Source organism: Paraburkholderia sediminicola (genome assembly GCF_046030555.1).
Lineage (GTDB): Bacteria > Pseudomonadota > Gammaproteobacteria > Burkholderiales > Burkholderiaceae > Paraburkholderia > Paraburkholderia sediminicola_E.
Genome location: NZ_JAQQCH010000010.1, coordinates 171279 through 228949 on the forward strand (window position 1 = coordinate 171279; position 57671 = coordinate 228949).

Consider the following 57671-nt stretch of genomic DNA (forward strand, 5'->3'; position numbering starts at 1 on the left):
GCGAGCCGACCGAGCCGTCGGCATTGCGATAGCCCTCGAACGTGAAGCCTTCCAGCGGCGGCATATCCGGCGCCTTGACGGTGGCGATCGGCAGATTGTCGAGTCCGGGCGGACTCGGCATGCGAATCACGTGTTCGTTGATCCAGCTGCCCTTCGGCAAGGCCTTGAGGGCGTACCCGATCACCACGTTATAGCGGATGACCTCGGCGCCTTCCGCGAGATCGGCCAGCGCGACTTTGTGCCCTTGCGGAACACGCTCGCGCAGCGCAAGACCATCGGGAAACACGGCGCCCTCACCCAGACCGCCGTCGTTGACGACGATCGCAACATTGTCATTGGGGTGAACGCGAATGTAGAGCGGGGTTTGTTCCATTGCATCGATCCTTATGGCGGTTTCACGCCTGCTGCGCCAACCATTCATACGTCATCCTACAACACAGAAGATTAAGCAGACGTTCCGTATTTACCCTATGACGCGCATTATGCCGTGAAAACACCGTTGAGTTAGTCGATTTGTTGTTGTACGATGACGTATAAGAAATCTCCATTTCTACATACCATCCCTATTCGACGCCCTGGATATTCATCATGACGACACCGCAGGAACTCAAGCAGATCGTTTCCGAAGGCCTTCTGTCCTTCCCCGTTACCGACTTCGACGAGCAAGGCGAATTCCGCGCCGATACCTATGCTGAGCGCCTGGAATGGCTCGCTCCTTACGGTGCTTCGGCGCTGTTCGTCGCCGGCGGCACGGGCGAATTCTTTTCGCTCACGCATAACGACTACTCGAACGTCGTACGCACGGCAACTGAAGTCTGCAAAGGCAAGGTGCCGATTCTCGCCGGCGCGGGCGGCCCGACCCGCGTGGCGATCGCGTATGCCCAGGAAGCCGAACGTCACGGCGCGAACGGCATTCTGTTGATGCCCCACTACCTGACTGAAGCCTGCCAGGAAGGTATCGCGGCGCACGCGGAAGAAGTCTGCAAGTCCGTGCCGAACATGGGTGTGATCATCTACAACCGCGCGAACTCCAAGCTTAACGCCGACATGCTCGAAGGGCTGGCCGAGCGCTGCCCCAACCTGATCGGCTTCAAGGACGGCGTGGGCGAGATCGAGAACATGGTGACGATCCGCCGCCGTCTCGGCGACCGCTTCTCGTATCTCGGCGGCCTGCCGACCGCTGAAGTTTACGCTGCCGCCTACAAGGCGCTGGGCGTGCCGGTGTACTCGTCGGCGGTGTTCAACTTCATTCCGAAGACCGCGATGGACTTTTACCGCGCGATTGCCGCGGACGACCAGGCGACCGTCGGCAAGCTGCTCGACGAGTTCTTCCTGCCGTATCTGGCAATCCGCAACCGCCGCCAGGGTTACGCCGTCAGCATCGTGAAGGCCGGCGCGAAGCTGGTCGGCCACAGCGCGGGTCCGGTGCGCGCACCGCTGACCGATCTGACCGAAGAAGAAACGGTGCAGCTCGACGTGCTGATCAGGAAGCTCGGCGCGCAGTAACGCAGTAACGCAATAAGGCGCCTCACCGTGCGAACCCGGCCGAACCTGGCTGAAGCGCACGGCACCGCAAAGAGCGCCCGGGACGGCAACGTCGCCGGGCGCTTTTTCACTGCGTTTCTGACTGCACGACGCCCGCGGGAGCCCGCTCCCTTGCATAAAAATTCAGGAGATGACGATGGAAATGAGCCGCACCGCGAGCCCCGCCCACGTCGCAAAGCGCACCAAAGTCCGCTACGCGATTCTGTTGCTGATCTTTCTGATCACGACATTCAATTACGCGGACCGCGCCACGCTCTCGGTAACCGGATCCGCGATGCGCGCCGAGTTCGGCCTCGACGCCATCAAGATGGGCTACATCTTCTCCGCGTTCAGCTGGGCCTACGTTCTGTCGCAATTGCCGGCGGGCTGGCTGCTCGACCGCTTCGGCGCGCGGCGCGTCTATGCGGCGAGTATTTTCCTGTGGTCACTGTTTACGCTGCTGCAGAGCTCGATCGGTCTACTGGGCAGCGCGGCCGCGGCCGTCACCGCGCTGTTCGTGCTGCGCTTCGCCATGGGCGCGGCCGAGTCGCCGGCGTTTCCGGCCAATGCCAAGGTTGTGGCCAGCTGGTTTCCCACCAATGAACGCGGCACGGCGTCCGCCATTTTCAATTCAGCTCAATACTTCGCGGCGGTCATTTTCACGCCGCTGATGGCATGGCTGACCCACGCGTTCAGCTGGCACACGGTCTACGTCGTGATGGGCGCGGCCGGACTTTTACTCGCGCTCACCTGGCTGAAGGTGATGAAGAACCCCGCCGACCATCCGCGTGTCTCGCGCGCCGAACTCGATTACATCGAACAGGGCGGCGGCGTGGTGAACGGGCACAAAAAAGCAGCCCGGGCTGAGGACATCGCCAGCACCGGCGGCTGGTCGCTGGTGCGTCAACTGCTGACCAACCGCATGCTGCTCGGCGTCTATCTCGCCCAATACTGCATCAACGTGCTGACCTACTTCTTCCTGACCTGGTTTCCGATCTACCTCGTGCAGGCGCGCGGCATGACGATTCTGCACGCGGGTCTGGTGGCGTCGCTGCCCGCGATCTGCGGATTCTCCGGTGGCGTGCTCGGCGGCATCCTGTCCGACGGGCTGATCCGGCGCGGACACTCGCTGACGATCGCGCGCAAGGTGCCGATCGTCGGCGGCATGCTGCTGTCGGCGTGCATCGTCGGCTGCAACTACGTTTCGACCGACTGGATCGTCGTCGCGCCCATGTCGCTCGCGTTCTTCGGCAAAGGCATCGGGGCACTCGGCTGGGCCGTCGTGGCGGATACGTCGCCGAAGGAGGCCCTCGGGCTGTCGGGCGCCATCTTCAATATGTTCGGCAATATCGCCGGCATCGTGACGCCCATCGTGATCGGCTACGTCGTTGCGAAAACAGGGTCGTTCAACGGCGCGCTGGTTTTCGTCGGCCTGAATGCCTTGCTGACGGTGTTCAGTTACCTCGTGATCGTGAAAGACATCAAACGGGTCGAACTACGCCAGGGCTAGCGGGCAAGCGGTTATCGTACTTCCTGGGGCGCCTGCAAAATCACCGCGAGCAGTCCGCCAGGCGCCTTAAACCGGGAGTCGACACCCAGTCTGACGTCGATGCCGAAAATGATCCGGCGTTTATATAATCAGTCGTCAGACGACGGTATAATGGATCGCAGGAAGTTTCTGCAACTATCTGATTCAAGGGGCGTTTTCGATGGCTACACCACTGGCATCCGCGGTACCGCCACGACGCGCGCGCAATCTTGCCGAGTTTGTCGTCGGCTACGTCACCGAGCAAATTGCGTCTAACGCCTTGAAACCCGGTGACAAACTGCCGACCGAATCGCAATTGATGGTCACGCTGAGCGTGAGCCGCACCGTTATTCGCGAAGCGATTTCACGCTTGCAGGCGGGCAAGGTCATCGAGACGCGCCACGGCATCGGCAGCTTCGTGCTGGAACCGCAACGCGAAAAGCTGGGCATCGACATGGTGCCCGCCACCACCTTGCGCGACGTGCTGTCGATCCTGGAACTGCGCATCAGCCTCGAGACCGAGTGCGCGGGTCTGGCGGCTCAACGGGCCAAGCCGGACGATCTCGCGCGCATGCGCACCGCGCTCGATGCGATCGAAGCCACTCGCCACAACGGGCTGGATAGCGTCGACGCCGACCTGCAGTTCCATATCTCCGTGGCGCGTGCAACCGGCAACCGGTATTTCGTCGACATTCTCACGCAAATGGGCAGCGCGCTGATTCCGCGCAACCGGCTCGATTCGGCGGGGATCGCGCGTGCCGAGCCCGACGCGTATCTGTCGCTCGTCAATCTGGAACACGAAAGCATTCTCGAGGCGATCACGCGGCACGATGCCGAAGGCGCGCGTGCGGCAATGCGCATGCATCTGTCCAATAGCCGCGAGCGGCTCAGGCGCGCGAACGAAGCCGCGGAAGCTAACAACTGATTCGTCACGCTGAGCAACTGCTGATTCGTCACGTTGGGTTGGACGCAAAAAAATGGCCGGGATATCCCGGCCATTTTTTTATCTCATGCGGCGCCCGCTTGCGCGCCGCTCACGCATCGCCTAGCTGCGCGTGATCTCGCCATCACGACGGCGCCAAAGGTCCAGCGGATTGCCGTCGGCCAGCGACTCGGGCAGCAGATCAGCCGGGAAATCCTGATAGCACACCGGACGTAGGAAGCGCTCGATCGAGGTCGTGCCCACTGATGTTGCCCGGCTATCGGAGGTGGCCGGGAACGGGCCGCCGTGCACCATCGCGTGTGAAACCTCGACGCCCGTCGGGAAACCGTTGATCAGAATCCGCCCGGCCTTGCGCTCAAGAATCGGCGCCAGCTTCTTCGCCGCCGGCAGATCGGCGCTGTCCATCTGCACCGTGGCCGTCAGCTGACCGGTAAAGTGCTCGGCCACCGCGAGCATTTCCTGCTCGTCCTTGCACCGCACGATGGTCGACGCAGGTCCGAAAACCTCGTCCTCCAATGCTGGCGTAGACAGGAAGGTGAGCGCATCGGTCACGAACAAGGCTGCGCGAGCCTGCGTCGGGCCCGTTGCGTCAACGCCTTGCGCAACCGTTTCGACACCTCTCGTCGCCGCCAGTTTGCCCTCGCCGTCTTCATAGGCCGCGTGGATGCCGGCTGTCAGCATGGTCTGGGCCGGCTTGCCGCCCAGTGCTTCGGATGCCGTTGCAACGAAACCTTTGAGTGCCTCGCTGTCGACGGCAATCGCGAGCCCCGGGTTGGTACAGAACTGCCCAGCACCGAGCACCAAGGAATCGACGAAGCCGCGCGCGATGGTCTCACCGCGTTGCGACAGCGCATTCGACAGGAGGAACACCGGGTTGATGCTGCTCATTTCCGCGTAGACCGGAATCGGCTCGGCCCGCGCGGCCGCGACGCGCATCAGCGACGTGCCGCCTGCGCGCGAACCCGTGAAACCCACCGCCTTGATCGCCGGATGCGCGACCAGCGCTTCACCGACGGAATTGCCGGCGCCGACGACCATCGAGAACACGCCTTCAGGCAAATCCATCTCCTGCGCGACCTGTTGAATCACGCGGCCGACCATCTCCGAGGTGCCCAGGTGAGCGCGATGCGCCTTCACCACGACCGGGCAGCCCGCCGCGAGCGCCGCTGCGGTATCGCCACCCGCCACCGAAAACGCGAGCGGGAAATTGCTGGCGCCGAACACGGCGACCGGACCCAATGGAATCTTTTGCATGCGCAGATCAGAGCGCGGCAAAGGCTTGCGCTCAGGCAACGGCGAATCGAGCGTCGCGGCAAGCCATTGGCCGGCGCGTACGACCTGGGCGAACAGCTTGAGCTGGCCCGTCGTGCGGCCGCGCTCGCCTTCGAGACGCGCCTTCGGCAGGCCCGACTCTTCGTGCGCGCGCTGGATCAGCGCGTCACCGAGCGCGGTGATGCCGTCTGCGATACGCTCGAGAAACTCGGCGCGCACCGTGAGCGGCAGATGCCGGTACGGGTCGAACGCCTTTTGCGCGAGCTCGCAGGCAAGCTCGACATTCGCAATCGAGCCGCTGCCGAACACCGGCTCAGCGATATCGGCGCCCGTGGCGGGATTGAACGCTCGCAAAGGTTTTTCCTCGCCGCGTACTGCTTTGCGACCAATCAGCATTTCGCCGGTAATAGACATTTCGCTTTCCTTGGATGGACATCTCAGATATAGGTCATCCTACAACATAGATGATCCTAAGCGCAACCCGAAACCCTTGCCCCACGAGGAATTCGGGTTTACGTGGCAGTTACAGACGGACGCCTCGATGCTAATCTGCACTAAGACATACGACGACCTATAACATTTGGTTCAGCAAACGTCAGAGCTTGCCCGGTAAATTGCAGTTCGAGGAGACATCCCCATGACAGCCGCCACACCCTACCAGCCCTTACCCAATAGCTTTCGCCGCGCCGTCTGCGGCGGCGAAACCCTGATCGGCTGCTGGGCTTCGCTTGCCAGTCCGATTGTCACTGAACTGCTCGGCATCGTCGGTTTCGACTGGATGCTGCTGGATGCCGAACACGCACCGAACGACGTTCTGACACTGATTCCCCAGTTGATGGCGCTCAAGGATAGTTCGAGCGCGCCTGTAGTACGGCCGCCGGCCAACGACAGCGTGTTCATCAAACGGCTGCTCGACAGCGGCTTCTCGAATTTTCTGGTGCCGTTCATCGAGAGCGCCGAAGACGCAGCCCATGCCGTCGCCGCGACGCGCTACCCACCGCAGGGCATCCGCGGTGTGTCGGTGAGCCACCGGGGCAATCGCTATGCTACGGTAGCCGATTACTTCGACATCGCCAACGACAACGTCTGCGTCATCGTTCAGATCGAAAGCCGCAAGGCCGTCGACAACATTGACGAGATTCTTGCCGTAGACGGTGTCGACGCCGTGTTCGTCGGACCGTCCGATCTCGCGGCCGCCTACGGCCACATCGGCAACCCGAACCATCCCGACGTGCAACAGGCGATTGCGCACGTTTTCGAGCGCGCACAGGCCGCCGGCAAGCCGAGCGGCATCCTCGCCCCCGTGCAGGCCGACGCGGAGCGCTATATCTCGATGGGCTGCCGCGTCGTCGCGGTTTGTGCTGATATGGGGCTGCTGAAAGCCGCCGCACAGACGGTTCGAAAACACTTCATGCAGAAATAAGCGGACTCGAAGTAGAGACGGCCGCTATGACATCTCCGGAGAATTCCATGCAAAAAGCAGGCTTTATTGGACTCGGCATCATGGGCAAACCCATGGCCGCCAATCTTCTTAAGAACGGTGTCCCCCTTGCCGCGTTTACGCGCAGCGGCGTACCCGACGATCTCATCCAGGCCGGTGCAGTGGCGTGTGACAGCCCGGCCGCCGTGGCCGCGCATGCCGACGTGATCTTCGTCATGGTGCCGGACACGCCGGACGTCGAACGCGTGCTGTTTGGCGAACACGGTCTCGCCGAAGCCTTGCGTTCGGGACAAACCGTAGTCGACATGAGTTCGATTTCGCCGATGGCCACGCGCGAGTTCGCGGCTCGCGTGCGTGAACGCGGCGCGGACTATCTCGATGCACCGGTTTCCGGCGGCGAGGTCGGCGCCAAGGCCGGTTCGCTGACCATCATGGTGGGCGGCGAAACAGCGACCTTCGACAGCGTCAAGCCGCTCTTCGACATGATGGGCAAGAACGTTACGCTGATCGGTGCTGTCGGCGCGGGTCAGGTGTGCAAGGTCGCCAATCAGGTGATCGTCGCCGCGACGATCGAAGCCGTCGGCGAAGCGTTGCTGCTCGCCTCCAAGGCCGGCGTCGATCCTGCGCGCGTGCGCGAAGCGCTGATGGGCGGCTTTGCGTCCTCGCGCATTCTCGAAGTGCACGGCGAACGGATGACGAAGCGCACCTTCGATCCGGGCTTTCGCATCGAGCTTCACCAGAAGGATCTGAATCTCGCGCTCTCGACGGCCCAGGCACTGGGCGTGTCGTTGCCGAATACGGCCACCTGTCTGCAGCTCTTCAACGCCTGCGTGGCGCATGGCGGCAAGGCATGGGATCACTCCGCCATGGTGCGAGCACTCGAAATACTCGCCAATCACGAAATCGGCCAGCAGGCCAGCTAAACCCACAGACCCTGCTTCAGACGCCGTTCCACCTGCTCTATTACCGATAGAGAAGTTGGAGCGGCGCATTTGCACGTTCGCGGTCTGAGCGAGCCAGCCTCAACAACGGCCCTACGTTCTTCTCGATTGCTTTATTACAAACATTAAGGATAACTTATGACTAGAGATAACGCGCCGATATCCGCTTCCCCTTCGGTCGACAGATTTCAAGAACCACGTGCCATCAAGCACTGACGATCACTCACAACGCCCGCAAAGGGCAAGGAGACATCCGTGGCAACCCAGGATAAAAATAACGGCAGGCAAGCAGCATCGAGAGTTTCCGGCCGGAACGGACCAAACTCACCCAAACGCAGAGCGTTTATCGTGCTCGCAGGAACCTCCGCGGGCGCCACCCTGCTCGGGACCTTGCCCGGATGCGGCGGGAGCAGCGGCTCTTTAGGCTCCACGACACCAGCGTCGACCCCACCAACCGTGGCTGCGGACCCGATCTGGGGGCCGACCGGCCAGGCAACGGCAATCATCAACAAGCTCGCCGGGATCACCACTTCGACGTTTCCCGCTATTGATTTTCAGGTGACGAGCTACGGCGCACGGACGCTGCCGGCGTCCGCCTTGATCCAGGCGAGCGCCTGGCCCGGTGGCACGATTTCGTGGGTGACGGGCTCGCAGGCCGCGGCGTCACCGCAAAGCCCCGGCTCGAATGTGATGGTGCCGTGGGATATGACGGACACGGCATATGATTCGTGCTCCGCGTTCAATGCCGCGATTCAGGGCGCGCACGCCACGGGGGGTGGCCGCGTGGTGGTGCCTGCGGGCAATTGGTATTGCGGTGGCCCGATCGTACTCCTGAGCAATGTGAATTTCCATTTGAGCTCCGGTTGCACGATCTATTTCAGCCCGAACCCGGCTGACTACGCGAAGAATGGTCCGTACCCGACGGCCAACGGCAATCTGTACTGGTCGCGCTGGCAGGCAAACGACTGCCTGAACTTCGGCGCACCGATCTATGCGTACCAGCAGAACAACATCGCGCTGACCGCCGACGACAACACCTGCGTTCTGAACGGTCAGGCAATGACGCCCATGCAGTTGAGCACCCAGCCGCCGACGTCGTGCTGGTGGACGTTCAAGGGCTCGAGTGGCGAGTACGGGTACGTGAAACCCGCTTCGGGAGGCGCACCGGTTTCGCAAGCTGACGCCAACACGGGCGCCACCGCTTATTCGGCCAATGGCGCCTCCTACCCGGGTAGCACCGCCTTGACGAGTCTGCCCGCGGCCCAGATCACGAATCCGCAGGCCAACGTGTCGTTCAAGAATCAGGACGGCACGACAACGACGCTGATGACGCTCCTCACGGCTTCGGGCTGGAATCAGGATCAGAACTATCTGCCCGCGCTATCGGAACTCGGTGTGCCGGTCCTGCAGCGCGTCTTCGGCATGGGTCACTTTCTGCGTCCGTGCATGGTCGAATTCATCGGCTGCACCAACGTGCTGCTGCAGAACTACCACACGCAGAACACGCCGTTCTGGCAGCATCACCCGACCGATTGCACGAACGTGGTGATCGACGGCGTGTTTGCGGACAGCATCGGCCCGAACAACGACGGCTTCGATCCGGATGCGTGTAATTACGTGCTGGTGCAGAACGTTCAGTTCAATACCGGCGACGACTGCATCGCGATCAAGTCCGGCAAGTGCCTCGACACGCAGTACGGTCCAATGCAGAACATCGTGGTCCAGAACTGCACGATGCAAAGCGGGCACGGCGGCCTCACGATCGGCAGCGAAATGAGCGCGGGCGTGGAAAACGTCTACGCGCGCAATCTGACCATGGAGAACGCGAACTGGGCGACCAATCCGCTGAACATCGCGCTTCGCTTCAAGACCAACATGAACCGGGGCGGGTTCATCAACAACGTGTGGATCAATGGCGTGACGCTGCCCAATGGCGTGAACCTGACCGGCAAATATGGCGGCGGCGCGCTGGGCTCAAGCGTTCCGGGTTCGGTCCCGGGGACGGGCACCGTCGGTCTCGCGGCTAACCCGTCTACGGGCCAAGGCGGCCTGATCACGTTCGACTGCGATTACAGCCCCTCGGGCGATGCCGTGCGCTGGAATCCGGCGACGATCAACAACGTCAACATCACGAACGTAAACGCGACCAACACGTCGGGCGCGGTGAGCTACACGCTGACTTCGGGCTTTACCGCGACGTCGGGTTCGTGCTTCCAGGCGATTGTCGCGCAAGGGCCGGTGGCAGCGGACTACAACGGTCCGCTGCCTGTCCCTACGGTGCAGCCGATTACCGGTGTGACGATCTCGAACTGCAACCTGGGAACGCCGATCTGCACGGGACCGGCAACGACGACCACGCCGGGACCGGTCTTCGTGAACAACGTAAAATCCATCACGCTCAGCAACGTGGTGATCGGTGGCGTCACGTATAACAGCTCGCTGGTGGGCTGACGGACAAGCGGTCTCCGGCGTGCGCGTTGCCGGAGACCTCACGTGATGCCGTCTCAGCGTTAAGCAGGCGGCAAAAAAATGGCGGCGTCCGGAGACGCCGCCATTTTCATTTTCCCGGCGCGATTCGCGGGGGAACCCAAGCGTTACTTACTTGGCCACAGCACTCGCCGCCACCCAGCGCGGCTCAGGTGTCCTGTCGCTGCTTCGGGCCAGCAGGCACACCACAGCAGCCGCGATGATGTCGAACACCGCGAGCACCACAAACAATGGGCTGTAGCCGATCTGCGTGACCAGCACGCCGAACAACGCCGTGAACGCCGCCGCGCCCAGGTAGCCCGCCATGCCGCCCATGCCCGTGGCAGTGGCGACTTCGTTTTTACCGAACATGTCGGAGGTGATCGCGTACAGCGCACCCGACAGCGTCTGGTGGGCAAAGCCGCCGACGCACAGCAGCGCAACGGCCGCGTAAGGACTCGCCACCAACCCGACGCAGGCCGGTCCGATCATGCAGAGCGCGCCAACGACGAAGACCAACTTTCGCGACGTGAACAGCGAGACCTTCGCATACTTGTGAAACAGCGGACTGAGGTAGCCGCCGAGCACACAGCCGATATCCGCGGCCAGAAAAGGCATCCACGCATACAGCGCGACTTCCTTCAGGTTCATGTGCCGCTCGGTCATCATGTACAGCGGGATCCACGCGTTGAAAGTCTGCCAGGCCGGCTCGGAAAGAATCCGCGGAATGCCGATTGCCCAGAAATCCCGGCTGCCGAGCATGGCCGCCCAATTGCGTTTGACCGCGCCCGCTTCGCTGTGCTTCGCCTCCTGCCCGCTGAGGATGTAATCGCGCTCGGTGTCGCTCAACAGCTTCTGTTTCTGCGGGTGCTTGTAAAGCAGAATCCACAGCGCACTCCAGACAATCCCCGCCACGCCAACGATCAGGAAAGCCCACTGCCATTGACCATGCAACAGCGCCCAGACGACCAGCGGCGGCGCGAGCAGCGCACCGACGGACGAGCCGATATTGAACCAGCCGATCGCAACGGAACGCTCTTTGGCCGGAAACCACTCGCTCGTCGCCTTGACGCCGGCCGGGATACCAGCCGCTTCGGCGATACCGAGCACACCGCGGAAGAACGCCAGGCTGCGCCAGCCCGTCGACCATGCGGCTGCGGCACAGGCCAGCGACCAGGCAAGCGCGAACACCGCGAAGCCGATCTTGGTGCCCACGGTATCGAGCACGTAACCCGCGACCGGTTGCATGAACGCATAGCAAAGTTGCCACGCCACCACCACGTGCGAATACTGCTCGGTGGTGATATTGAGGTCCTTCATCAGCGTCGGCGCCGCCACCGACAACGTATTGCGCGCGAGGTAATTGATGATGAGCCCGGCTGCGACCAGACTGACCATCCACCAGCGGATGCCCTTGATTTTCATGACTACGTCTCCTCGTATTCTTTAACCAGTCAGCGCGGCCGACTCGCGGTGTCGTCGCGCGAGTAATCGATGCCGACGAAACTGCCGCCCTGGTAACGCTGACCCAATGCATCGAGCGGGTTCGGCTGCGCCAGTATTTCCTCGGCGTAGGCTTCGGCGTCCTGAGTCGGTTGATAACCGAGGCGCTCGGCGCCGCTGTTGTCCCACCAGCTACGTGTGTTGGCTGACACGCCCCACACGGTGATGAACCCCATGTCCTCTGCCTCAACACAGCGGTCGAGAAAATGCAGCAGGTCGCGATGACCGAACCAGGTGCTCAGGTGTCGCTGCTCGGTCGGCCGCTCAAGGCAACTGCCGATGCGCACGCAAATACTCTCGATGCCGTGCTTGTCCCAATACATTCTTGCCAGCGCTTCGCCCCATACCTTGCTCAGGCCGTAGAAGCCGTCCGGGCGCAGTGCGCAGTCGAGGTTGAGATGGTCGGTGACCGGATACATGCCGATCGCATGGTTCGAGCTGGCGAACACCACGCGCCGAACGCCTTGCCGGCGCGCGCCTTCGTATACCTCGACCAGCGCGCGCAGGTTGTTGTCGATGATTTCGGGCAGTGGACGCTCCACGCTCGTGCCGGCGAAGTGAATCAGCACGTCGACGCCCTCCAGCAGGCGATCCACGACGGCGGGATCGCGCAAGTCTCCGTGCATCACGTCCTCGCCTTCCACCAGCGGCACGAGGGGCTTCGAACCCGCCGCCGAACGCAAGGGGATGCCGCGGCCGACCAACGCTGTCCGCACTACCGAGCCGAGCTGGCCCCCGGCCCCACTCAGGGCAATCTTCTTCATAAGGATCCTTTGCAGCGCCGCGCGCGATTAGAGCCGGAGGACGGCAAGCAGTCGAGCCGTGACGGCAACAGGCTGGAACCAGCCGTTAGTTGTACGATAACGTACTATCTTCGATTCCAAGGTGGATTTCAACCAGGCATTTACCCGTACACGCGCGACCCGTTTGGCGATTTATCTTTTGCAAACAAACACATACACCATCATTCATTTATGTGACGTCGTATAACTTGAAGCGTAGTTTGATGCCCGGTCATACGTCATCCAGCGCATGCCGCCGGTTGGTTCGATGAACACCGACGCTCAAGCGCGCGTTGTCAGGCACGCGTAGACTTGACGCGCATGTGCGCGCTCGAACTGCGGCGCCCCGCAGCGAAGTCGCCCTTTCCACCTCGGTCTCTTTTCGGCGCAACACCTTCCCATGCCAGATGCCAACCGTTCCGTGCTTTCCGTTGCCGTGCCGGCCGAATCCGGCGTGGCCCGCATATACGATGCCCCGGACCTCGCGGACGCGTACGCCGTCCGCTTGCCGGACAACGCAATCGACGACCCGGAATTGCTCGCGCGCTTTATGTTCGCCCATCAGGCGGGATGGATAGCGAAACTGCTGGGGCTGCGTGATGCGTTAGTCGCCCGCCTCGGGCTCAAGACGTCGAAGCAGTTGCGCATGGCGAATCCACCCGGCTCAAGGGATCGGGTCGACATCTTCCGAATCTACACGCGCAGCGCACGCGAGATCATTCTCGGCGAGAACGACAGCCATCTCGACTTCCGGCTTTCGGTCCTGCAGCAAACGCGCGATACGCACGAGGGCAGCGCGCGTTATCTGATCCTGTCCACGGTCGTGCACTGTCACAACAGGCTTGGGCGTTTTTATATCCTCGCCATCGCTCCGTTCCACCGGTTGGTGGTTCGCTCGACGTTGCGCCGAGCGGCGCGCATCGGCTGGCCAACTGCCTGAGCGGCGGCCGTCGTACGCGGGTACGGGTGCGGGTGCGGCCGGCGCGGGATAATCGCCCCTCGCCAGCCGCGCTCGCTACGTCAGCGTATTACGAGCCGATAAATTCCAGCAGATCGGCATTCACCTTATCCGCCTCGACGGTGCACATACCGTGCTGCCCGCCCAGGTAGACCTTGAGCGTGGCGTTCTTCACGATCTTCGCCGTCTTGCGGCCTGCCGCGTCGATCGGCACGATCTGGTCGTCGTCGCCATGCAGCACCAGAGTCGGCACGTCGATCTTCTTCAGGTCTTCCGTGTAGTCGACTTCGGAGAACTGCTTGATGCAGTCGTACAGCCCCTTGATCGAGCCGACCATGCCTTGCGCCCAGAACGAATCGATCACGCCTTGCGACACCTTCGCGTTCGGACGGTTGTAGCCGTAAAACGGCAGTGCCAGATCCTTGAAAAACTGCGAACGATCGTCGACCACACCCTTGCGGATGCCATCGAACACATCGATCGGCGTGCCTTCGGGGTTGCCCTCCGTTTTGAGCATCAGCGGCGGCACCGCACCGATCAGCACAACCTTCGCCACGCGTTTCGTCCCGTGACGGCCAATGTAGTGCGCGACTTCGCCGCCGCCGGTCGAATGGCCGACCAGCGTAGCGTCCTGCAGATCGAGGTGCTCGATCAGTGCGGCGAGATCGTCGGCGTAGGTATCCATGTCGTTACCGTCCCACGTCTGCGCCGAACGGCCATGGCTGCGCCGGTCGTGCGCGATCACCCGAAAGCCTTTGCTGCCGAGGAACAGCATCTGCGCGTCCCAGGCATCGGCGGACAATGGCCAACCATGCGAGAAGACCACCGGGCGGCCTTTGCCCCAGTCCTTGTAGAAGATTTCCGTACCGTCTTTCGTGGTGATCGTGCTCATCTGCTGACTCCCTGAATGAAGTCTGTCGTCGCCGACAGGTGGATGAAGCGTGCTCTCTCAAACCATTCGGGCAGCACAAGCCATGCCGCCTCGCGAAAACCGCTAACAGCGAATTCAAAGCATAGGCAATTGCAACAGGGAAAGAAAACGACCGGTCGATGCACGGCGCGACGCTTGTTCAAAGCATGACACGCCCTGCAACACGCTTTTGTGACGGACTCACGGAGAACCGCGATGGTTCACGTGGTATTCGAAATGACTATCAAGAATAAAGCCGCAGATGGCGACGCGACGCTCATCCGCTTTGGGCATGCGGCCACGCCGGTTGAGTCTCCGGTTAGCTGCTTGCATGGTAGAAGCAAACCAGCCCATTGACTAGCCGACCGGCTAATAGAAAGTCGGCGCGAACGGAGTTATTGTCGGTTGATGACGAATGGACCTTGGTTCGTTACTCCCACTCAAGCAGCCAATGTCAAAGGAGACAGCCACCGTGCCGCGCCCCATATCGCGTCCCGCACGACTCAACCCAGCCGACCAGCTAGTTGCGCCAACGCCGTCGTAACCGCTCATCGCGGTCCTGCCTTCGCCCTCTTCCGATCGTTCGATTCCCTGCCGGGCAACGCCGCCGGTTTTGGCTGATTTGCAGCAACAACTGGCAACGTCGTTTGCTTGCGTGTTAATAACATATTTGTTACTATTAATTCCAATGGCATTTACGATCGGTTTCTACAACGAAAAGGTCAAAGTGAACGTTGCGTCCTTGCCGAAAACGCTGCTCGCGCGCTTCATCGCGCTGACCGATCGCATGGAGGAATACGGCCCGAATCTCGGCGAGCCTCACACTGCCTCAATGGGTGGCGGCTTGTTCGGGACGCGCCTGAAAGGCGCCGAGGGTATCGCCAGAGTGTTCTACTGCGCGATCGTGGAACAGAAAATCGTCATGCGTCACTGCTTCGTGAAGAAGTCGCAACAAACGCCGCGTAACGAATTGGACGTGGCGCGCAAAAGATTGCTGGAGATCAGAAATGGCAACTTATAAGGCAATGCGCGAACGGGCGCTCGCCGATCCGGAAGTACGTGCCGAATACGAGCGGTTGAATCGCGAAGAATTCGCGCTGCTCGATCAGATGCTCGCCGCGCGCCGCGAAGCCGGTTTGACTCAGGCGCAAGTCGCCGAGCGCATGGGCACGAAAGCGCCGGCCATCACCCGGCTTGAACGGGCGCTTGCTTCAGGGCAGCATTCGCCTTCTATCGACACGTTGCGTCGATACGCGGCCGCGTGCGGCAAGCAACTGTTTATATCGATCGCGTAGCCAGCATGCTCGTGGCCTTGAGCCTTCGCGAAGCGACCGCTCACGCGGCCGAATCTTTGCGGGACTAAGTCTTCGCGAGTGTGTCTTCACGGAGTTGCTAATCGAGAGTTAACGCCTCACGCGTCGCTTATTCCTGCGGCTCCTGTTGTTCCTGCGCCTCGATCGCCTGTTTCACGCGCATCAATTCGACCGCATGCGCCTTCTGATCTTTCTGTATGCGCTCGGTCGGTCCTACTACCGAAAGACCGTACAGGTCCCCGCCAATCGTCACAGCCACCGCGATCGCCGACAACTCCGGCGCGCTCTCGCCGAGATTGGCGCACCAGCCCCTGGCCTTCGCAGCCGCTGCTTGCTTGACGAGTGCTGGCAGATCGGCAACGGTCGCAGCCGTGAAGTGTTCGAACGACAGTTGGGCGCCGAGTGACTGCTGCGCGGCGCCATCGAGTTCACCAAAAATCGCCTTACCGATCGAATTGGCGTGCAAGGGCCGCAACTCGCCGGGCGCGCGCGCGTAGCGAATCGCCTTGGTCGATTCGACCACGTCGAGATACACCACGGCCGTGCCGTGAATCTTGCCGAGCACCGCCGTCTCACCACTTGCGTCGCGCAATTCGACGAGCCGCGGATGCACCATCTCCACAATCGGATCGACCGCGTTGATGGCGCTGGCGAGCATCTGCAAGCGGCGCGTCGGATAGTAGCCGCCGCGTTTTCTGACTTCGTACAGATAGCCCCGGCTCACCAGCGTACGTGCGAGCGCGAGACAACTCGATACGGGCACGTTCAGCAAACGCGCGAGCTCGGTGAGCGGCAGCGGCCGTTGCTCGGCGGCGAACAATTCGAACAGGTCTAACGTGCGGGCAACGAGTTTGACATCCATGGCAGTGAGGTGAAACGCTCAGTACGACTTCGGCAGGCCCAGCACTTTCTCCGCGATGAAACACATGATCATTTGCGGGCTCACGGGCGCGAGCCTCGGAATCATACACTCCCGCAGATAACGTTCAACGTGATATTCCTTCGCGTAGTCCATCCCGCCGAGTGTGGCGATCGCCGTCTGGCAAGATTGGAACGCGGCTTCCGCGGCGAGGTACTTGGCCGCGTTGGCTTCCGCGCCGCAGGGCTGGCCGGCGTCGTAGAGCGAGGCGGCTTTGAACACCATCAGGTTGGCCGCTTCGAGCTGCATCCAGGCTTGAGCGAGCGGATGTTGAATCGCCTGGTTCTGGCCGATCGGGCGGCCGAACACCACGCGCTCTTTCGCATACTGCGTTGCGCGCTTCAAGGCCACCTGACCGAGACCGACGGCTTCGGCGGCAATCAGGATGCGCTCGGGATTCAGGCCATGCAGCAGATAGCGAAAACCCGCGCCTTCGTCACCGATGCGGTCTTCGACCGGCACACGCAGATTATCGATGAACAACATGTTCGAATCGACCGCTTTGCGGCCCATCTTCTCGATCTCGCGCACTTCCACACGCTCGCGGTCGAGGTCTGTATAGAAGAGCGTGAGACCATCAGTCGGTTTGGCAGCCTGCTCGAGCGGCGTAGTACGCGCAATGATCAGCATCTTGCTCGCCACCTGCGCAGTAGAGATCCAGATCTTACGGCCGGTCAGCACGTAGTGGTCGCCGTCACGCACGGCCTGGGTTTTCATATGCGTGGTGTCAAGGCCGGCGTCTGGTTCGGTTACCGCGAAGCAGGCCTTGTCGCGGCCGTCGATCAGCGGCGGCAAAAAGCGGAGCTTCTGCTCTTCGCTACCGAACACCTGCACCGGGTTCAGCCCGAAGATGTTCATATGCACCGCGGAGGCTCCCGACAAGCCCGCGCCCGATCCACTGATCGTGCGCATCATGAGCGCGGCTTCGGTCATGCCGAGACCCGAGCCGCCGTATTCCGGCGACATAGCAATACCGAGCCAGCCGGCATCGGCCAGTGTGCGATGAAAGTCGTGCGGAAAACCCCCGTCACGGTCGCGGGAGAGCCAGTACTCGTCGTCGTACTTTTCGCACAGCTTTTCGATCGCGGCCTGGATCGATTGCTGGTCTTCGGTGAGATCGAAATTCATATCAAAGTCCTGGGTTGTTACTCGGTTCTTGCTGCGCAGTACCTGCGTTTGTCCAACAGACTCAACGCGCACTCAAAGCGGAAACACGCCGACCAGCACCGCGGTGAACACCATGATGATGGTGGCGGCAAAGAGAAAGGGAATCGTGAATTTCTGGTGCTCGGCAAGTTCGACACCCGTTAGGCCGACGATCAGAAACGTTGCGGGCGTGAGCGGACTAACCGGAAACCCGGTCGTCATCTGACCGAGCAAGGCGGCCTGCGCCATCTGCACCGGCGGCACGCCGAGAATCTTCCCGCTCTCGGCCAGTACCGGCAGGATGCCAAAGTAAAACGAATCGGGATCGAACAACAGGCTCAAAGGCATCGAGACGAGCCCGAGCACGAACGGCATATGGCGCGCATGGTCGACCGGCACGTGCTGCACTACCACTTGCGCCATCGCCGTAAGCATGCCGGTGCCGGACATGATGCCCGTGAACGCACCTGCTGCGAGCAGGACGCTCGCCATCATCAGCGCGGCTTTGGCGTGCGCGTCAATACGCTCGCGCTGCTGCTTGACGTCCGGATAGTTGATGATCAATGCGGCAACCGTGCCGAGCATAAACATCACTATCGGATCGACAATGCCCGACACCAGCGTGACCAGCACGATCAGCGTCAACGCGAGGTTGATCCAGAAGCGGCCGGGGCGGCGCAGCGCCTGCTCTTCGGGCGTCAGTTCGCGTGGCGTGATTGCCACAGAAGCAGCACTCGCGCGATCGAGGCCAAGCCGTTTTTCTTCTCGTTTGCCGAGCGCATATGCGGTGCCGAATACGAAAATCAGGCCGACGATCTGCACCGGAATCATCGGATAGAAAATCACCGTGCCGGGAATATGCAAGGCGGCCGAAGCCCGCAGCATCGGCCCCACCCAGGGCAGAAAATTGACACCCGCCGCCATCGACGCCACGCACGCGAGAATCCGCTTGTCGATGCCGAGGCGCGTGTAGAGCGGCAGCATTGCAGGCAATGTCACGAGGAACGTCACCGCGCCGGACCCGTCGAGGTGAATCAGCAGCGCGAGCAAAGCCGAGCCCATCACAATGCGCGTCGGGTGGCAGCCGACCACGCGTAACACGCCGTTGATAATTGGATCGAGCATGCCCGCATCCGTCAGGATGCCGAAGAACAGAATGGCGAACACGAACATGCCGGCTACCGGCCCGATGTTCTGCACGCCGTGCACGATGTACTTGCCCGTCGAAAGCCCGAAGCCGGCGACGAGCGCCGCCACAATCGGCACGATGATCAGCGCGACGAGCGGCGAAAGACGCTTCGTGATGATCAGCCCGAACAGCGCGACGATGGCGACCGTGCCGGTCAGTGCGAGCATGATGCGGCTCCTTGCATAACGGACGTCCATTCAACCAGCGATAAGGAACCCAAAGGCAAGCGTCGTCCTGCGCGATTAATGCACATGCTGTCTCCTTGGCGGCACGCGGCCGCTCTTTGTTCTATCGACGGGGTTTATCGAGGCAATGCGAAAACTTCAGTCGTCCGCGGGTGGTTTGCCGAAGACCTGCCCGGCGTGCTCATTGAGCGCCGGGGGTGTGCTGCGGTAACTGGCCGGCGTTCGGCTCAATTTGATCGGCGACGCAATGCCCTTATACGTGCCCATCTCCACCCGCATGCCGCGATGCGCCGTATGCGGATGTTCCAGCGCCGCACCCAACCCGAGCACCGGCGCGCACGGCACCCCGCGCCGGATCAGCGTATCGGCAAGCAGTTCGCCTTCCCATGACGCAAAGCGCTTCTCGAGTTCGGCACGCAATTCGCGGCGATGCGCGCTGCGCTCCTTATTGCTGGCAAAGCGCGGATCGTCGACGAGCGGTTGCGCATCAATCACGGCGCACAGTCCCGCGAACTGCGAGTTGTTGCCCACCGCCAGAAAAATATCGACGCTCCCCGTATGGAACATGTCGTACGGCGTGATGTTCGGATGCGCGTTGCCGGTGCGTTGCGGCTCCTGGCCCGAGTAAAACCAGTTCGGTGTATGCGGATGCAGGATCGACAGCGCGCTGTCGAACAATGTCGATTCGACGAACTGACCGCGCCCGCTCGTCTCGCGTTCGCGCAGCGCCATCAGAATGCCGAGCGCCGCGTTCAGTCCGGTAACCAGATCGACGATTGGCACGCCGATGCGCAACGGCGCGCCGCCCGCTTCGCCGTTCACGCTCATCAAGCCGGTAAGCGCCTGCACCGCCGCGTCGTAGCCCGGCAAAGCGCCGAGTGGACCATCCGCGCCGAAGCCGGAGACGCGGCAATGCACGAGGCGCGGAAAACGCGTCTGCAACGCGTCATAGCCGAGACCCCAGCGCTCCAGTGTGCCGATCTTGAAGTTTTCGACGAGCACGTCGGCTGTCTCAAGCAGTTGCAGCAGTTTGCTCCGCTCGCTTTCCTGCGTCAGATCGAGCGCGACGCCGAGCTTGTTGCGATTCACACCGACAAAATACGACGCCGTGTCGCCGTCGAACGGCGGCCCCCAGGTGCGGGTTTCGTCGCCATTCGGCGGTTCGACCTTGATGACCTCCGCGCCGTGATCGGCAAGGATCTGCGTGCAATACGGGCCGCCGAGCACACGTGACAGATCGATGATGCGAAGTCCCGCGAGCGAACCGGGCGTGAGATTGAGCAAGGCTTGTCTCCTGATTGGCCGATGGTGCGCTATGGCCGTTAATTCCTGTGTACGAATAAAACTTTATGCCCAGGAAATATTGAAGTCAAGCGGGTTGTGGGGAAACACCAGGCCGACGCATCGGCCGCCAAGACGTCGAGACCGCGTTGTTGCAGCGCGGTATATTGCCGCAGTTCCGCGCCGGCCACGAGAAACAGACGCGGACACGCAATAAGCAAAACTTGATACTTATCAATGTCTTGCCATCTCAAAATCGAAAAATCGCGCAAAACAACGTGGTTTTTTGACGCACGTCGCGTCGCAGCAAAAAGCCGCGCCTTCCCCTACTCTTGCGCCATCTGCCCAGCGCAGTGCGCACCGACATCGGTCGACGCGCGTAGTCCGCCTCCGGGCATGACGCACCTAAAGCACTTCACGCTCATGAACTCCGCAATTTCGGCATTCGATCTCGCCCGCATTCAGTTTGCGTTCACCGTCTCGTTTCACATTGTTTTTCCGGCGCTCAGCATCGGCCTCGCCAGCTTCATCGCCGTGCTCGAATGGCGCTGGCTGAAAACCGGCAAGGCGTACTACAAAGATCTTTGCCTGTTCTGGTCGAAGATCTTCGCAGTCGCCTTCGGTATGGGCGTCGTGTCCGGCGTCGTGATGAGCTATCAGTTCGGCACCAACTGGTCGGGCTTCTCGAGTTTCGCCGGCCCTATTACCGGACCATTGCTGATGTATGAGGTCATGACCGCGTTCTTCCTCGAAGCGGGCTTCCTCGGCATCATGCTGTTTGGCTGGCAACGCGTGAGTCCGCGCGCCCACTTCGGCGCGACGCTGATGGTGGCGATCGGCACGCTGATCTCGACCTTCTGGATTCTCGCGTCCAATAGCTGGATGCAAACGCCGCAAGGCTTTGACGTCGTCGACGGCCATGTCGTGCCACTCGACTGGTTCAAGATCATCTTCAATCCGTCGTTCCCGTACCGGCTCGCGCATATGGCGTTGGCGGCATTCATCGTTGCGGGGCTGGTGGTGTCGGCGGTGGGCGCATGGCATCTGCTGCGCGGACGGCGCGATCCGGCCGTCAAGAAGATGTACTCGATGGCGCTCTGGCTGCTCCTGATCCTCACGCCGATCCAGGCATTCGTTGGCGATCAGCACGGCTTGAATACGCGCAAGTATCAGCCGGCCAAGATCGCAGCGATCGAGGGTTTGTGGGAAACCGAGAAAGGCGGCACCGCGCTGAACCTGTTCGGCATTCCCGATATGAAGGCGGAGACCACGCGTTATGCCGTGTCGATTCCGCACCTCGGCAGCCTGATCCTCACGCATAGCTGGGACGGTGAGATTCGCGGGCTGAAGGAGTTCCCGCCGCAAGACCGACCGAACTCGACGGTGGTGTTCTGGAGCTTCCGCATCATGGCCGGACTAGGCGTGCTGATGATCCTGATGTCTCTGGCCGCATGGGTGCTGCGCCGCCGCGATCGGCTGTTCGAATCGAAGTGGTTCCAGCGCGTCGCCGTGGCGATGGGCCCGACCGGCTTCATCACGCTGCTGGCGGGTTGGGTCACCACGGAGGCAGGCCGTCAGCCGTGGGTGGTGTACGGCGTGATGCGCACCTCGCAGGCGGTGTCGCCGCTCACCACGCAGCAGGTTGGCATCTCGCTGATGGCGTTCGTGGTCGTCTATTTCCTCGTGTTCGGCACCGGCATCTACTACATGCTCAAACTGATGCGCGCGGGTCCAGCGCTACCGGGACAGACGTCGCACGGCGTGCCTGAACACACACCGAATCAGACCGCGCGCCGCCCACTGTCCGCCGCCGATCAGATGATCGACGCCGCCTAACCTCACCTGCCTCACCCCTGCTTGCGAGAAAGAAAATGGACGTAACCGTAGCGTGGGCCGCGATCATTGCGCTAGGCCTATTCATGTATGTGGTGCTGGACGGCTTCGATCTGGGTATCGGCATCGTCTTCCCGTTCTTTCCCGATGAGAAAGAGCGCGACCTGATGATGAACACCGTCGCGCCGGTGTGGGACGGCAACGAAACCTGGTTGGTGCTCGGCGGCGCCGCGCTATTTGCGGTGTTTCCGGTGGTCTACTCGACCGTGCTGTCCGCGCTGTATCTGCCGCTGATCTTCATGCTCGTGTGCCTGATTTTCCGCGGCGTGTCGTTCGAGATCCGCGCCAAGGCCAAGCGCACGAAACATCTGTGGGATCTGGCGTTCATCGGCGGCTCGGCGGGCGCGACGTTCTTTCAGGGCATCGTGCTGGGCGCGTTTCTGCAAGGCATCCCGGTGATCGACGGCGGCTACGCTGGCGACGCCTTCGGCTGGCTCACACCGTTCAGTCTGCTGACTGGCCTCGGTCTGGTTATCACCTACGCGCTGCTCGGCTGCTGCTGGCTGGTCGCAAAGACCGAAGGCGATCTGCAGCGCCGCCTGCATCGCGTGGTGTGGCCGCTGACGCTCGTGCTGCTCGGGTTCATCGCGATGGTCAGTCTGTGGGCGCCGCTGCAAGATCCGACTATCGCGCAACGCTGGTTCCACGACAACCTGTTCTATCGTCTGCTGCCGGTGCCCTTCCTCGTGGCGATCTGCGCGTTCTTCATGCACCGCGCAGTGCGGGCGCGGCATCACAACACGCCGTTCGTGCTGGCGCTCCTGCTCGTGCTGCTCGGTTACGCCGGGCTGCTGGTGAGCCTATGGCCGTATGCGATTCCGTCGAGCATGACGCTCTGGGAAGCCGCCGCGCCGCGCTCGAGCCAGATGTTCACGCTAGTCGGCGCAGCGGTAATTCTGCCGATCATCATCGCGTATACGACGATGGGTTATTGGGTATTTCGTGGCAAGGTGCGTCATGACGACCAACATCATTATCACTAAGGACGCGGCCACCAACGCCGCCCGCAGCGCGTCTCCAACGCCGGCGCGCAAACTGCCCGGCTGGCTGTGGTTCATCGCGCTCTGGTGTTTCGGCGTGGGCTCGGCGGTGTCGCTCGGCTTCGCGTTCAAGCTTCTGATGAATGCGACCTTGTTTGCAGTCAAATGAATGCTGCCTTGGGTGATGTCAGCGTGATTCCACCCGGTGCGCATAACCTTCGGGTTCCAGCGCGAACGGCTTCAAAATTGGCGCGTGCGGTTCGTCTACAAAGCAAGCCGGAACCTATGCGCGGGAGACCTGCCTTACACATAATGCTGGTGCGGCGAACCAGCCGGCGATCATACAAATAGACAGTCAGTTATGCGGCACGGCAAACCGGAAGGCGCGCCGCGCCACCGATCGGCATATGATCGCGGGGAGCCGGCAATGGCGCGATTCGAGAAAAGAAGTAAAACGGGGAGTAAAGCCAGAAACACAGCGGCTGTAGTCCACAACGCGCAGGCCCGACTCGCGGAGACATTATGAAGTTTCTTGTGGCCGACGACCATGAACTGATCCGGCAGGGCGTCAAAGGGATGTTGCGTGGCCTCGACCCCGACGCCCAATTCGACGAAGCCGACAGCTGGGAAACGCTTGCCGCCGCCGCGCGGCCCGATGCCGACCACGACCTCGCCATCGTCGATCTGCATATGCCTGGCATGAGCGGCGCGTCGTCGCTTGAAGTGCTGTTGAAGGCGAACCCCGCGTTGCCGGTCGTCGTGCTCTCCGCCGAAGAATCGCCCGACGAAATGCGCGCGGTGCTGGCCGCCGGCGCGCTCGGCTTCGTGCCCAAGCGGCAACCCGCCAGCGTCATGCTCAAGGCGATCGAACTCGTCTTGTCAGGCGGCGCCTATGTGCCGATGGAAGCGCTCAGCCTGCTGGGTTCGCGTGAGACGCAAACCGCACCCGCGCGCGCCGAAGCAGCCGCCGAGCTTGCCACACAGGGAGCCGCCCACGCCTCGACTCAAGGCGGCGCCTCGCTCACCGAACCGATCACGCAAATCCAGGCGCTGCAGCCGCATCAGCAACATTTGCTGGAGAACCTGTCGCCGAGACAGCAGGACATCATGCGGCTGGTTCATCGCGGCTGGACTAACAAGATGATCGCGCGTGAGCTGGGCGTCGCGGAAGGTACGGTCAAGGTGCATCTATCGGTGATCTTCCGCGCGCTTGGCGTGCACAACCGGTCCACGGCGATCGCTGTGATCAACGGCTGGCTGGAAGCGGGGAAAACGCTGTAGCCGGCAGTGGGAGATGGGCGGTTCGCTCCAGGACGGGTTCAGCGATTAAATCCTCGCTTCACCCGGCGGCCGCATCGCTACGTCCCCCGTCACGCCCTTCGCCGCCCAGCCGCCTGGTTCCCGCGCGCCTTCGCTGGCGCGCAATTCCGGCGCAGACGCCGACCGCCCCTTGTCCAACCCCGCCTGCTGCCACAGCATTTCCAGCGTACGCCGCAAGCGCGCCGGCGTGACCGGCTTATGCAGCACCGGAATCCCCTGCAGGGCCAGCGCGGCCAGTTCCGCCGACGCCATGTCGCCTGTAATCAGCAATGTCACCACACCTTCATGTCCTGCCCGTGAAAGCACATTGCGCACGGCCGTCAACGCCTGCGCGCCGGTTCGGTGGTTCGCCAACTGGTAGTCGCACAACACGGCGTCCGGCACGAACCCGTCTTCAAGCGCCACGAGCGCGTCGACCTCGTCGCGTGCGCCGCGCACGATACAACCCCACCGGCCCAGCAGACTGGCGAGGCCTTCGAGAATCGACGGGTCATCGTCGATGCACAGCACGCGCCGCCCTTGCGCCGACGGACCGCCCGCCACCGTCTCGTTGAGGCTCGCGACAATCCCGCCGGGGTCGCCCGCCTGCACCGGAAAGCGGAACACCGAGCCGCGGCCCGGTGCCGAGCGCAGTTGCAACTCGCCGCCGAGCATTTCGACGAGGCGCTTCACCGTGGGCAAGCCTAGCCCGTGACCCTGGCGCGCGTCGCGCTGCGGATTGGCAACCTGATAGAACTCTTCGAAGATGCGCTCATGTTCCTCGGCCGGAATACCGACGCCGGAATCGCGTACCTCGATATAGCCGCCCGAAAGACGCCCCGCCCGGCGATAGCCGACCCAGATCGCGCCTTCCTCGGTATAGCGCACCGCGTTCGAGAGCAGATTGCTCAGCACGCGTTCGAGCAGCACCGGATCGTCATGCACGACCACCGAGGCCGGCGCGATCCGCAACGCAAGCCCCTTGGCGGCAGCTTGCGGCCGGTACTGGCTGCCGACTCGCTCGAACAGTTCAGAAAGCCGGAAATGCAAGCGGATCACCTGGGTCACGCCGCTTTCGAGCCTGGCGAGATCGAGCACCTGGTTGAACAACTGGTTCAACGCTTCGACGTTATAAACGATGTGCTCGGCGGTCCTCGCATGCTGCACGGGCGTCGTCGCCGTATCGTTGAGCGAAGCCGCCAGCAATCCGATCGCATGCAGCGGCTGCCGCAAATCGTGGCTCGCGGCCGCAAAAAACCGTGTTTTGGCAAGACTGGCCTCCTCGGCGACCCGCTTTTGCGCCGCCAGCGACTCCGCGAGGTATTGCTGATCGACGCGCGCCTGCACGACCTTCTGGAACAGCTTGCGATAGCTCAGCGCATAGACGTTGATCGCGCAGAAGAAAAACGCCAGGACGATCGCCAGAATCGTGCGATCGAACGTATGCGAGCCGAAATGCAGCACGATGGACGGAAACAGCAGAAACGGAATCGCGGTCGAAAAATTCAGCAGATCGAAACCGTTCGACATAAACACGCCGGCCGCCAGCGTAACGAGCATCACGGTATGCAGCAGCGGCAAATCGGTTTGCGGGCTCTGGAACGCGAACCACACCGCGATGCCCGGCGCACTGTAGAGCAGCACGCCGCGCACCGCGTGCAGGTTGATCCAGCCGCGCGGCGTCACGAGGTGCGGGTAGTGGCGATTGCAGATCCACAGCGCGAGGCTGCCGCAATTGGCCACCGCATAAAACCCGAAACACGCGATGAACAGCCGCGGCGACGGGATGTTCGGCCAGTAGATCGCCACCAGCACCGCCATCGAGAACCAGTGCGAAAAGAAGGCGATCGGATCTTGCGCGTACAGCACGCGCACCAGGTCCTCGTCGATTGCACGCTGGATTGGGTCAGCCCGCATCTGGCGGTCTCCTTTGTCGTGGTGCAGCGCCCGGCTTTCAAACGGTAAACAGGCAGACCCACGGATGGTTTACCCGGCAGTTTACCCATCAGCTACCACTTAATCCATATAGGCGAAGGCGCCGGCGGAAACCATACTGGCTTCACATTCCAGCGCGGCTTAAAAGCTCCATCCCCCTTCTTTGCCTGCAGTCGAGGCTCCCGCGCTCCTTGCCTTACCCCTTATGGAGGTTTTCATGGGCGCAGTTCCGAGCCACGCGTTCGTCCGCAATCTCGACGATGCGATCCTGCCCGACCTATGGCGTCGGCGTACCCAGTTGTCCGCCGACGAAATGGTGTCGATGGTCGATCTGGTCAAGCGGGCCCTGCGCACCTATCACCCGCTGGAATTGCAGGCGCTCGGCGACGACAAGGAAGAACTGGTCGCGCAGTTCATCTACTCGAAAGTGCTGCGCCTCGCGCCCGGCCACACGGAAACCAACGCCTGCGCCGACAGCGCGCCGTCCAACGGCTACGCGCTGTGCGCGTATTTTCGCCGCTACCTGATCGACTGCCTGCGCAGCGCCTGCCATCAACGCAACGTGTCGATGGAAAACGAAGGCATGGCGCAGGAGATCGATCTGCAGGCGCAAGCGCTGGAAGACCCCGTCGAAAGCGTGTTGCTGCAATACGGCCTCGACGAGCAACGCGTGCGGCTCGCGGCGCGCACCTTTATCGACTGCCTCGACGAGCCGGAGCGCATCGTGCTGGCCGGCAGCCTCGGCTGGTGTTCGGAAGGAAAAGGCGGCCTGTCGGCAGTCGCTGCTCAGCATCGTGTGCCCTCGTATCACTATCGCGCCGTCAAACTTGGCGTCACCATGAAAAAGACGGCCGGCGCCGACGAATTTTCCAATACCAAGATCGGCCGCTGGCTGATCGACGTGCTCGGCATCGAGATCGACATTGATAATCGCGAGGCGATTCTGCTCGCGTTGAACCTGCTCGCCGCCGAATCGAGCGACAGCGAAATGAATGAAGTAGCCGCGTAATAGCGCATTCCCACAGTGGCGTGGGCCGGCGACGGCTCTTTTCCTTTCAGGCAATCGAGCTCGCTGCACGCATGCCCGGCGCGCCACGTACGATGCGCCTTTTTTTGTCATCGCGCACCGCCTACGATAAAAAAGCCTTAGCCGCACGCCGTCTTCCTTCCGAAGTCCGGGTTCCCCCACCCGGCATCCCATTCCTGACGAGGTGGACTTAATGAACCGCTTATCGAGCGCCCTCACGGCGATGCAATCGCACTACGAGGTGGTAGTAGTGGGTTCGGGTTACGGCGGTGCGATTGCCGCAAGCCGCATGGCGCGCGCCGGCCAAAGCGTGTGCGTGCTGGAACGCGGGCGCGAATTCATGGCCGGCGACTATCCGCGCACCCCGGTCGAAGGCGCCGCGCAGATGCAATACAACACCGCCCTCGCGCAAATCGGCTCACCACTCGCGCTGCTCGAAGTGCACGTCAATGAAGATGTGAATGCGGTGGTGGGCTGCGGACTGGGTGGCACGTCGCTGATCAACGCGAACGTCGCGCTCGAAGCCGAGCCGCGGTTGTGGAACGATGACCGCTGGCCCGCGGCGCTGCGCGCGGACAAGGTGGGACGCGACAAGGGCTACGAACTGGCGCGCGCCATGCTGCAACCATCGCCGGTGTCGGGCGATTTCCTGCAGTTGCCGAAACTACAGGCGCTCAAAAAATCCGCGCAGGCGCTGGGCATGGAAGATCGCTTTTACCCCCCGCCCGTCACCGTCACCTTCAAGGACTGCATCAACGCGGCGGGTGTCGAGCAGAAGGCCTGCGTCGGCTGCGGCGATTGCAACTCGGGTTGCAATTACGACGCGAAAAATTCGACGCACATGAACTATCTGCCCGACGCGGTCGCGCACGGTGCACATATTTTCACGGGCACTGCAGTGCATTCAGTGTTGCGCGACGCGGCCACGCAAAAATGGATCGTGCGCTTTCAGGAGGTGAAGCTGGGCCGCGAGAGTTATGACGCGCCTGATCTGTTCGTGAGCGCCGATATCGTCATCGTGTCGGCGGGCACGATCGGTTCGACCGCCCTGCTATTGCGCTCGCGTGAGGCGGGGCTGACCGTTTCGACCATGCTCGGCAAACACTTCACCGGGAACGGCGACGTGCTGGCCTTCGCGTACAACACCGAAGAGGTGATCAACGGCGTCGGCTGGGGTGCGCACCAGAAGGGTGACATTCCGCCGGTCGGGCCGACCATTACCGGCATCATCGACCACCGCAACACCCCTGACGTGAAAGACGGCTTCGTGATTGAAGAAGGTTCGCTCGCCGGGCCGATCGGCGCCGCGATGGTGGCCCTGCTCGGTGGCGCCGCGCCGCTCGAAGGCGTCGACATTCCCGCGCCTCACCCGGCCGGGGAACCGCTCGGCTACGACGCGCGCGTGATCGAGAGCTTCCTGCGCGGGCCCTATCATGGTGCCCTCAACCACACGCAAGCCTATCTGGTCATGGCACATGACGACGAAAGCGGCCAGATCAGCGTGAACGACAAAGGCAGAGCGCGCATCGACTGGCCGAACGCCGGTAAGCAGCCGATCTACCGTACCGTCGAAGAAACGCTCGAGAGGTCGCAGGCACCCCTGGGCGGCAAATACGTGCGCAACCCGATTTCGACCAACCTGCTCAAGAACCGCACCGTCACTGTGCATCCGCTCGGCGGCTGCGGGATGGGCGAAGATGCGGAGCGCGGCGTCGTGGACCAGCAGGGGCGCGTTTTCAGCGGAACGACGGGTAATACGGTGCACGACGGCCTGTATGTGATGGATGGCGCAGTCATACCGATGTCGCTCGGCGTCAATCCACTGCTGACGATTTCTGCGCTTACGGAACGCAATTGCACGCTGCTCGCAAACGCGCGAGGGTGGAAGATCGATTACGTGTCCAAGGGGACCGCCGCTACGCCCTTGCCGCAAAAGATCGGCCTGCACTTCACCGAAACGATGATCGGCACCTATGCGCCGGCCGTCGTGGGCGACGCCACTAGTCCGATTGAATTCACGCTGACCGTCGAATCGGACGATCTGGCCGATATGCTGAGCAATCCGCAACATCTGGCCCACACTACCGGCACGCTGACGTGCCCCGCGCTCTCCGCGCAACCGATGACGATCACCGACGGCACCTTCAATCTGTTCGTGGTCAATGAATCGGACGTGGACGAGCGCAACATGAATTACCACATGACGCTCAATTCCACCGAAAGCAAAACGTACTACCTGAGCGGACAGAAGATCATCACGCGTACGTCACCGATCAATCTGTGGGAGCAGACCAACACGCTCTACGCCGAAATCCGCGAATCGGTACAAGCGGATGCGTTGATAATCGGTAAAGCAACGCTGATCATCACGCCGGAGAATTTCCTCAAACAGCAACGCACGCTTGAAGTCACCAACACGCCCGATCTGACAACACGCCTTGAATGGACCCTCAAGTTCGGCAAGTTTTTCGCGGGCGTGCTGTTCACCGAATATGGCGGCGTGGCCGCACCTTTGCAGTTTTACGATCCGGCAACGCCACCGCGTCTGAAGCGTGCGCTGCGCGCGCCCGTGCCGCAAGTGGTCTTCTTCGACACGCCGGACGGAACCACACTGCGACTCACGCGCTACGCCGGACCGGCCGGCAAACCGCTGCGTTCCCTGCTGCTGATTCACGGCTCGGGCGTATCGAGCCGGATCTATTCCACCGATCTGATCGCAACCAACCTGGTGGAATTTCTCTGCGCGGCCGGCTACGACGTATGGCTCGTCGATCTGCGCGTCAGCATCGAAATGCCCAGCGTGCTGGTGCCGACCAATGTCGACAAGGTCGCTCGCGAGGACATTCCGAGCGCGGTCGCCAAAGTGCGGGAGCTGACCGGCGTAGCGGATATTCAGGCGCTGGGGCATTGCATGGGTGGAATGGCGTTGACCATGTCGCTGCTATACGGCCTCAAGGGCGTGCGCTCGGCAGTCATATCGCAGGTCTCGGCGCACCCGGTACCGGGCACGCTGGAAAAGATCAAATGCGGGTTGCACATGCCGGACATCATGGCGCATCTCGGCGTGCTCGACCTGACCGCATTTACAGAGCACAGGTCGTGGCCCCAGAACCTGCTCGATGAGGCATTGCGGCTCTACCCGCTCAATCACCGCCAGGGTTGCGGCAGCCCGATCTGTCACCGGGCGACCTTCCTTTATGGCCTGCTCTACGAACATGGGAAATTGAACGAGGCGCTTCACTCGAACCTGCAGGAATTGTTCGGCGTACATGACATCGAGGTGTTCAAGCATCTGGCCGCCATGGTACGTGCAGGCAAGGTCGTCGATGCCCACGGCGATGACGTGTACCTGACGGGTACGGATGGCATGAAAGGCCTGGAGGGCATGCGCCTGCCGATCGGTTTCATTCACGGCGAAAAAAACGAAACCTATCTGCCGAGGAGTACCGAGCTCACATACGACATGCTGGTCGAGCACTTCCCCGAGCAGCCTTACGAGCGGCATCTGATTCCCGGCTACGGCCACGTTGACTGTATCTTCGGCAAAGACGCGGCGGTGGACGTCTATCCGGTGATTGCGCGCTATCTGAATGCGCATTGACGAAGCTTGAGGGCGGCGTCGCCTCGCCATAAGATCGGATCGGAAAACCGGCTGGCGTGTGCATGGCATGCGCGCCGCCCGCTGTCCCGGCTCCGGCCCAGGTATGGTATATAGGGGCGGGTTGCCGCGCTTACGGTCGACACACCCGGCCTCGTGAGCCCATTGCGCCCTTATCCCCATCAGACTCCCACGCTTATTCGGATGAAAACCTTCTTTCTAACCCTATTGAGCGCTGGGCTGCTGGCCAGCGCCGTTGCAACTGCAAACGTACAGGCGGCCGAACTCCACGTAATGAGTTCGGGCGGATTCACTGCCGCATACAAATTGCTCGGTCCCAGGTTCGCGGCGTCAACAGGCAATACGCTCGACACCATCCTGGGGCCTTCGATGGGCAAATCGCCGGAAGCCATCCCGAACCGGCTCGAACGCGGCGAGCACGCGGATGTGGTCATCATGGTCGGCTACGCGCTCGACGATCTGATCAAGCAAGGCAAGGTGGTTCCCGGATCGCGCGTCGAGCTGGCCGACTCCCGCATCGGCATGGTCGTGCGCAGTGGTGCGCCGAAACCGGATATCAGTTCGGTCGATGCGCTGAAGGAGACCTTGCTGCATGCCCGATCGATCGCCTACTCGGACAGCGCGAGCGGTGTCTATATCGAGCGCGAGCTTTTCAGGAAGCTCGGCATCGAGGATCAGGTGAAAGCCAAAGCGAAAATGGTTCCGAAGATCCCGGTCGCGTCGGTGGTCGCCAATGGCGATTACGAGGTGGGATTCCAGCAGATCAGCGAGTTGCTGCCGGTGCCGGGTGTGACGTTTGCTGGAAAGATCCCGGAGTCGGTGCAATCCGTCACGCGATTTGCCGCGGGCATCCCTGTAAACGCGGAGCATCCGAAAGAAGCCAAGGCGCTGCTCGACTACCTCGCCTCTCCCGCCGCCCAATCCGAGGTCACATCGACCGGATTGGACTCCGTCGCAACGCATTGACGAAGCGGCGAGAGCGTATCCGGCAAACACGACTCATCCTATCTACATTGCCTTGAAAAACAACATCGGCCCCCTCCTTCGACTTCGATATACGCCAAGCTGAGGGGCTTCACACATCAAAGCGATTTCACAAAAAACTATGGAACAGTTGACCTTCAGGGCCTGCGTCAAGAAAGGATGGATCAGTTCGTGGCAAGCCGTTACGCAAATGCCCTGGTTGTTCCTGGGCGTTTGCGCGGTACTGGCCTGCACGTCGCTGCTGGCCCGCCCATACCCTGCCACCACGGCCGCCGACGGTCTCGACACGATGGCGCATCTCGGCCAGGGGTTGCTGCCGCTCGTCTGGACCGCGCTGCAAATAGTGGTGGGGGGCACGCTGACGATCAAGGTCCATCGCTTCGTGCTGCTCGGCGAAGGCGTGCAGCCGCTCGTGCCGCTCAATGGCAAGCCGCTCGGCCGCTACGCGCTGGTCTCGCTGACTGTCGTGTTGTCGATGCTGGCGTTTGCCGCTCTGGCTTACGTCGCCATACGCGCTTTTCGGCTCGGTTTCCTGATCTACCTGCCCATGCTGGTGATCTACCTGTTCGTCACCATGCGACTGATCCTGCTTTATCCGTCCATTGCGCTCGGCAGCAGGCTCGCGCTGCGCGCCGCCTGGAAAGACAGCCGCGGGCACGTGTGGAGCATGATCGGCGTGGGCTTCGTCACGTATCTGCCGCTCTTCGTGCTAAGCGCCATTTTCCTCGTCTTCGCCGGCCCCAAAATGCTGGCCGCGCACCAGACCCAGGCCGTGCCCGTCATCGCGATCGTTCAGGCGCTGTTCAATGCCGTGTTCATTGTGTTCGCGGCGGCCTCGCTGTCATGGCTGTACCGCCGTTACGCCAGCGAACTGCTGACGCACGCCGTAGACGCACCGCAGTAATTCGCGCGATACGTCCTGCTCAAAACAGCTTGCCCGGATTCAGAATGCCATGCGGGTCCAGCGCATGCTTGATGGCGGCCATGGCCGCCAGTTCAGCAGGCGAGCGCGAGATCGGCAGGAACTCGCGTTTGAGCAGGCCGATCCCGTGTTCCGCCGACACCGACCCGTGCAACGGCCCCAGCATTTCATAGACGAACGCATACACCGCATGGTGATCGACGCCAGGGATCGAATGGCCGTCGACGGTGACATGCAGATTCGAATCGCCGATATGCCCGAAGAAATACGACGCGTTGCCCGGCCAGCGCTGATCGAGCGCCGCGCGGCAGCGGTCGACGAAAGCGCCGATCTCGCTGATCGGCAAACTCACGTCGAAATTGATCGCATCCAGCCGCACCGGAAACTCGGCGGTGCATTCGCGAATCGCCCATAACCCACGCACATCAGCCACCGATTGCGCGATCACCGCGTCGCGGATCGCCTCTGAGTCGAGCGCTTCGGTCAGCGCGGCGGAGAAGCGTTCACCGTCGTCGCTTGCGTCGAAACTCGCGTGTTCGATCAGTGCATAAAGCGGGTGCGACTCGGCGAACGGTGAGCGGGCACCCGTCAGTTTCACGCCGAAATCGTAGAAATCCGGCCACATGATCTCGAACGCACCAATGTCGTTGCCAAAGCGCGTCGACAGACGGCGCAACAGGTTCACGGCGGCGTCGTAACCGTCGAGCGCAACGAGCGCCGTGTGGCGCGCCGCGCGTTTAGGACGGAGCCGCAGCACCGCGCGCGTGATCACGCCGAGCGTGCCTTCCGAACCGATGAACCAGTGTTTCAGGTCGTAGCCGGTGTTGTTCTTGACCATCTTGCCGAGCGAAGTCAGCACGTCGCCATTGGCGAGCACGACTTCGAGCCCAAGCACCTGGTCGCGCGCGGTACCCGACTGGATCACGCGATTGCCGCCCGCGTTGGTCGCCAGATTGCCGCCGATCTGACACGAGCCGCGTGCGCCGAGATCGAGCGTGAGTTCGAAGCCTGCTTCGGCGGCAGCTTCCTGTGCGGTTTGCAAGGTGGTGCCGGCGCGCACGGTGAGTGTGGCCGAGGCGGTGTCGATTTCTTCAATGCCCGTGAGCCGTTCGAGCGACAGCGCGATATCGGTCGCGCGTGCAATCGCGCCGCCGGCGAGGCCTGTCATGCCACCCTGCGGCACCACCGGTTGATGCGCCGCGTGGCAAATGGCCAGCGCGCGCGAGACTTCTTCCGTGCTGTGCGGCAAAAGCAGCGCAGCGGGACGTGTCGGATCGTGGCGTGTCCAGTCGGTCATCGCGCGTTCGCCGATCTGCTCGCCGACGCGCACCGCGTCCGCACCGAGCGCGGCACGCAGCGCGTCGAGTGTTGCGGAAAGCGACGCCGCGCTGTGGGTTGCGCTGCTGCCTGCGTTGCCGCTTGCGCTACTTGCCGCACCGTTTGCCGAACTGGTATCTGTCATGCAGTGGTTCCTTGTGTTCCTTGCGTCCCTTCAACTGCCGCTTTCTTCCGATAACCCATCGAATCGTTGATGCGCCCGAGGATGTAGTCACCCGCCGCGACCGGTTGGTACTTGAGGTCGGTGTCGCTCGTGCCGAGCTCACGCGGATCGACCATCGCACCATAGGTGGGATCATAAAACGTCGCGATCGAATAGCGCTCGCGCCCCGACTCATTGATCACGCGATGCAAGGTGGAGCGGAAGCGGTCATTGGTCCAGCGCGCCAGCAGATCGCCGACGTTCACGACGAAGCTGCCTTCGATCGGCGGCGCATCGACCCACGTATCGTTGGCGATCTCACGTACCTGCAAACCGCCCACTTGATCCTGCCACAGCAAGGTAATGCAGCCGTAGTCGGTATGCGGCGCGACGCCGAACTGATCCGCGTCCGACTGGGGCGGTTGCGGCGGATAGTAGACCATCTGCGTGCGCTGCATCCGCTTCGTATAGCGCGGCGCGAAGAAATGCTCGTCGACGCCGAGACTCACCGCCACCGCCCGCAGCAGATCGGCGCCGCACGCGGCAACCGCTTCGTAATAACCGTAAAGCGCGGGCCGCAGTTCAGGCATGAAATCCGGCCAGTTATTCGGTCCACGCAACGCCTGGCCCGCGCGCACATCGGGATCGTCTTCCGGCAACTCGAGACCGATGCTGAAGAACTCCTTGTAGTCGGGGCGCTTGGCCTGATACATGGTGGCGTCGCCTAGCGCGTTGAAACCGCGATGCCTTTGATTGACCGCCGCGCGCCGCTTCGTCTCCACTGGAAACGCAAAGAACGTGCGCGCCGCCTGTTCGGCTGCATCGATTGCCGCTTGCGGCACGCCGTGATTCACGATGTAGAAGAAGCCGATCGTCGTGCACGCTTCGCGGATTTCGTGCGCCACGCGTGTCAAAGCCTGGGGGTCGCCGGCGCGCACGCCGGCAAGATCGATGATCGGAATGCGGGTCACGGGCATTGCATTGCTCCCTGAAAGGCCGGCCAATTCAACTGACGAAAGAGGCGTCCGGATGACTCGCGACAAGCTCGCGCGCCTCATGCATCCCAGTTGTATATACCGCCAAAAGCGTACCCGCAAGTTGCTTCGCGGGGCTTCACGTAAGGGCTTTTCTCTACTCGCGCGTTTATTTATTTCGCGCGAAAACTGCGGTATATACTGCCTCGCATGGCTCGCGCAGGGCCTCCTGACGAACCGCTTTCGCGCGACACCGCTTTGCCAACCGGAGAATCCCATGAGCATCCTTGCAGGCTGGAAGTGTCGTTTGGTCATGCTGGCGCTGTGCGCCGCAAGCGTCACCGCCCACGCGGAAGACCAGCTCGCCAAAGTGAAGAAAGCAGGCGAACTGGTCGTCGGCACCGAGATGCAGTTCGCGCCCTTCGACTTCCTTGAAAACGGCCAGCAAGCGGGCTTCAATAAGGATCTGTTCGCCGAGGTCGGCAAGGAATTGGGCGTGAAGGTGCGCTTCATCGACCTGCCGTGGCCAAGCGTGCTGCCGGGTCTCGAAGCCGGCAAGTTCGACATGGTGGGCGGCCCGCTGACGGTCACCAAAGCGCGCATGGAACGCTACACGTACACCCTGCCGATCGCGGACGCCACCGACGCGCTGCTTAAGCGAGCCAACGACGCCTCCGTCAAGCAATCGTCAGATATCGCCGGCAAGACTGTCGGCGCGGGCAAAGGCTCGGCCCAGCTCGACCAGTTGAAGGCCTACGTGGCCACCTTGCCGAAGCCGCCTGAAATCCGCGAGTACGTCGACAACAATCAGGCTTATGCCGATCTCGCCGCCGGCCGCATCGCGGCGGTCGCGAACTCCATGACCAACATCGCGTACGTCGCCAAACAGCGTCCCGAAGCCTTCGCCGTGGTACAGCCGCCGTTCGGCGCGAAAGTGTACTTCGCGTATTGCCTGCGTAAAGATGCGGACAGCAAGCCGCTCGCCGACGCCTTCAATGCCGCGCTCGTGAAAATGCACAACGACGGGCGTCTCGCGGCCCTGCAGAAAAAGTGGTTCGGTGTCGCAATGGATGCGCCGACCACGATGCCCGCGCCGAACTATTGATGCACTGACGGTTTGATGTTTTGCAGCACGCGTTCCTGATGCACGCGATGCGGACCGCTCGACGAGCCGCATCGTCCTCCCCGTTCTAGCGAGTGCGACGCTTATGTTCAGCACAACCGTCTTCCTCCAGGGCTTGCCGCTGCTGCTGCATGCGGCGCTCGCCACTATCGGCATTTCGCTGACCGGTCTCCTGATCGGCTTCTTCGTCGCAATCGGCGTGTGTGCTGCGCGCCTCTCGCCGAAGCGCGCCGCGCGCATGTTCGGCGGCGCCTACGTGTTCTTTTTTCGCGGCGTGCCGATGCTGGTGCAACTGCTGCTGGTGTACTACCTGCTGCCGTTCGCCGGCATCAATGTCTCACCCATCGTCGCGGCGGTGAGCGCCGTGTCGCTGTGTTCCGCCGCCTATATCGCCGAGATTCTGCGCGGCGGTTTCCTCAGCATTCCGCCGGGCCATATCGAAGCCGCGCGCATGCTCGGGCTTTCCCCGTTCGACATGCTGCGGCGCATTCTGGTGCCACAGGCGTTCCGGTTGACGCTGCCCTCGCTCGTCAATGAAATGGTGCTGCTGATCAAGGCTTCGTCGCTGATCTCGGTGGTGGGCGTGGCCGAATTGACGCGCACCGCGCAGAACATTGCCGCCAGTACTTATCGGCCGCTCGAAGCCTACCTCGCCGCCGGGCTGATTTACTTCGTGATCTGCGGAAGCCTGGCGCTCGTCGCGCACGCCGCTGAATACCGCTTGCAGCATGCCTGACCGACCCTGAGCTTGACATTGAAATAAGCCATGCAAAAGCTCGACCCCACCGTCATCACGCACAACCTGCAGCCAATCGCCGCCGGTCTCGCGACCACGCTCGGCACCTGGGCCGCGGGCGTGGCAATCGGCATCCTGATCGGCTTTCTGATCGCCGTGCTACAGCTCTTTTGTGGACGCTGGGTGCGCGGCGTATTGCGCTTTTATATCGAACTATTTCGCGGCACGCCGTTTCTGGTGCAACTGTTTTTGCTGTACTACGGCGGCCCTTCTTTCGGCCTCACGCTCGAACCGATGACGGCCGGCGTGCTCGGCTTAGGTCTTTATGGCAGCGCGTATTTCGCCGAAGCCTTTCGCTCGGGCTTTCAATCGGTGCCGCCTGGCCATCTCGAAGCGGCATCCTGTCTCGGACTCACCCGCTGGCAAGCTGTCCTGCGCATTCAGGTGCCACAAATGCTGGTGCTGATCGTGCCCGCGCTGACCAACCTGATTATCGTGCTGAGCAAGGAAACCGCGGTGTTGTCGATCGTCACCGTGCCCGAGCTCACGTTCGTGCTGACCGGCATCGGTTCGGCCACTTTCGCTTTCGTCGAGACGCTGCTGGTGTTGTGCGTGTGCTATCTCGCGCTGGTCGAACTGACCTCGCGCGTGGGCATGTGGGCCGAAACCCGCATCGCGCGCTTCATGGCATGAACGGAAATCCAGACCATCCTATGAACGCCATCGCCGACATGCCCTCTTCCGCGACCAACACTGCCTTCGCTACGCCGCCAGGTGCAGCGCTGATCGAAGTGCGCGACCTGCGCAAGCGTTTTGGTGAAGTCGAAGTGCTGCGCGGCGTCGATCTCGAGATCGCCCGCTCGGAAGTGGTCTGCATCATCGGCCCGTCGGGCTCGGGCAAGAGCACGTTGCTGCGCTGTCTCGCCGCACTCGAAACGTACGATCAGGGCGACGTGCGTATCGAAGGCGAACTACTCGGCTATAGCGAGCGCAATGGAAAGCGCGTAAGGGCGTCGCAAAGCGAGATCAATCGTGTGCGGCGCAACGTCGGCATGGTGTTTCAGCAATTCAATCTATGGCCACACATGACGGCGCTCGGCAATGTGATGGAATCATTGCTGCGCGTGCGCCATCTGTCGCGTGACGAAGCGCGCCGCCGCGCCAACGCGATGCTGGAAACAGTCGGCCTCGCGCACAAAGGCGATGCCTACCCGTCGAAGCTCTCGGGTGGCCAGCAGCAGCGCGTTGCAATTGCACGCGCGCTTGCGATGGAGCCGCACATCATGCTGTTCGACGAGCCGACCTCGGCACTCGATCCCGAACTGGTCGGCGAAGTGCTGCAGGTCATGAAGCAGCTCGCGCGCGACGGCATGACGATGGCCGTGGTGACGCACGAAATGGGCTTTGCCGCGCAGGTCGCCGACAAGGTGATGTTCATCGACCAGGGGCGCATCGCCGTACAAGGCAAACCGCGCGAAGTTTTTCATGACGAAGGACAGCCGCGTTTGCGGCAGTTCCTGCAAAACTACTTCGATCGCAACGCCTTCTGGGCGCGCGGCTCTGACGATGCGGAGCCGGTATGAATCTGCACCGGTGCTCCCATGGTTCGCCTGGTTCGCGTGATTTGTCCATTTCGCGCGAACTGTAGCGCAAGGGCCGCCGATGTCCTCCACCGTTCGCAGCAAAGCTCACGACCACCCGTCTGCCGCGGCGATAAAAGCCACGCGCCTGGCTAACGACGCACCGGCCGCCCGCTACGAACAGGTCAAAAGCCATATCCGCCAGATCATCGAATCGGGCGCGCGGCAAGCGGGTGAGCGTCTGCCGTCCGAGCTGGACCTGGTCGCGACACTCGGCGTGTCGCGCATGACCGTGAATCGCGCGCTGCGCGAACTCGCCGATGAAGGTCTCGTCACCCGCGTGTCCGGCGTGGGCACTTTCGTCGCGCAAACCAAGCCGCAATCGACGCTGCTGATGATCGCCCATATCGGCGACGAGATCCGCTCGCGGGGTCACGAATATAGCTACGACACGATCCTTTCGCAACGCGAAACCGCACCGGTGACGGTGTCGAACGCTTTGGGGCTTGCACCCGGCGCTTCGGTGTTTCATGTGATTTGCGTGCATCGCGAGAACGGTTTGCCGGTGCAGCTCGAAGACCGCTACGTCAATCCGGTCACGGCGCCTGACTTCCTGAAACAGGATTTCTCCACGACGAGGCCGTCCGAGTATCTGTTCGAGACCGTCCCGGCGCACGACGTGGAGCATATCGTTGACGCGAGTCTGCCGACGCGCGCCGAAGCAGAGTGGCTGGAGATTCGTGCCGATGATCCGTGCCTGACGCTGATGCGCCGCACATGGACGAGCGGCGTTGCGGTCACGTTCGCGCGCTTCGTGCACCCGGGTTCGCGGTACCGGCTGGGTTGCCGATTCACGCCGGATCTGTCGCAGCGCCAGGGCTAGCGGCGCGAACGCCGCGCCCTCGCCCGCGACTTGCCACTCACACGTTGCCCGCCAGATGGAAACGCGACGCCGGATGCCACAACTGCACCGACGTCGCCACATCGGCGCCCACCCACGTGCGGCGCCATAGCTGCAGGCAGGGTTCACCGATATCCATCATCAGATGCCGCCGCACATATGCGTCGGGCTTCTGCGCATAGATGCGAAACTCCGCGCGCTGGATCGGCGCGAGCCGCACCATGTAGTGATTCGGTGTCTCGACGGTGAAGTCCTGTTGCAGGTAGTCAGGGAATACCTTCGGATTGACGTAGCGATCCTCGTATTGAATCGGCTCGCCTTCTTCGCTGTGCACGATGCACGAGTGAAACGCCGGGCCGCCGGCGAGACCGAGCGCTTCGAGCGCGTGCGGATCGTCGCTCGGTTCGAGCGTCAGCACACGCGCTGAATGACGATGACCGCGCGCGGCGATTTCGTCGGCGATATTGCGGATTTCAAGCACCGTCGATTCATAGCGCTGCGGCGCGACGAACGTGCCGGAGCCTTGCACACGCGTCAGCACGCGTTCGGTGGTGAGTTCACGCAGCGCGCGCGATACGGTCATGCGCGCAACGCCGAATTCCTTGACCAGTTCCGTTTCGGATGGGATCAAGCCGCCTGGCTTCCAGTCCCCCTCGCTGATGCGCCTGATCACATAGCGCTTGATCTGCTCATAGGCGGGCATCGCCTTGGCGGGTGTCTCATGGGTACGATCAGGGCGGTTCTGCGTGTCTGCGGTTTGCGCGTTTGTAATAGTGTTCACGTCGACCTCGTGGGTGGTACGCGGATGGTACACGGGTGGTACACGGGTGGTACACGTCAGGCCGGTTCACCGGCGGGTAAGCCCGCTCACCGGCGTTGTCTCCGTCAATCCAGGTGCATCAAACTCAAGTGCATCCATTCAGGCCCGGCAACTGAGTCCTTCAACCTGCGTGGGCAGCCGCCCGGCCGTCGTTGGCCGCCGGGTCGGCGCCGACCTTGCCCGTCGTGGCCACGCTCGTCAGGTTCTCCAATGCGGCAAGACCTGCGCCGCTGACTGAAGCGTCCAGCCCGGGCCGAATATTACCCGGGTTTGGCAGCGGTGGCGGTGTTTCATCGGCGATCATGCGAAACGCGATCGTCATGTCGTCCGCGAGCGGCCGGTCGTCGCGATAGGTGGGCACGACGCGGCGCACGCGTTGCCAGAGCGCGTCAGTGTGCGGTGCGCGCGGTGCATCGACGCTTTGCAGATCGTAAGCCTGCGCCGCCGCCAGCAATTCGATTGCGATGATACGCCCGGCGTTGTCGACGATCTCCAGCGCTTTCAGCGCAGCGGGCGTCGCATGGCACAGGTGGTCCTCCTGCAAGCCGGATGTGATGCCGCCGTCGAGGCTCGCGGGCATCGCGAGGCGCCGGTTCTGGGCGACCAGCGAGGCCGCCGTGTACTGCGCGATCATGAAGCCCGAACAGGTGCCACCCGGCTCCGCGAGAAACGCCGGCAAGCCGCTCACGAGCGGATTGACGAGACGGTCGAGGCGCCGCTCGGCCATTGCCGCGACTTGCGCGATCGCGGTGGCGAGGCTGTCCATCGCCAGTGCGATCGACGCTCCCACCGCGTGCGCCTGCGAATAGACACGCGGGTTTTCCGGCGTGCCGGCGACGATCGGGTTGTCGGTAATCGATGCGAGCTCGCGGTTGAGCACTTCGGCGGTCGCGGTCAGGACGTCGCGCGCGGCGCCGTGCACGTGCGGAATGGTCCGCAAGCTCAACGGGTCTTGCGTGCGCTGGCCGACTACCGCAGCGAGGATGCCGCTGTCCGCGAGCGCCGTGCGCATCCGTTCGCCGACCAGGCTCAGGCCGGGCGAGATGCGCAATGCCAGCGATTCGGCATCGAATGCGGCGAGCTGGCCACGCAGATTCTCAAAGCTCATCGCGGCAACCACGTCACACCAGTCGAGCAGCTGCTCGGCGCGCGCCAATGCCAACGTCGCGAGACCGGTCACGCAAGGCGTGCCGTTGACGAGGCTCAGGCCTTCTTTTGCTTCAAGCACCAGGGGTTCGAGCCCGAGCATCTGCAACGCGTCGCGCCCTTTGAGCCGTTCGCCGCGATAGCGCACATAGCCTTCGCCGATACATACCAGCGCAATATGCGCCATATGGCTCAGATAACCGACCGAGCCGAACGTCGGCACGTCGGGCAGGCAATCGGCGTTGATCAACGCGACGAGCCGGTCGACGACTTCGAGGCGAATCCCCGAATGTCCGTGTGCATAATTGTTGACGGCCGCCACCATGATCGCGCGCGTTTCAGCCGCACCGAGCGGCACGCCGACGCCGACTGCATGACTCATCAGGATGTTGCGCGACAGCGTGTGCTGCTCGGACGGCGACACGATCACGTCGCACAATGCGCCGACGCCCGTATTCACGCCGTACGCGCGAATGCCGCGCGCGACGATCTGCTCGACCAGTTCGCGCGACGCGGCAACCCGTGCACGCGAATTGGCGGAAAGCTCAAGCGGTTCGCCAGCAGCAACCGCTGCGACCTGACGCCAGTTGAGAGAACAATCGGAACGGATCACGGCCATGATAGTGCGCTGCCCGGTGAAGTGACGAGGGGGTGACCAGCTCATGCTGATCGATTAGTTAGTCGTGCGATCCTGGTGGCTTGACACGAATTGACGGAAACGGTCCGACTTGCATTCGACGAACACTTCGTCCGGCGTACCGTCCGCTTCGACCTGACCCTGATGCAGGAACATCACGCGATTCGACACATGGCGCGCGAAACCCATCTCATGCGTGACAACCAGCATGGTGCGGCCTTCTTCGGCGAGCGACCGCATCACACGCAGCACTTCGCCAACCAGTTCGGGGTCGAGCGCCGAGGTCGGTTCGTCGAACAGCATCACCTTCGGATGCATCGCCAACGCGCGCGCGATCGCCACACGCTGCTGCTGGCCGCCGGACAAATGTGCCGGATAGTGACCGCGTTTTTCCGCAAGACCGACTTTCGCGAGCAGTGCTTCCGCTTCTTCAACCGATTCGGCGCGGCTGCGCTTTTGTACGCGCATCGGCCCTTCGACCAGATTCTCCAGCACGGTCATATGCGACCATAGATTGAAGTTCTGAAACACCATGCCGAGTTGCGAACGCACACGATCCACCTGGCGGCGGTCGCTGGGTTGCAGCTTGCCATCGCCGCGCCGCTTCATTTTCAGCTCTTCGCCACCGAGCGCCACCGAGCCGTCATCCGGCGTTTCGAGCAGATTCAGGCAGCGCAGAAAAGTGCTCTTGCCGGAGCCGCTCGCGCCGAGAATCGAAATCACGTCGCCTTGATGGGCGTCGAGGGAAATGCCTTTGAGCACGTGGTGGTCGCCGAACGACTTATGGATGTTCTTGACCGACAGTGCAACGGGTGCCGTAGCGTTCATGGGATTCTCCAGATTCTGCAAGATGTGCGATCGTTCAGGGCGCGGCGCGGCGCGCTTCAGTCGTGGCTGAAACCGGCCGGCTCGGCGAGCTTTGCATGGGCGCCGCACGCAGATGGCGCGACAGACGTACCTCGAGGAACCCGAGCAAACGCACGATGACGAAATTCAGGAACAGATAGATCAGCGCGGCACAGATGAATACTTCCGTGGTGCGATACGTTTGCTGAATGATCTGCTGCGCGACGCCGGTCACTTCCCACACGGTGACAAGACTGGCGAGCGCGGTCGATTTGACGAGCAACACGGCCTCAGTCGAATATGCGGGCAAACACTGGCGCAAAGCAATCGGACCGATCACGCGGCGCAGCAGCGCGAAACCCGACAGGCCGATCGAATAACCCGCTTCGATCTGACCGACCGGCACGGCCATCAAACCACCGCGGATAATCTCAGCGGTATATCCGGCGGTGCACAGCGCCAAGGACAAAACCGCGCACATGTACGGCTCGCGCAACACCGGCCACAGAAAGCTCTCGCGAATCACGCCGAACTGGCCCATGCCGTAGTAGACGAGGAACATCTGGATCAACAGCGGCGAGCCGCGAAATACGAGGATATAAGCGCGCGCGAAGCGATTCGGCAGCCAGTGCGGCGACACGCGCATCGTGACGATCACGAGTGAGAGCAAGCCACCGAGAATCAGCGAGCAGAAGAACAGCCCGAGCGTGGTCGGCACAGCCGCAACCAGTTGCCGCAGCGTGTCGAGCAGGAAATCGAAGTCGAAATGCATGATGTCCGGTCCTCGTCAGTTGCGCGCGAAGTTGCGCTTGAAGGATCGGCCCACGCGCGCTTCAGCGCGGTTGAAGATCCGGTTCGAGATGCTGGTCATCAGCAGATACAGCGCACCGCCCACCACGAAGAACGTGAAGTACTGATGCGTCGAACCCGCCGCCACCTGACTGGTGCGCAGCAGTTCGGCCAGACCCGTGACGGAAATCAGCGCCGAGTCTTTCAGGCTCAGTTGCCAGACATTGCCGATGCCCGGCAAGGCGAAACGCAACACTTGCGGAATCAGAATGCGGCGCGCCATCGTCATGGTGGGCATGCCGATCGAACGCGCCGCCTCGAGCTCACCGCGCGATACCGCGAGCACCGCCGAGCGATACACCTCGGCCTGATACGCGCCGGAAATCATGCCGACCGCGAGTGCGCCGACCACGAATGGCGGCACGCCGACAAAGCCGTCGGCGCCGAACCATTGACCAATCGTGGTCACGAGTGTCGAACCGCCGAAATAGAACAGATAGATGACGAGCAACTCAGGCACGCCACGAAAGACGGTGGTGTACACATCGCCGATCACGCGCAGCGTCCGAAAACGCGACAGCTTGGCCGCCGCGATCAGCGCGCCGAACACGGCGCCGACCGCGAGCGCCGCCAGCGTGAGTGCGACCGTCATCAATGCCGCAAGCAGCACCACGCCACCCCAGCCTTCCGGCCCGAAGCCGAGCATCTCTATCAGAGCCATTCCCAACCTCTCATCCATTACAGCGGATCGAACCAGCCGGCAGGCGCGATTCTTCACGCCACGCCTGCCACACCATCTGAGCGCTCAGGCGAATCAAGGCGTGACGTCGGTCTTGAACCACTTGGCCGAGAGCTTCTTGACGGTGCCGTCGGCGAGCGCGGCGCTGATCGCGGTATCGAACTTCGCTTTCAGGTCGGCGTCCTGCTTGCGGAATGCGAGGCCTTCACCCGGTCCCCAGATCGGACCGCCGATCTTCGGGCCGGCCATGACGATCGACGCAGCGTCTTTCTTGTCGATGTTGGCGGCGTAGTAGGTCACGTCGTCGAACGAGGCGTCGATGCGGCCATTGGCCAGATCGAGGTCGCGCTCGGGCGACGTCTTGTAGACGCGGATCGTGGCGACGTCCTTGAAGCCGTCGTTGATGAACTTGGTGTAGACCGTGCCCGACTGAATGCCGATGGTCTTGCCCTTCAGTTGCTTGCGCAAGGCGTCGACGGTGGGCTGGTCGGCTTTCGGATCGCCCGACAGTTTGACGACGCCTGCGCTCGGCACGGCCTTGGGCAGCACTTTCGCGTCAGTCACGGCGAACGTGGCCGGCGTGGCCGCGTACGGCCTCGAGAACGCGATGATCTTTTCGCGCTCCGGCGTGATCGAGATCGCGTCCATCAGCACATCGAACTTGCCGGCTTGCAGACCGGGGATCATACCGTCCCAGTCTTGCGCCACGAGGTTGCACTGCAGCTTGATGCGCTCGCACAGGTTGGCGACCAGTTCAGGTTCGAAGCCACCCAGCTTGCCGCCCGGCAAGGTCAGGTTCCACGGTGCGTAACCGCCTTCTAGCGCGATCGTCACCGTCTTCCAGTCTTTAGCCTGCACCGGTGCCGCGAAAATCGTCGCGGCACCGAGAACGGCGCCCATCAATGCTTTTGCTAACGTCGTGCGCTTCACTTTCACGTCGAAACTCCTTTGATAGAGGAAACCGTCGAGCTGGATTTTTAACTGCCATTGAATTTGTATAGACAAGTCTGCATGAGTCAAAAAGCAGTCGCAAGAGGATTTGTTCGAAATCGCCGAAATCATCGGGTAAGCCCCTATGAATTGCCGCGCGACAAGGCTTTTAAGGGAGTTCTGAACGTGAAAAGACAATGCACCACGCTCGACCGGGTGCATCAGCGTGGTGCGTTTTGTCTAGACAGGTTGGTGCTTGAGAGGTTGACGCGCCTCGAACTGGCGCATTGCGCGGCCTACCAGATGAACGGTACGAAGCGGTAACGCACGCGTGAGGTGTAGGCGGTGTAGCCATCGAGTTGCTCTGCCAGTACGCGCTCCTCGCGCACCGCGCGCCAGCCGATACCGATCACCAGCAGCGGCACGCAGGCAAGACCCCACCACGAGCCCAGCAGCAATGGCGTGCCGACGAACAACAGCAGCGCGGCCGAATACATCGGATGACGGACATGGGCATAGGGGCCGGTGTCGATAACCTTGTGACCGCGGCTTGCCTGGATCTTCACGACCGGCGCGGCAAAGCTATTGGCCTGGAACACGAAACGGCACATGAAGACGCAGAGGAAGATGCAGAGCGAGCCGAGGCTCACCAGCCATACCGGCAGCGGCGCCGACCAGTGATAGCGCATCGCGTCGAGCGCCATCAGGACGAGCCAGGCGGTCCACATCAGCGCCACGCCGACCATGAAGAAGCGGTCCCAGCGGCTTTGCTGCGCCTGAACGATCGGCGCGAGACGCTCGGCAAGGAGGCCCGGGTCGTAGCGTGCCAGCCAGAGGCCAACCCACAAACTCAATCCGCCCGTCTCGATCAGATACCACCAGCCGGCAGGCCATGCGAGGGTACCGGCGGCGCCGAACAACAGCGCGCCCATGCATATCAGCCAGGCCACCGTTTGCAGAATGAGGCGCGTGATCATGATGGGTTCGTGGCGCTCGCTGATGGTCGTTGGTGGTTATTGCTGGTTATAGGTGCCCGTTGCGCTCTCGTCTCAGACTGGGCCCGCCGCCGGTGAGCGCAAGCGCCCGAATACTTCCGCAATGTCGATGTCGCCCGTGTTCAGACCGAATTGATCGCGCAGGCAGGCTGCAAGTTCATCTGCGTTCTTTAGCTGCCGTTCGCTGATGAGCTGGCCGTCCGCGGCGCGTTCGTTCAGTTGGTCGTTGAGCAGGGTCAGGCGCGATTCTGCGAGAACCCGGCAAACGATCAGGTTGCTCAGGAAGACAGAGTCCGGCGCGGTCGAGGTGTACCAGTTCGAGGTCTCGTAATCGATCCATTCGACCGGATGCAGATCGAAACGGTAGACGCGGGCCCAGCTTTCATCGCGGGATTGAACTTCAAGGCAGAGCGCGTCGTGCGAGGCATCGGACAGACGGAACGTGCCCAGTTGCGAGGGCTGCGCAGTACCCGCGATCAGGCGCAGCGGCGCTGTTAGCGTCACGCTGCCGAAACCGACATCGGCGATCCATGCTTCGCTTCCCAGGTCGACGCGCAGGACCATATGCGTACGAGGGGGAATTGCGTCGGATTCGCGGCCCCACAGAACTCGACCTAATAGCGGCGTGACGTTGAAGCCTAATTGAGTCAGGACGTTCGCGAAGAGCGCATTCTGTTCGAAGCAGTAGCCACCGCGGTGTTGAGTGATCAGCTTGTGTTCGACCGACTCGATATCGAGTTTGACCGCGCGGCGCGTGAGCGGATTCAGGTTCTCGAAGGGAATCGATCTGGGGTGCAGCTTATGGAGTTCCTGAAGTACTTCCAGCGTCGCCGCGCGAGGTCCTTTGTAGCCCAGGCGGGTGAAGTAATTGTCCAGATTCACTGTGTGTGACATCGGTGTCGTCCCGGTATGGTTTTGGGCGTGAGGCATTTCAGGGCTTTACATAACAGCGAGGCTTCGGAAGATGATCATAGCTTCTTTTGTTGCCTGCCCCAGGAGTGCGCCCCCTTGTCTTCGTAGTCGCCCGTCCGGGTCTATTGGCGCCGCCCCTCTACGGCGCGGCGGCTACTTCAGAAAACACCCGATGCTCCGGAGCTGGTTCGATCCGATCGAAACCATGCTAAAACATTACACTTTAATTCCATTTAAATTACATACAAACAACCTTTAGTAGCAGTACGTAAAGCTCAGAATTACACATCAGTAATATTGATGCGAATCGTTCTCATTTGTGTTGACGCACCTATTCCGCATGCGTACGATCTCGCCATCTACTGCATCCGGCGTCGCGAACCGATGCGGTAAGTCGCAGGCACGCAGTGATGTAATGCCTCGATCAGTCGATACAACACAAATAAGGATTTCGATGAAGTTCGCCCAATCAACAGAACCCGCCGGCCAGGCGCGTTCGCTTCGCGACTCCGCCGCGCGTGCCAGCGCCATGCGCCGCTCGCGTTTGCCCTCGATGCGCCACGCCGCGCTCTGCACGGCTTTCGCCTGGGCCGCGTTGACTGCCGGCACCGCAATGGCTGACGCCAATCCCGATGCCGCACCGGAAGCGCCGGAAGCCGACCTGAACATCAAGGCGACTGAAACGAATCAATGGACCGGCTTCTGGAATCGCTCGACGATGCTCGGCGACATCGGCGGTCTGCGCCCCTGGCTCGGCAAATACGGCGTGACGTTCGCGCTCACCGAAACCAGTGAAGTACTCGGCAATGTCCGCGGCGGCCTCGCGCGCGGCGCGGACTACGACGGTCTCACGACAGCAACCGTGCAAATGGATACGCAAAAAGCGTTCGGTTTGCCAGGTGGTCTCTTCAACGTCAGCGCCTTGCAGATCCACGGCGCCAACCTCAGCGCCAACAAGCTGGGCACGCTGAATACGGCGAGCGGCATCGAAGCCCAGGACACCACTCGTCTGTGGGAGTTGTGGTATCAGCAGTCGTTCCTGAACAAACGCGTCGACGTCAAGGTCGGTCAGCAAAGTATCGACCAGGAATTCATCACCAGCACGAACTCGGCGTTGTTCGTGAACACGATGTTCGGCTGGCCCGCGCTACCGTCGTATGACATGCCTAACGGCGGTCCCGCTTATCCACTGGCCGATCTCGGCGTGCGCGTGCGCGGACAGATCACACCTTCGTTGACGGCGCTTGCCGGCGTATTCGACGGCGATCCGCTCGGTAACAATCCGAACAATAAGAGCGGCACCAACTTCAACCTGCATAACGGCACGCTGTTCATCGGCGAGTTGCAGTACGCGATCAACCAGCCGGCCGACGGCGAAATGGTCGGCATGGGCGGCGGCGGTTTGCCGGGCACCTACAAGGTCGGCGTCTGGTACAACAACGGCAGCTTCGCCGATCAGCGCTTCGACAACACCGGCCTCTCGCTGGCGAACCCGGCAAGCACCGGCGTTGCGCAGAATCATCACGGCGACTACAGCTTCTACGCGGTAGCCGACCAGATGATCTGGCGCCCGGATCCGGACGAGCCGCGCAGCCTCAACGTCTTCGCGCGCGTGATGGGCGCACCGGGTGACCGCAACCTGGTGAGTGTCGCCGCCAACCTCGGCATCGTGCTGAAAGCGCCGTTCGCCGGCCGCGACAACGACAGCGCCGGCATCGCGCTCACGTACATCAAGATCGGCAACCACGTAAATGGTCTCGATCAGGATAACCTGGCATTCAGTGGCGGCCCGTACGGCGTGCGCACCAGCGAAACCACGCTCGAAGCGACCTACCAGTATCAGGTCAACCCGTGGTGGCAGTTGCAAGCCGATGCGCAATACACGTTCAATGCCGGCGCCGGCCAGAACCCGAGCGATCCGACGCAACCGCTGCGCAATACGTTCGTCATCGGCGTGCGGACCAACATCACATTCTGATGCCGTTCCCAGCCATCACACACGCTCTAGCCAAATCGAATCCCATGCTTTCGATCATGACCGCAACCACCGCTTTGTGCGCAGGCACGGAGGCTCACTCATGAACAACCCCACGCGCCTTATTTCGCCGCGCGCCGCGCGGGCCCTGATTGCCGCAACCGTCAGCGCCGCTGCATTCGCGACGGCCGGCATTGCGCACGCTGAACCGCAAGGTTTCCTCGAAACCGTCAAGCATCACACCACGCTGATCAACACCGTGCCGGAAAACGGCGACCAGAACCCGTATGCGGTCGTGGTCGCACCGGTCACGGCCGGTACCGTCAAGCAGGGCGACGTGCTGGTCGGCAACTTCAATAACTCGACCAATCTGCAAGGCACCGGCAGCACGATCATCAACTATCACCCGGACACCAAACAGATGACGGTGTTCGCCACGGTGCCGCGCGATCTGAAGGAATGCCCGGGCGGCATCGGCCTGTCGACCGCGATGACGATGCTCAAGTCGGGCTACGTGATCGTCGGCAGCACGCCGAGCAATGACGGCACCACCGGCACCAAAGGCGCCGGCTGCCTGATCGTGATCGATCCGAACGGCAAGGTCGCGTCGACCATCAGCAGCCCGAACATCAACGATCCGTGGGGCAACATGGCGGTCGTCGACAACGGTACGAGCGCGACGCTCTTCGTCAGCAACGCCGGCTTCGGGGTGGGCGGTGCGGATGGCAATCCGCCGGTGTTCAAGCAGGCCACCGTGCTGCGTCTGGACCTCGACGTGCCTACGGCCAAGCCGCCGGTCTTGAAGAAGGAAACCGTGATCGGCAGCGGCTTCGGCGCGCAGGCTGATAAGGGCGTGTTCCTCGTCGGCCCGACCGGCCTCGCGCTGTCGGGCGATCAGAAACTGCTGTACGTATCCGATGCAATCGGCAACCGCGTCACCGAAATCGACGATCCGATGACGCGCGACACCAGCGCGGGCGTGGGCCGCCAACTAACCGCCGACGGCTTGCTGCATCGCCCGCTCGCGATGGTCACAGCGCCTAACGGCCACCTGCTCGTCACCAATGCACTGAACGGCCAGATCGTCGAAATCGATCCTGCTACCGGCAAGCAACTCTACGCACGCTGGATCGATACCGACAAGGCGCAATCGCCCCCGGGCAACGGCGACCTGTTCGGTCTCGCAATGACCCCGGAAGGCGACGGCTTCTACTACGTGCAGGACGACGTAAACACGCTGGTGCTGGCCAAATAAGCGATGCAAGTCAGCGGCGCAGGCAGGGAAGGCAAACCAGCGGCGCAAATAAGCGAAGCGAACCCGGCCTCAGAGCCGGTCGCAAACCCGGCACATCCCACGGCCAACTGAAGGTGAAGTAACCATGGCAAACGATCAACCCCCGCGGCCCTCACGGCGCGGATTTCTGAAGGCCGGCAGTGCGGCGGTCGCAGCGGGCGCGAGCCTCGGTGCGACCGGCGTCGCCCAGGCCGCGCTTGGCAAGACACCGGCGCACAACGCCGATCCGCAGATGGCGGTCGAGCCGTTCTACGGCCTGCATCAAGGCGGCATCGTCACGCCGCAGCAGAGTCACACGTACGTTGCGGCGCTCGATCTCACGACCGACAAACGTGACGACGTGATCGCCCTGCTGCGCGCCTGGACCGACGCCGCCGCGCGTCTGACGCAAGGCGCCACGGCCGCACCGCTGCCGACAGGCACCGCGGCCAAAGCGGAGCTGGCCGACACCAGGATTGATACGCAGGTCGGCACGAAGGGCGATGCCAAGGCCGACAACACGGCCTACAGCCAGATCAACACCAAAGCCGCGCCCGATTCCGGCGACGTGCTCGGCTTAGGCCCATGCGGCCTGACGATCACGTTCGGTTTCGGCCCGGGTCTGTTCACGAAAGACGGCAAGGACCGCTACGGCCTCGCCGCGCGCCGCCCCGCCGCGCTCGTCGATCTGCCGCGTTTCAACGGCGATCAGTTGATCGAGCAGAAGACCGGCGGCGACCTGTTCATCCAGGCCTGCGCGAACGATCAGCAGGTCGCGTTTCACGCGGTCCGGCAATTGGCGCGTCTCGCGTACGGCACCGCAGCGATGCGCTGGGGCCAATCCGGTTTCCTGTCCGGTCCGCGCGGTCAGACGCCGCGCAATCTGATGGGCTTCAAGGACGGCACCAACAATCCGTCGACCGCGAAGCCGCAGTTGATGAACGAATTCATCTGGGCCGGCGCCACCGCCGACGCACCCTGGATGGAAGGCGGCACCTATACGGTGGTGCGGCGCATCCGCATCACGCTCGAACACTGGGACAACACCGAGGTGGATTTCCAGGAGCAGGTATTCGGCCGTCACAAGTACAGCGGCGCGCCGATCGGCAAGAAAAACGAGTTCGATCCGGTGGACCTGAAGGAAGAAGACAAGGACGGCAATCCGGTGATTCCGGAGAACTCCCACGTGCGCTTGTCGAATCAGGCGAGCAACAACGGTGCGCAGATTCTGCGCCGCTCGTACTCGTACAACGACGGCACGAATTTCTACATCGAGCGCTGGCCGCCATGGCGTCAGGAAACCGAGTACGACGCGGGCCTGATTTTCGTGGCTCACCAGAGCGACCCGCGTACCGGCTTCATTCCGATCAATGACAAGCTCGCGAAGTTCGACATGATGAACCAGTTCACGACGCACGTCGGCAGCGCGGTGTTCGCTGTGCCGCCGGGCGCGAAGCCGGGTTCGTATATCGGCGCAGGACTGTTCGAGACGTAATGCAAGCCGCGAAGTAAGCCGCTATGCCACGAGGCAAGCGGCATAGCGAAGACCAATAACATCATTAACGGATTTTAGGATCATGGCTCATTCCTGGTTTGGCACCCGCCTGCGCCTGCTCAGCAGCGCAGCCGCCCTCACGCTGGCGGCCTTCGCGACCGTGCCGTCGACGGCCCACGCGGCGTCGATCACGCTGTACAGCGCGCAGCACGAGCAGGTCGTCAATCTGCTGGCGAAAGACTTCGAGAAAGAGTCGGGTATTTCGGTGAAGATCCGCAGCGGCGAAGGCCCGGCGATGGCCGCGCAACTTGTCGCGGAAGGCACCGCCACGCCCGCTGACGTCTACTTCACGGAAAACTCGCCTGAGCTGATGCTGCTCGAAGAGAAAGGCCTATTGAGCCACGTGAACGACTCGACGCTCGCCACCGTGCCGGCGCGCTTCAATTCGCCGGGCGGCGTTTGGGTCGGCGTGACCGCACGCGAAAACGTGCTGGCCTACAACACGGCCAAGGTACAGGCATCGCAACTGCCGCAGTCGCTGTTCGATCTGGCCAAGCCGGAATGGAAAGGCAAGGTCGGCATTGCACCGAGCGACGGCGACTTCCTGCCGCTCGTGAGCGCCGTGCTCGCACTGAAGGGTGAAGCGCAAACCGTCGCATGGCTGAAGGGCCTGAAAGCCAACTCGCAGATTTTCGACGACGACGAAGGCGTGGTGGCAGCCGTCAATCGCGGCGGTGTCGCGACGGGTCTGATCAACAACTACTACTGGGCGCGTCTACACGCTGAAATCGGCGATGCGAAAACCCGCAGCGCGATCTATCACTTCGGCAACGGTGACGCCGGCGCGCTGGTGAACGTATCGGGCGCGGCGGTGCTGAAGTCCGCGCACAACACGGACGGCGCGCAGAAGTTTCTCGCGTATCTGGTCAGCGAACGCGCACAGAAGCTGATGGCGAACAGCCACGTCATGTTCGAATATCCGTTGCATGCAGGCGTCGCACCGGATCCGATCCTCAAGCCCTTCACTGAACTGAACCCGCCGGCGCTGACGATCCAGCAACTCGGCGACGACAGCCAGGCTGGCAAGCTGCTGCGCCAGGCAGGCTTGCTGTAATGAGCGATGCCGTGTCAGCCGGGCCTCCGGCTGTAAACCCCGCCCCGGCGCGCGCCCGTTTGCGCGCGCCGCGCGGTTTGTTTGCGGCAGCAGCACTCAGCGCTTTGCTGGTGTTGCTGCCGATTGCGTTTACCTTCTGGCGCGCGGCGAGCTTCGGTATCGACGAGGCGGTCGATCTGATCTTCCGACCACTGGTCGGCGAACTGCTGGTCAACACGCTGCTGATCACCGTGTCGACCACGCTCGTCAGCGCTGTCGTCGGCACGGCGGCCGCATGGTTTGTCGAACGCACGCATTTGCCGGGGCGTCGTATTTGGGCCGTGCTCACCGCCGCGCCGCTCGCGATGCCGGCCTTCATTTCAAGCTATGCATGGGTGTCGCTGAGCCTGGATCTGCAGGACTTCAACGGCGCGCTGCTGGTGCTGAGCGCCGCGTATTTCCCGCTCGTCTATCTGCCGGTGGCCGCGGCGTTGCGCAGTATGGACCCGGCGCTTGAAGAAAGCGCGCGCGCGCTCGGCTGCAACCGTTGGACCACCTTCATTCGTGTGGTGTTGCCGCAACTGCGCCCCGCGCTGCTCGGCGGCATGCTGCTGGTGGCGCTTGGCGTGCTGTCCGAGTTCGGCGCGTTCACGCTGCTGCGTTTTCGCACCTTCACCACGCAAATCTACGCGGAATACCGCACCAGTTTCGACGGCGGCGGCGCTTCATTGCTTGCGTGCCTGCTGATCGTGATCTGCCTGATCGTGCTGGCCTTCGAGTTTAGGGTACGCGGCGTGGCGCGTTATGAACGCGTCGATCGCGGGACACGTCGCGCGGTGTTGCGCTACGACCTCGGCGTCTGGCGCTGGATCGTCGTCGCAGGCTTCGCTGCGCTGGCGATCGCAACGCTCGGCGTACCGCTCGGCATGATCGGCTACTGGCTCACGCAACCGGGCGCGGCTGCCGTCACACCGGCCGACGTATCACCCGAACTGCTGTTCAACGCGACGATCTCGTCGCTCGGTTTCGGGCTCGCCGCCGCGCTGCTGACCACCTTGCTGGTCGTGCCGCTCGCTTTTCTGTTGGTGCGCTATCCGACGCGTTTCGCAACGCTGTTCGAGCGCACCGTTTTTCTGGCGCAAGGCATACCGGGGCTGGTGATCGCGCTGGCGATCGTGTCGCTGGCGGTGCATGCGCTGCAACCGCTCTATCAAAGCGCGACACTGCTGGTGATCGCGTACGCCATGCTGTTCATGCCGGTGGCCCTGGTCAGCGTGCGCGCCGCCTTCATGCAGGCGCAGCCGCGCCTCGAAGAGACGGCACGCGCCCTCGGCCTGACCTGGTCGCAGACCCTGTTTCGCGTAGTATTGCCGCTGGCGGGCCCTGGACTCGGCGCGGCGGCGGCGATGGTGTTCATCTCGGTCGTCACCGAGTTGAATGCAACACTGCTGCTGTCCCCCATCGACACGCGAACACTCGCGACCCAGGTCTGGGCCGACACCTCGACGATGGCGTTTGCCGCCGCAGCGCCCTATGCGGCGCTCCTCACCGGCATTTCGCTGTTCGCCTCCGGCCTCCTGTTCGCGTTGCTCGGTAAATCGGCTTTACTCGGCGAACGCAACTGAACGTCGCGCACCATCGCCCTGCTCCTAGACATCGGATTTTCATGAGCGAACTTCGTATCCGCGGACTGCAAAAATCGTTCGACGGCCATCCGGTGCTGCACGGCATCGATCTCTCCGTCGAGCGCGGCACGCTGCTCGCGCTGCTCGGACCGTCCGGCAGCGGCAAGACCACCTTGCTGCGCCTGTTGTGCGGCTTCGAACGCGCGGATAGCGGCAGCGTCGAAATCGACGGCCGCCGCGTTGCCGGCGACAACCTGCATGTGCCCTCCGAGCAGCGCCGCATCGGCTATGTGCCGCAGGAAGGCGCGCTGTTTCCGCATCTTTCCGTGGCGGACAATATCGTGTTCGGTTTGCCGCGCACGCAGCGCCGCGCACGTCATCGCGTAGCCGAGTTGCTGGAACTGGTCGGCCTGCCGGCGAATTTCAGCGCGCGCGCGCCGCAGCAACTGTCAGGCGGTCAGCAGCAGCGTGTCGCACTGGCTCGTGCGCTCGCGCCGTCGCCGACACTGGTGATGCTCGACGAGCCCTTCTCCTCGCTCGACGCCGCACTGCGGCTCGAAACGCGGCAAGCGGTGGCGAGCGCCCTGGCTGCGGCCGGCGCGACCGCGGTGCTCGTCACACACGATCAATCGGAAGCGCTGTCGCTCGGTCATGAGGTCGCCGTGTTGTGGAACGGCCGGCTGATCCAGACCGCGACACCGGAGACGCTGTACCGCAGGCCGGTGACGCGTGAACTCGCGTCGTTCGTCGGTGAAGCGGTGTTGTTGCCGGGCGTGGTCAAGCAGGATCGCGTGAACTGCGAGCTCGGTGATTTGCCGCTGTGCGAGCCGATGGGCAACGGTGCGGTCGACGTGATGGTCCGGCCGGAACAGATCCGTCTGCTGCGCGCCGAAGAAACGATGCCGAATGGCGTGGCGTCTTATGACGCCGTCGTGCAGGAGGTGATCTTTCAGGGGCAGGACGCAGGCGTTGCGCTGCAATTGCAGTCCGGTGCGCGAACGGTGGTGCGCGCTCGCGTACCCGGGTATCTGTCGCCGCGTCCGGGCGAACACGTGCGGCTCGCGGTGGATGGCGCGGTGACGGCTTATCCGCGATGAGCCGCGCGCTCAAGCCGCACGATTAAGCCACGCAGTCAGTTACGCGCTTAGGCAACGTCCTTCAGGGGGCGCCCATCGCAGCACCATCACGTCGGCAGCGCCGCCCCACGCGCCTGTGGCCGCAGTGACAAATCCTGCACCATCTGCGCGGCCAGATAATCACATGTCGGCCGGTCCGATTTGGCGCTGCGCGCCACCACGATTTCCAGCGGCGCGACCTTCGGCAAGCCTTGCGCTTCGCCGAGTATCGCCAGCCGCGGCGGCACGCTGCAACGCGTGAGCGCAATCACCGAAAGCCCCGCATCCACGGTTGCCACCAGTCCCATCAGGCTGGCGCTGCTAAACGCTGCCCGATAGCGGATACGCGCCCCGTCCAGCGCCGCCAGCGTATGCTGGCGCGCGACACAGCCCGGCTCATACAGCCCGACCGGCAAAGGCGACGCCGCCAGCACCGGCGTATCCACCGACGCCCCCACCCACACCATCGGCTCGCTGCGCACGAATTCGCCGCGCAATTTGCGATCGCGCGTGACGAAGGCGAGATCGATCTTGTTATCGGCCAGCATCGGCGCGAGCGACGTGCTCTGCGCGCAGACGATCTCGATCTCCACGTGCGGATACAGATTCGAAAAGCGCCGCAACACCGGCGACAGGAGCGACGACACGTAATCGTCCGGTGCGCCCAGCACCACGCGCCCGGTCACCTCGGGCCGCACGATCGCCGACCACGCCTCCTCATGCAACGCCAGCACACGCCGCGCGTATTCGAGCAGCGTATTGCCGGGCCGCGTGAGCGAGAGATTGCGCGTGGTGCGGGCAAACAGCGTGGTGCCGAGCATGGTTTCGAGCCGCTTGATCTGCATGCTGACCGCCGCCTGCGAGCGGTGCACGGTCGTCGACGCCTTCGTGAAACTGCCCGTTTCCACCACCGCGACGAAGGTGCGCAGCAAATCGACGTCGAATTCGGGGTGCATGATTTATCAATCCAGCTTATGGAATTACTCAATTTAATTCGTTTGTCCGTGCCATGCAAGCGGCGCAATACTTGTGACTCCACCTTATGTGACCCACTTCCGGAGCTGCTTCGCATGTCCCTCACCCAACGTCAACAAGGCGCTATTACGCTGGCCAGCGGCGGGCTTCTGATGGGCACGCTCGGCATCTTCGTCGAGGAAGCGCGGCTCGGCGCGCTGACGCTGGTGTTCTTTCGCTGCCTGTTCGGTTTCCTGTCGCTCGCCGCGTATTGCGCGTGGAAAGGTTTCTTCACACGAGCGCATTTCACGCGGCGCACCGTCGCGCTCGCGCTGATCTCCGGCGTGCTGATGGTCACGCAATGGGTCGGTTTCTTCGACGCGATTCATCGCACCAGCATTGCGGTGGCGACGGTGGTATTTCATGTGCAGCCGTTCTGGGTCGTGCTGATGGGCGCGGCGCTGTTCAACGAGCGCCTCGGAGTCGACCGGCTCGGCTGGATCGCGACCGCGTTCGTGGGGCTTGTTCTGGCCTCAGGCGTTGCGGCTACCGAGAATCTGCAGGGTCACACGA

Annotated in this window: 50 protein-coding genes (2 of these 50 cut by a window edge); 29 read left to right on the plus strand and 21 right to left on the minus strand. The window is 62.3% G+C overall.

From position 1 onward, the window contains the following. A protein-coding gene (gene garD, locus PQQ52_RS16540) for a galactarate dehydratase (protein WP_408213197.1) crosses the window boundary here: on the minus strand, positions 1-373 show its beginning. Its footprint begins 1217 nt before the window's first position; 373 of the gene's 1590 nt are visible here — the first part of the coding sequence; it begins with the start codon at positions 371-373; the stop codon falls past the left edge of the window. A gap of 215 nt (positions 374-588) precedes the next feature. On the opposite strand from garD, the gene kdgD reads away from it, so the two are divergent. From kdgD to PQQ52_RS16555, 3 genes are all read left to right on the plus strand, one after another. Beyond that, positions 589-1506, plus strand: coding sequence for a 5-dehydro-4-deoxyglucarate dehydratase (kdgD, locus tag PQQ52_RS16545; RefSeq protein ID WP_408213200.1), 918 nt, complete (start codon positions 589-591; stop codon positions 1504-1506). Between the two features lie 121 nt (positions 1507-1627). After that, positions 1628-3034: an MFS transporter gene (locus tag PQQ52_RS16550; protein ID WP_408213395.1), complete on the plus strand. Its 1407-nt coding sequence runs from the start codon at positions 1628-1630 to the stop codon at positions 3032-3034. A 199-nt stretch (positions 3035-3233) separates the two neighbouring features. Then, positions 3234-3977, plus strand: coding sequence for a FadR/GntR family transcriptional regulator (locus PQQ52_RS16555; protein WP_408213202.1), 744 nt, complete (start codon positions 3234-3236; stop codon positions 3975-3977). A gap of 120 nt (positions 3978-4097) precedes the next feature. Here PQQ52_RS16555 and PQQ52_RS16560 read toward each other — a convergent pair whose 3' ends face one another. Continuing rightward, positions 4098-5681: an aldehyde dehydrogenase (NADP(+)) gene (locus tag PQQ52_RS16560; protein ID WP_408213205.1), complete on the minus strand. Its 1584-nt coding sequence runs from the start codon at positions 5679-5681 to the stop codon at positions 4098-4100. A gap of 223 nt (positions 5682-5904) precedes the next feature. On the opposite strand from PQQ52_RS16560, the gene garL reads away from it, so the two are divergent. From garL to PQQ52_RS16575, 3 genes are all read left to right on the plus strand, one after another. Then, positions 5905-6690 carry a 2-dehydro-3-deoxyglucarate aldolase gene (gene garL, locus PQQ52_RS16565; RefSeq protein WP_408213208.1) on the plus strand — a complete coding sequence of 262 codons (786 nt, stop codon included), beginning with the start codon at positions 5905-5907 and terminating at the stop codon, positions 6688-6690. Positions 6691-6716: 26 nt separating this feature from the next. After that, positions 6717-7631, plus strand: coding sequence for a 2-hydroxy-3-oxopropionate reductase (locus tag PQQ52_RS16570; protein ID WP_408213210.1), 915 nt, complete (start codon positions 6717-6719; stop codon positions 7629-7631). 273 nt (positions 7632-7904) lie between these two features. Next, entirely contained in the window at positions 7905-10100 is a 2196-nt protein-coding gene (locus PQQ52_RS16575; RefSeq protein WP_408213213.1) for a glycoside hydrolase family 28 protein, read from the plus strand. 147 nt (positions 10101-10247) lie between these two features. On the opposite strand, the gene PQQ52_RS16580 is transcribed toward PQQ52_RS16575, so the two are convergent. Both PQQ52_RS16580 and PQQ52_RS16585 read right to left on the minus strand, forming a co-directional pair. Beyond that, complete coding sequence (locus PQQ52_RS16580) at positions 10248-11540, minus strand: MFS transporter (protein ID WP_408213216.1); 1293 nt, start codon at positions 11538-11540, stop codon at positions 10248-10250. 29 nt (positions 11541-11569) lie between these two features. Next, entirely contained in the window at positions 11570-12382 is an 813-nt protein-coding gene (locus tag PQQ52_RS16585; RefSeq protein ID WP_408213218.1) for an NAD-dependent epimerase/dehydratase family protein, read from the minus strand. A 418-nt stretch (positions 12383-12800) separates the two neighbouring features. On the opposite strand from PQQ52_RS16585, the gene PQQ52_RS16590 reads away from it, so the two are divergent. Continuing rightward, positions 12801-13340, plus strand: coding sequence for a DUF2867 domain-containing protein (locus PQQ52_RS16590; RefSeq protein WP_408213221.1), 540 nt, complete (start codon positions 12801-12803; stop codon positions 13338-13340). A gap of 88 nt (positions 13341-13428) precedes the next feature. Here the strand turns inward: PQQ52_RS16590 and PQQ52_RS16595 are convergent, their stop codons facing one another. Next, complete coding sequence (locus PQQ52_RS16595) at positions 13429-14250, minus strand: alpha/beta fold hydrolase (RefSeq protein ID WP_408213224.1); 822 nt, start codon at positions 14248-14250, stop codon at positions 13429-13431. 631 nt (positions 14251-14881) lie between these two features. Between PQQ52_RS16595 and PQQ52_RS16600 the strand changes: the two genes are divergently transcribed. Next, positions 14882-15289 (plus strand): type II toxin-antitoxin system RelE/ParE family toxin, encoded by a 408-nt coding sequence (locus tag PQQ52_RS16600; protein WP_408213225.1) that lies wholly within the window; start codon positions 14882-14884, stop codon positions 15287-15289. Further along, entirely contained in the window at positions 15276-15563 is a 288-nt protein-coding gene (locus tag PQQ52_RS16605; RefSeq protein WP_063498788.1) for a helix-turn-helix domain-containing protein, read from the plus strand. The genes PQQ52_RS16600 and PQQ52_RS16605 overlap by 14 nt, the downstream gene beginning before the upstream one ends. 127 nt (positions 15564-15690) lie before the next feature. Here PQQ52_RS16605 and PQQ52_RS16610 read toward each other — a convergent pair whose 3' ends face one another. The 4 genes from PQQ52_RS16610 to PQQ52_RS16625 all read right to left on the minus strand — a co-directional run bounded on the left by PQQ52_RS16610 (position 15691) and on the right by PQQ52_RS16625 (position 20304). Next, positions 15691-16443, minus strand: a complete 753-nt coding sequence (locus PQQ52_RS16610; RefSeq protein WP_408213228.1) for an IclR family transcriptional regulator — start codon at positions 16441-16443, stop codon at positions 15691-15693. A gap of 18 nt (positions 16444-16461) precedes the next feature. Next, positions 16462-17628, minus strand: coding sequence for an acyl-CoA dehydrogenase family protein (locus tag PQQ52_RS16615; protein WP_408213230.1), 1167 nt, complete (start codon positions 17626-17628; stop codon positions 16462-16464). Positions 17629-17700: 72 nt separating this feature from the next. Next, entirely contained in the window at positions 17701-19002 is a 1302-nt protein-coding gene (locus PQQ52_RS16620; protein WP_408213233.1) for a CitMHS family transporter, read from the minus strand. Between the two features lie 156 nt (positions 19003-19158). Beyond that, positions 19159-20304 carry a CaiB/BaiF CoA transferase family protein gene (locus PQQ52_RS16625; protein WP_408213235.1) on the minus strand — a complete coding sequence of 382 codons (1146 nt, stop codon included), beginning with the start codon at positions 20302-20304 and terminating at the stop codon, positions 19159-19161. Between the two features lie 420 nt (positions 20305-20724). Here PQQ52_RS16625 and PQQ52_RS16630 point away from each other — a divergent pair, with 420 nt between their 5' ends. The 4 genes from PQQ52_RS16630 to PQQ52_RS16645 all read left to right on the plus strand — a co-directional run bounded on the left by PQQ52_RS16630 (position 20725) and on the right by PQQ52_RS16645 (position 24455). Next, the gene (locus PQQ52_RS16630) at positions 20725-22137 is read left to right on the plus strand and encodes a cytochrome ubiquinol oxidase subunit I (RefSeq protein WP_408213237.1); all 1413 of its coding nucleotides are present in this window, start codon (positions 20725-20727) and stop codon (positions 22135-22137) included. Positions 22138-22172: 35 nt separating this feature from the next. Beyond that, positions 22173-23177: a cytochrome d ubiquinol oxidase subunit II gene (gene cydB / locus PQQ52_RS16635; protein ID WP_408213240.1), complete on the plus strand. Its 1005-nt coding sequence runs from the start codon at positions 22173-22175 to the stop codon at positions 23175-23177. After that, on the plus strand, positions 23152-23343 hold the full coding sequence (locus PQQ52_RS16640; RefSeq protein ID WP_408213243.1) for a hypothetical protein: 192 nt from the start codon (positions 23152-23154) through the stop codon (positions 23341-23343). The genes cydB and PQQ52_RS16640 overlap by 26 nt, the downstream gene beginning before the upstream one ends. 353 nt (positions 23344-23696) lie before the next feature. Next, the gene (locus PQQ52_RS16645; protein WP_408213245.1) at positions 23697-24455 is read left to right on the plus strand and encodes a response regulator transcription factor; all 759 of its coding nucleotides are present in this window, start codon (positions 23697-23699) and stop codon (positions 24453-24455) included. A gap of 45 nt (positions 24456-24500) precedes the next feature. Here PQQ52_RS16645 and PQQ52_RS16650 read toward each other — a convergent pair whose 3' ends face one another. Next, the gene (locus tag PQQ52_RS16650; RefSeq protein ID WP_408213248.1) at positions 24501-26390 is read right to left on the minus strand and encodes an ATP-binding response regulator; all 1890 of its coding nucleotides are present in this window, start codon (positions 26388-26390) and stop codon (positions 24501-24503) included. A gap of 235 nt (positions 26391-26625) precedes the next feature. Between PQQ52_RS16650 and PQQ52_RS16655 the strand changes: the two genes are divergently transcribed. From PQQ52_RS16655 to PQQ52_RS16670, 4 genes are all read left to right on the plus strand, one after another. Beyond that, positions 26626-27417: a hypothetical protein gene (locus PQQ52_RS16655; protein WP_408213250.1), complete on the plus strand. Its 792-nt coding sequence runs from the start codon at positions 26626-26628 to the stop codon at positions 27415-27417. A 211-nt stretch (positions 27418-27628) separates the two neighbouring features. Then, positions 27629-31036, plus strand: a complete 3408-nt coding sequence (locus tag PQQ52_RS16660) for an alpha/beta fold hydrolase (RefSeq protein WP_408213253.1) — start codon at positions 27629-27631, stop codon at positions 31034-31036. Between the two features lie 201 nt (positions 31037-31237). Next, entirely contained in the window at positions 31238-32020 is a 783-nt protein-coding gene (locus PQQ52_RS16665; RefSeq protein ID WP_408213398.1) for a substrate-binding domain-containing protein, read from the plus strand. Between the two features lie 139 nt (positions 32021-32159). Then, positions 32160-32942, plus strand: coding sequence for a hypothetical protein (locus PQQ52_RS16670; RefSeq protein WP_408213255.1), 783 nt, complete (start codon positions 32160-32162; stop codon positions 32940-32942). Between the two features lie 19 nt (positions 32943-32961). Here the strand turns inward: PQQ52_RS16670 and PQQ52_RS16675 are convergent, their stop codons facing one another. Together PQQ52_RS16675 and PQQ52_RS16680 are read right to left on the minus strand one after the other, a co-directional pair. After that, positions 32962-34422, minus strand: a complete 1461-nt coding sequence (locus PQQ52_RS16675; RefSeq protein ID WP_408213256.1) for an FAD-binding oxidoreductase — start codon at positions 34420-34422, stop codon at positions 32962-32964. Beyond that, entirely contained in the window at positions 34419-35417 is a 999-nt protein-coding gene (locus PQQ52_RS16680; protein ID WP_408213258.1) for an isopenicillin N synthase family dioxygenase, read from the minus strand. Before PQQ52_RS16680 ends, PQQ52_RS16675 begins: the two co-directional genes overlap by 4 nt. Before the next feature lie 274 nt (positions 35418-35691). Here PQQ52_RS16680 and PQQ52_RS16685 point away from each other — a divergent pair, with 274 nt between their 5' ends. The 5 genes from PQQ52_RS16685 (at position 35692) to hutC (PQQ52_RS16705) (ending at position 39736) form a co-directional block, all read left to right on the plus strand. Beyond that, positions 35692-36519 carry a transporter substrate-binding domain-containing protein gene (locus tag PQQ52_RS16685; RefSeq protein ID WP_408213260.1) on the plus strand — a complete coding sequence of 276 codons (828 nt, stop codon included), beginning with the start codon at positions 35692-35694 and terminating at the stop codon, positions 36517-36519. A 103-nt stretch (positions 36520-36622) separates the two neighbouring features. Continuing rightward, a complete protein-coding gene (locus PQQ52_RS16690; RefSeq protein WP_408213261.1) occupies positions 36623-37273 on the plus strand; it encodes an amino acid ABC transporter permease in 651 nt (216 codons plus the stop codon). Positions 37274-37303: 30 nt separating this feature from the next. Continuing rightward, positions 37304-37966 carry an amino acid ABC transporter permease gene (locus PQQ52_RS16695; protein WP_408213264.1) on the plus strand — a complete coding sequence of 221 codons (663 nt, stop codon included), beginning with the start codon at positions 37304-37306 and terminating at the stop codon, positions 37964-37966. Between the two features lie 20 nt (positions 37967-37986). Further along, on the plus strand, positions 37987-38856 hold the full coding sequence (locus PQQ52_RS16700; RefSeq protein WP_408213267.1) for an amino acid ABC transporter ATP-binding protein: 870 nt from the start codon (positions 37987-37989) through the stop codon (positions 38854-38856). A gap of 79 nt (positions 38857-38935) precedes the next feature. Further along, positions 38936-39736, plus strand: a complete 801-nt coding sequence (gene hutC / locus PQQ52_RS16705; protein ID WP_408213269.1) for a histidine utilization transcriptional repressor HutC — start codon at positions 38936-38938, stop codon at positions 39734-39736. A gap of 37 nt (positions 39737-39773) precedes the next feature. Here hutC (PQQ52_RS16705) and hutC (PQQ52_RS16710) read toward each other — a convergent pair whose 3' ends face one another. From hutC (PQQ52_RS16710) to PQQ52_RS16745, 8 genes are all read right to left on the minus strand, one after another. After that, positions 39774-40457: a histidine utilization transcriptional repressor HutC gene (gene hutC, locus PQQ52_RS16710; protein WP_408213401.1), complete on the minus strand. Its 684-nt coding sequence runs from the start codon at positions 40455-40457 to the stop codon at positions 39774-39776. A 238-nt stretch (positions 40458-40695) separates the two neighbouring features. Next, positions 40696-42339: an HAL/PAL/TAL family ammonia-lyase gene (locus PQQ52_RS16715; RefSeq protein WP_408213404.1), complete on the minus strand. Its 1644-nt coding sequence runs from the start codon at positions 42337-42339 to the stop codon at positions 40696-40698. Positions 42340-42393: 54 nt separating this feature from the next. Continuing rightward, positions 42394-43185: an ABC transporter ATP-binding protein gene (locus PQQ52_RS16720; RefSeq protein ID WP_408213272.1), complete on the minus strand. Its 792-nt coding sequence runs from the start codon at positions 43183-43185 to the stop codon at positions 42394-42396. Positions 43186-43219: 34 nt separating this feature from the next. Beyond that, entirely contained in the window at positions 43220-43975 is a 756-nt protein-coding gene (locus tag PQQ52_RS16725; protein WP_408213274.1) for an ABC transporter permease, read from the minus strand. Positions 43976-43990: 15 nt separating this feature from the next. Next, positions 43991-44713 (minus strand): ABC transporter permease, encoded by a 723-nt coding sequence (locus PQQ52_RS16730; RefSeq protein ID WP_408213277.1) that lies wholly within the window; start codon positions 44711-44713, stop codon positions 43991-43993. A gap of 93 nt (positions 44714-44806) precedes the next feature. Beyond that, positions 44807-45631 (minus strand): transporter substrate-binding domain-containing protein, encoded by an 825-nt coding sequence (locus PQQ52_RS16735; protein WP_408213407.1) that lies wholly within the window; start codon positions 45629-45631, stop codon positions 44807-44809. A gap of 326 nt (positions 45632-45957) precedes the next feature. Continuing rightward, positions 45958-46638: a methyltransferase gene (locus tag PQQ52_RS16740; protein ID WP_408213279.1), complete on the minus strand. Its 681-nt coding sequence runs from the start codon at positions 46636-46638 to the stop codon at positions 45958-45960. Between the two features lie 72 nt (positions 46639-46710). Further along, positions 46711-47550 carry an arylamine N-acetyltransferase family protein gene (locus PQQ52_RS16745; protein WP_408213281.1) on the minus strand — a complete coding sequence of 280 codons (840 nt, stop codon included), beginning with the start codon at positions 47548-47550 and terminating at the stop codon, positions 46711-46713. Positions 47551-48022: 472 nt separating this feature from the next. On the opposite strand from PQQ52_RS16745, the gene PQQ52_RS16750 reads away from it, so the two are divergent. The 6 genes from PQQ52_RS16750 (at position 48023) to PQQ52_RS16775 (ending at position 56126) form a co-directional block, all read left to right on the plus strand. Further along, positions 48023-49546: a carbohydrate porin gene (locus tag PQQ52_RS16750; protein ID WP_408213283.1), complete on the plus strand. Its 1524-nt coding sequence runs from the start codon at positions 48023-48025 to the stop codon at positions 49544-49546. A gap of 100 nt (positions 49547-49646) precedes the next feature. Then, positions 49647-50798 (plus strand): NHL repeat-containing protein, encoded by a 1152-nt coding sequence (locus PQQ52_RS16755; protein ID WP_408213285.1) that lies wholly within the window; start codon positions 49647-49649, stop codon positions 50796-50798. A gap of 124 nt (positions 50799-50922) precedes the next feature. Next, a complete protein-coding gene (locus tag PQQ52_RS16760) occupies positions 50923-52311 on the plus strand; it encodes a Dyp-type peroxidase (protein WP_408213288.1) in 1389 nt (462 codons plus the stop codon). Positions 52312-52393: 82 nt separating this feature from the next. Beyond that, the gene (locus tag PQQ52_RS16765) at positions 52394-53425 is read left to right on the plus strand and encodes an iron ABC transporter substrate-binding protein (RefSeq protein WP_408213291.1); all 1032 of its coding nucleotides are present in this window, start codon (positions 52394-52396) and stop codon (positions 53423-53425) included. After that, positions 53425-55029, plus strand: coding sequence for an ABC transporter permease (locus tag PQQ52_RS16770; RefSeq protein WP_408213294.1), 1605 nt, complete (start codon positions 53425-53427; stop codon positions 55027-55029). Before PQQ52_RS16765 ends, PQQ52_RS16770 begins: the two co-directional genes overlap by 1 nt. A 41-nt stretch (positions 55030-55070) precedes the next feature. Next, the gene (locus tag PQQ52_RS16775) at positions 55071-56126 is read left to right on the plus strand and encodes an ABC transporter ATP-binding protein (protein ID WP_408213297.1); all 1056 of its coding nucleotides are present in this window, start codon (positions 55071-55073) and stop codon (positions 56124-56126) included. A gap of 86 nt (positions 56127-56212) precedes the next feature. Here the strand turns inward: PQQ52_RS16775 and PQQ52_RS16780 are convergent, their stop codons facing one another. Next, positions 56213-57100, minus strand: a complete 888-nt coding sequence (locus PQQ52_RS16780) for a LysR substrate-binding domain-containing protein (RefSeq protein WP_408213299.1) — start codon at positions 57098-57100, stop codon at positions 56213-56215. A gap of 114 nt (positions 57101-57214) precedes the next feature. Between PQQ52_RS16780 and PQQ52_RS16785 the strand changes: the two genes are divergently transcribed. Next, positions 57215-57671, plus strand: partial view of a DMT family transporter gene (locus PQQ52_RS16785; protein WP_408213302.1) — the start only. Its footprint extends 464 nt past the window's final position; 457 of the gene's 921 nt are visible here — the first part of the coding sequence; its start codon is at positions 57215-57217; its stop codon lies off the right edge, out of view.

What these genes read in the sequence shown, in the direction of transcription:
- PQQ52_RS16765 (WP_408213291.1), top strand. Translation starts at nt 52,394, where the DNA reads ATGGCTCATTCCTGGTTTGGCACCCGCCTGCGCCTGCTCAGCAGCGCA.
- PQQ52_RS16740 (WP_408213279.1), bottom strand. Translation starts at nt 46,638, where the DNA reads ATGATCACGCGCCTCATTCTGCAAACGGTGGCCTGGCTGATATGCATG.
- PQQ52_RS16620 (WP_408213233.1), bottom strand. Translation starts at nt 19,002, where the DNA reads ATGCTCGCACTGACCGGCACGGTCGCCATCGTCGCGCTGTTCGGGCTG.
- PQQ52_RS16610 (WP_408213228.1), bottom strand. Translation starts at nt 16,443, where the DNA reads ATGGATGTCAAACTCGTTGCCCGCACGTTAGACCTGTTCGAATTGTTC.
- PQQ52_RS16745 (WP_408213281.1), bottom strand. Translation starts at nt 47,550, where the DNA reads ATGTCACACACAGTGAATCTGGACAATTACTTCACCCGCCTGGGCTAC.
- PQQ52_RS16560 (WP_408213205.1), bottom strand. Translation starts at nt 5,681, where the DNA reads ATGTCTATTACCGGCGAAATGCTGATTGGTCGCAAAGCAGTACGCGGC.
- kdgD (WP_408213200.1), top strand. Translation starts at nt 589, where the DNA reads ATGACGACACCGCAGGAACTCAAGCAGATCGTTTCCGAAGGCCTTCTG.
- PQQ52_RS16630 (WP_408213237.1), top strand. Translation starts at nt 20,725, where the DNA reads ATGAACTCCGCAATTTCGGCATTCGATCTCGCCCGCATTCAGTTTGCG.
- hutC (WP_408213401.1), bottom strand. Translation starts at nt 40,457, where the DNA reads ATGCCCGCCTATGAGCAGATCAAGCGCTATGTGATCAGGCGCATCAGC.
- PQQ52_RS16730 (WP_408213277.1), bottom strand. Translation starts at nt 44,713, where the DNA reads ATGGCTCTGATAGAGATGCTCGGCTTCGGGCCGGAAGGCTGGGGTGGC.
- PQQ52_RS16725 (WP_408213274.1), bottom strand. Translation starts at nt 43,975, where the DNA reads ATGCATTTCGACTTCGATTTCCTGCTCGACACGCTGCGGCAACTGGTT.
- PQQ52_RS16755 (WP_408213285.1), top strand. Translation starts at nt 49,647, where the DNA reads ATGAACAACCCCACGCGCCTTATTTCGCCGCGCGCCGCGCGGGCCCTG.
- PQQ52_RS16690 (WP_408213261.1), top strand. Translation starts at nt 36,623, where the DNA reads ATGTTCAGCACAACCGTCTTCCTCCAGGGCTTGCCGCTGCTGCTGCAT.
- hutC (WP_408213269.1), top strand. Translation starts at nt 38,936, where the DNA reads ATGTCCTCCACCGTTCGCAGCAAAGCTCACGACCACCCGTCTGCCGCG.
- cydB (WP_408213240.1), top strand. Translation starts at nt 22,173, where the DNA reads ATGGACGTAACCGTAGCGTGGGCCGCGATCATTGCGCTAGGCCTATTC.
- PQQ52_RS16680 (WP_408213258.1), bottom strand. Translation starts at nt 35,417, where the DNA reads ATGCCCGTGACCCGCATTCCGATCATCGATCTTGCCGGCGTGCGCGCC.
- PQQ52_RS16760 (WP_408213288.1), top strand. Translation starts at nt 50,923, where the DNA reads ATGGCAAACGATCAACCCCCGCGGCCCTCACGGCGCGGATTTCTGAAG.
- PQQ52_RS16770 (WP_408213294.1), top strand. Translation starts at nt 53,425, where the DNA reads ATGAGCGATGCCGTGTCAGCCGGGCCTCCGGCTGTAAACCCCGCCCCG.
- PQQ52_RS16675 (WP_408213256.1), bottom strand. Translation starts at nt 34,422, where the DNA reads ATGACAGATACCAGTTCGGCAAACGGTGCGGCAAGTAGCGCAAGCGGC.
- PQQ52_RS16775 (WP_408213297.1), top strand. Translation starts at nt 55,071, where the DNA reads ATGAGCGAACTTCGTATCCGCGGACTGCAAAAATCGTTCGACGGCCAT.
- PQQ52_RS16700 (WP_408213267.1), top strand. Translation starts at nt 37,987, where the DNA reads ATGAACGCCATCGCCGACATGCCCTCTTCCGCGACCAACACTGCCTTC.
- PQQ52_RS16695 (WP_408213264.1), top strand. Translation starts at nt 37,304, where the DNA reads ATGCAAAAGCTCGACCCCACCGTCATCACGCACAACCTGCAGCCAATC.
- PQQ52_RS16720 (WP_408213272.1), bottom strand. Translation starts at nt 43,185, where the DNA reads ATGAACGCTACGGCACCCGTTGCACTGTCGGTCAAGAACATCCATAAG.
- garL (WP_408213208.1), top strand. Translation starts at nt 5,905, where the DNA reads ATGACAGCCGCCACACCCTACCAGCCCTTACCCAATAGCTTTCGCCGC.
- PQQ52_RS16555 (WP_408213202.1), top strand. Translation starts at nt 3,234, where the DNA reads ATGGCTACACCACTGGCATCCGCGGTACCGCCACGACGCGCGCGCAAT.
- PQQ52_RS16595 (WP_408213224.1), bottom strand. Translation starts at nt 14,250, where the DNA reads ATGAGCACGATCACCACGAAAGACGGTACGGAAATCTTCTACAAGGAC.
- PQQ52_RS16750 (WP_408213283.1), top strand. Translation starts at nt 48,023, where the DNA reads ATGAAGTTCGCCCAATCAACAGAACCCGCCGGCCAGGCGCGTTCGCTT.
- PQQ52_RS16655 (WP_408213250.1), top strand. Translation starts at nt 26,626, where the DNA reads ATGGGCGCAGTTCCGAGCCACGCGTTCGTCCGCAATCTCGACGATGCG.
- PQQ52_RS16585 (WP_408213218.1), bottom strand. Translation starts at nt 12,382, where the DNA reads ATGAAGAAGATTGCCCTGAGTGGGGCCGGGGGCCAGCTCGGCTCGGTA.
- PQQ52_RS16570 (WP_408213210.1), top strand. Translation starts at nt 6,717, where the DNA reads ATGACATCTCCGGAGAATTCCATGCAAAAAGCAGGCTTTATTGGACTC.
- PQQ52_RS16685 (WP_408213260.1), top strand. Translation starts at nt 35,692, where the DNA reads ATGAGCATCCTTGCAGGCTGGAAGTGTCGTTTGGTCATGCTGGCGCTG.
- PQQ52_RS16660 (WP_408213253.1), top strand. Translation starts at nt 27,629, where the DNA reads ATGAACCGCTTATCGAGCGCCCTCACGGCGATGCAATCGCACTACGAG.
- PQQ52_RS16580 (WP_408213216.1), bottom strand. Translation starts at nt 11,540, where the DNA reads ATGAAAATCAAGGGCATCCGCTGGTGGATGGTCAGTCTGGTCGCAGCC.
- PQQ52_RS16650 (WP_408213248.1), bottom strand. Translation starts at nt 26,390, where the DNA reads ATGCGGGCTGACCCAATCCAGCGTGCAATCGACGAGGACCTGGTGCGC.
- PQQ52_RS16640 (WP_408213243.1), top strand. Translation starts at nt 23,152, where the DNA reads ATGACGACCAACATCATTATCACTAAGGACGCGGCCACCAACGCCGCC.
- PQQ52_RS16605 (WP_063498788.1), top strand. Translation starts at nt 15,276, where the DNA reads ATGGCAACTTATAAGGCAATGCGCGAACGGGCGCTCGCCGATCCGGAA.
- PQQ52_RS16590 (WP_408213221.1), top strand. Translation starts at nt 12,801, where the DNA reads ATGCCAGATGCCAACCGTTCCGTGCTTTCCGTTGCCGTGCCGGCCGAA.
- PQQ52_RS16670 (WP_408213255.1), top strand. Translation starts at nt 32,160, where the DNA reads ATGGAACAGTTGACCTTCAGGGCCTGCGTCAAGAAAGGATGGATCAGT.
- PQQ52_RS16645 (WP_408213245.1), top strand. Translation starts at nt 23,697, where the DNA reads ATGAAGTTTCTTGTGGCCGACGACCATGAACTGATCCGGCAGGGCGTC.
- PQQ52_RS16715 (WP_408213404.1), bottom strand. Translation starts at nt 42,339, where the DNA reads ATGGCCGTGATCCGTTCCGATTGTTCTCTCAACTGGCGTCAGGTCGCA.
- PQQ52_RS16735 (WP_408213407.1), bottom strand. Translation starts at nt 45,631, where the DNA reads ATGGGCGCCGTTCTCGGTGCCGCGACGATTTTCGCGGCACCGGTGCAG.
- PQQ52_RS16615 (WP_408213230.1), bottom strand. Translation starts at nt 17,628, where the DNA reads ATGAATTTCGATCTCACCGAAGACCAGCAATCGATCCAGGCCGCGATC.
- PQQ52_RS16665 (WP_408213398.1), top strand. Translation starts at nt 31,238, where the DNA reads ATGAAAACCTTCTTTCTAACCCTATTGAGCGCTGGGCTGCTGGCCAGC.
- PQQ52_RS16780 (WP_408213299.1), bottom strand. Translation starts at nt 57,100, where the DNA reads ATGCACCCCGAATTCGACGTCGATTTGCTGCGCACCTTCGTCGCGGTG.